General features: G+C 66.4%; 54 protein-coding genes and 1 pseudogene. 38 read left to right on the top strand and 17 right to left on the bottom strand.

The features are described 5' to 3' along the window. The first annotated feature begins 102 nt into the window (after window positions 1–102). Window positions 103–1833: a methyltransferase domain-containing protein gene (locus V8683_RS17005; RefSeq protein WP_411188105.1), complete on the top strand. Its 1731-nt coding sequence runs from the start codon at window positions 103–105 to the stop codon at window positions 1831–1833. An 88-nt stretch (window positions 1834–1921) separates the two neighbouring features. Here the strand turns inward: V8683_RS17005 and V8683_RS17000 are convergent, their stop codons facing one another. Then, a complete protein-coding gene (locus V8683_RS17000; RefSeq protein ID WP_411188107.1) occupies window positions 1922–2740 on the bottom strand; it encodes a hypothetical protein in 819 nt (272 codons plus the stop codon). A 306-nt stretch (window positions 2741–3046) separates the two neighbouring features. On the opposite strand from V8683_RS17000, the gene V8683_RS16995 reads away from it, so the two are divergent. Further along, window positions 3047–4378: an ATP-grasp domain-containing protein gene (locus V8683_RS16995; RefSeq protein ID WP_411188109.1), complete on the top strand. Its 1332-nt coding sequence runs from the start codon at window positions 3047–3049 to the stop codon at window positions 4376–4378. Window positions 4379–4395: 17 nt separating this feature from the next. Here V8683_RS16995 and V8683_RS16990 read toward each other — a convergent pair whose 3' ends face one another. The 6 genes from V8683_RS16990 to V8683_RS16965 form a co-directional block, all read right to left on the bottom strand. Then, window positions 4396–5763: a sulfotransferase family protein gene (locus tag V8683_RS16990; RefSeq protein ID WP_411190471.1), complete on the bottom strand. Its 1368-nt coding sequence runs from the start codon at window positions 5761–5763 to the stop codon at window positions 4396–4398. A gap of 21 nt (window positions 5764–5784) precedes the next feature. Beyond that, window positions 5785–8625, bottom strand: coding sequence for an O-linked N-acetylglucosamine transferase family protein (locus tag V8683_RS16985; protein WP_411188111.1), 2841 nt, complete (start codon window positions 8623–8625; stop codon window positions 5785–5787). A gap of 187 nt (window positions 8626–8812) precedes the next feature. Then, a complete protein-coding gene (locus tag V8683_RS16980; RefSeq protein WP_411188113.1) occupies window positions 8813–9136 on the bottom strand; it encodes a flagellar protein FliT in 324 nt (107 codons plus the stop codon). A gap of 15 nt (window positions 9137–9151) precedes the next feature. Further along, window positions 9152–10726 carry a flagellar filament capping protein FliD gene (fliD, locus tag V8683_RS16975; RefSeq protein WP_411188115.1) on the bottom strand — a complete coding sequence of 525 codons (1575 nt, stop codon included), beginning with the start codon at window positions 10724–10726 and terminating at the stop codon, window positions 9152–9154. A gap of 118 nt (window positions 10727–10844) precedes the next feature. Next, a complete protein-coding gene (locus V8683_RS16970; protein ID WP_411188117.1) occupies window positions 10845–12344 on the bottom strand; it encodes a flagellin N-terminal helical domain-containing protein in 1500 nt (499 codons plus the stop codon). Further along, window positions 12344–12748, bottom strand: coding sequence for a hypothetical protein (locus V8683_RS16965; protein WP_411188119.1), 405 nt, complete (start codon window positions 12746–12748; stop codon window positions 12344–12346). The genes V8683_RS16970 and V8683_RS16965 overlap by 1 nt, the downstream gene beginning before the upstream one ends. Here V8683_RS16965 and V8683_RS16960 point away from each other — a divergent pair. The 3 genes from V8683_RS16960 (at window position 12739) to rpsU (ending at window position 16227) form a co-directional block, all read left to right on the top strand. Continuing rightward, window positions 12739–14568 carry a tetratricopeptide repeat protein gene (locus V8683_RS16960; protein WP_411188121.1) on the top strand — a complete coding sequence of 610 codons (1830 nt, stop codon included), beginning with the start codon at window positions 12739–12741 and terminating at the stop codon, window positions 14566–14568. The genes V8683_RS16965 and V8683_RS16960 overlap by 10 nt on opposite strands. Window positions 14569–14646: 78 nt before the next feature. Further along, window positions 14647–15588 (top strand): aldo/keto reductase, encoded by a 942-nt coding sequence (locus tag V8683_RS16955; RefSeq protein WP_411188122.1) that lies wholly within the window; start codon window positions 14647–14649, stop codon window positions 15586–15588. Window positions 15589–16014: 426 nt separating this feature from the next. Continuing rightward, window positions 16015–16227 (top strand): 30S ribosomal protein S21, encoded by a 213-nt coding sequence (gene rpsU, locus V8683_RS16950; protein WP_006401410.1) that lies wholly within the window; start codon window positions 16015–16017, stop codon window positions 16225–16227. Between the two features lie 148 nt (window positions 16228–16375). On the opposite strand, the gene V8683_RS16945 is transcribed toward rpsU, so the two are convergent. Next, window positions 16376–16972 (bottom strand): DNA-3-methyladenine glycosylase I, encoded by a 597-nt coding sequence (locus tag V8683_RS16945; protein ID WP_411188125.1) that lies wholly within the window; start codon window positions 16970–16972, stop codon window positions 16376–16378. 178 nt (window positions 16973–17150) lie between these two features. Here V8683_RS16945 and V8683_RS16940 point away from each other — a divergent pair, with 178 nt between their 5' ends. Continuing rightward, window positions 17151–18044 (top strand): glucosamine kinase nucleotide-binding domain-containing protein, encoded by an 894-nt coding sequence (locus tag V8683_RS16940; protein WP_411188127.1) that lies wholly within the window; start codon window positions 17151–17153, stop codon window positions 18042–18044. A 139-nt stretch (window positions 18045–18183) separates the two neighbouring features. Beyond that, window positions 18184–19005: a Cof-type HAD-IIB family hydrolase gene (locus V8683_RS16935; RefSeq protein WP_411188129.1), complete on the top strand. Its 822-nt coding sequence runs from the start codon at window positions 18184–18186 to the stop codon at window positions 19003–19005. Between the two features lie 13 nt (window positions 19006–19018). On the opposite strand, the gene V8683_RS16930 is transcribed toward V8683_RS16935, so the two are convergent. Together V8683_RS16930 and aqpZ are read right to left on the bottom strand one after the other, a co-directional pair. Beyond that, on the bottom strand, window positions 19019–19702 hold the full coding sequence (locus V8683_RS16930; protein ID WP_411188131.1) for a histidine phosphatase family protein: 684 nt from the start codon (window positions 19700–19702) through the stop codon (window positions 19019–19021). Between the two features lie 69 nt (window positions 19703–19771). Next, window positions 19772–20515 carry an aquaporin Z gene (aqpZ, locus tag V8683_RS16925; RefSeq protein WP_411188133.1) on the bottom strand — a complete coding sequence of 248 codons (744 nt, stop codon included), beginning with the start codon at window positions 20513–20515 and terminating at the stop codon, window positions 19772–19774. Between the two features lie 279 nt (window positions 20516–20794). Between aqpZ and V8683_RS16920 the strand changes: the two genes are divergently transcribed. Further along, a complete protein-coding gene (locus V8683_RS16920; RefSeq protein WP_411188135.1) occupies window positions 20795–21091 on the top strand; it encodes an H-NS histone family protein in 297 nt (98 codons plus the stop codon). 157 nt (window positions 21092–21248) lie between these two features. Here the strand turns inward: V8683_RS16920 and V8683_RS16915 are convergent, their stop codons facing one another. Beyond that, window positions 21249–22316: a glycosyltransferase family 4 protein gene (locus V8683_RS16915; protein ID WP_411188137.1), complete on the bottom strand. Its 1068-nt coding sequence runs from the start codon at window positions 22314–22316 to the stop codon at window positions 21249–21251. 586 nt (window positions 22317–22902) lie between these two features. Between V8683_RS16915 and flhD the strand changes: the two genes are divergently transcribed. The 17 genes and pseudogenes from flhD to flhA all read left to right on the top strand — a co-directional run bounded on the left by flhD (window position 22903) and on the right by flhA (window position 41534). Then, window positions 22903–23220 carry a flagellar transcriptional regulator FlhD gene (flhD, locus tag V8683_RS16910; protein WP_411188139.1) on the top strand — a complete coding sequence of 106 codons (318 nt, stop codon included), beginning with the start codon at window positions 22903–22905 and terminating at the stop codon, window positions 23218–23220. A 105-nt stretch (window positions 23221–23325) separates the two neighbouring features. Next, window positions 23326–23868: a flagellar transcriptional regulator FlhC gene (flhC, locus tag V8683_RS16905; protein WP_411188141.1), complete on the top strand. Its 543-nt coding sequence runs from the start codon at window positions 23326–23328 to the stop codon at window positions 23866–23868. Window positions 23869–24088: 220 nt separating this feature from the next. Continuing rightward, entirely contained in the window at window positions 24089–24949 is an 861-nt protein-coding gene (gene motA / locus V8683_RS16900) for a flagellar motor stator protein MotA (RefSeq protein WP_027793026.1), read from the top strand. A 21-nt stretch (window positions 24950–24970) separates the two neighbouring features. Next, complete coding sequence (gene motB / locus V8683_RS16895) at window positions 24971–26050, top strand: flagellar motor protein MotB (RefSeq protein ID WP_411188143.1); 1080 nt, start codon at window positions 24971–24973, stop codon at window positions 26048–26050. 39 nt (window positions 26051–26089) lie between these two features. Continuing rightward, window positions 26090–26464, top strand: a complete 375-nt coding sequence (locus V8683_RS16890; protein WP_411188145.1) for a response regulator — start codon at window positions 26090–26092, stop codon at window positions 26462–26464. Between the two features lie 59 nt (window positions 26465–26523). Next, complete coding sequence (cheA, locus tag V8683_RS16885) at window positions 26524–28842, top strand: chemotaxis protein CheA (protein ID WP_411188147.1); 2319 nt, start codon at window positions 26524–26526, stop codon at window positions 28840–28842. Between the two features lie 67 nt (window positions 28843–28909). After that, on the top strand, window positions 28910–29425 hold the full coding sequence (locus V8683_RS16880) for a chemotaxis protein CheW (RefSeq protein ID WP_411188149.1): 516 nt from the start codon (window positions 28910–28912) through the stop codon (window positions 29423–29425). Between the two features lie 135 nt (window positions 29426–29560). Continuing rightward, on the top strand, window positions 29561–31435 hold the full coding sequence (locus V8683_RS16875) for a methyl-accepting chemotaxis protein (RefSeq protein WP_411188151.1): 1875 nt from the start codon (window positions 29561–29563) through the stop codon (window positions 31433–31435). Window positions 31436–31592: 157 nt separating this feature from the next. Further along, complete coding sequence (locus V8683_RS16870) at window positions 31593–32594, top strand: CheR family methyltransferase (RefSeq protein ID WP_411188153.1); 1002 nt, start codon at window positions 31593–31595, stop codon at window positions 32592–32594. Next, window positions 32591–33373: a chemoreceptor glutamine deamidase CheD gene (cheD, locus tag V8683_RS16865; RefSeq protein WP_411188155.1), complete on the top strand. Its 783-nt coding sequence runs from the start codon at window positions 32591–32593 to the stop codon at window positions 33371–33373. The genes V8683_RS16870 and cheD overlap by 4 nt, the downstream gene beginning before the upstream one ends. 5 nt (window positions 33374–33378) lie before the next feature. Next, window positions 33379–34506: a protein-glutamate methylesterase/protein-glutamine glutaminase gene (locus tag V8683_RS16860; protein WP_411190472.1), complete on the top strand. Its 1128-nt coding sequence runs from the start codon at window positions 33379–33381 to the stop codon at window positions 34504–34506. Window positions 34507–34668: 162 nt separating this feature from the next. Continuing rightward, the gene (cheY, locus tag V8683_RS16855; RefSeq protein WP_028227590.1) at window positions 34669–35064 is read left to right on the top strand and encodes a chemotaxis response regulator CheY; all 396 of its coding nucleotides are present in this window, start codon (window positions 34669–34671) and stop codon (window positions 35062–35064) included. A gap of 1 nt (window position 35065) precedes the next feature. Beyond that, window positions 35066–35767, top strand: a complete 702-nt coding sequence (cheZ, locus tag V8683_RS16850; RefSeq protein ID WP_411188157.1) for a protein phosphatase CheZ — start codon at window positions 35066–35068, stop codon at window positions 35765–35767. 174 nt (window positions 35768–35941) lie between these two features. Further along, window positions 35942–36517, top strand: coding sequence for a DUF2844 domain-containing protein (locus V8683_RS16845; RefSeq protein ID WP_411188158.1), 576 nt, complete (start codon window positions 35942–35944; stop codon window positions 36515–36517). A 55-nt stretch (window positions 36518–36572) separates the two neighbouring features. Next, window positions 36573–37862, top strand: coding sequence for a DUF3443 domain-containing protein (locus V8683_RS16840; RefSeq protein ID WP_411190473.1), 1290 nt, complete (start codon window positions 36573–36575; stop codon window positions 37860–37862). A 232-nt stretch (window positions 37863–38094) separates the two neighbouring features. Continuing rightward, a pseudogene (gene flhB, locus V8683_RS16835) lies at window positions 38095–39282 on the top strand (flagellar biosynthesis protein FlhB); the annotation flags it as partial. A 152-nt stretch (window positions 39283–39434) separates the two neighbouring features. After that, window positions 39435–41534 (top strand): flagellar biosynthesis protein FlhA, encoded by a 2100-nt coding sequence (gene flhA / locus V8683_RS16830; RefSeq protein ID WP_411188159.1) that lies wholly within the window; start codon window positions 39435–39437, stop codon window positions 41532–41534. 59 nt (window positions 41535–41593) lie between these two features. On the opposite strand, the gene V8683_RS16825 is transcribed toward flhA, so the two are convergent. The 3 genes from V8683_RS16825 to V8683_RS16815 all read right to left on the bottom strand — a co-directional run bounded on the left by V8683_RS16825 (window position 41594) and on the right by V8683_RS16815 (window position 42482). After that, complete coding sequence (locus tag V8683_RS16825) at window positions 41594–41884, bottom strand: type II toxin-antitoxin system RelE family toxin (RefSeq protein WP_411188160.1); 291 nt, start codon at window positions 41882–41884, stop codon at window positions 41594–41596. Beyond that, window positions 41871–42113, bottom strand: coding sequence for a type II toxin-antitoxin system Phd/YefM family antitoxin (locus tag V8683_RS16820; RefSeq protein WP_027793013.1), 243 nt, complete (start codon window positions 42111–42113; stop codon window positions 41871–41873). Before V8683_RS16820 ends, V8683_RS16825 begins: the two co-directional genes overlap by 14 nt. Before the next feature lie 84 nt (window positions 42114–42197). After that, window positions 42198–42482, bottom strand: a complete 285-nt coding sequence (locus V8683_RS16815) for a hypothetical protein (protein ID WP_411188161.1) — start codon at window positions 42480–42482, stop codon at window positions 42198–42200. A gap of 18 nt (window positions 42483–42500) precedes the next feature. Between V8683_RS16815 and flhF the strand changes: the two genes are divergently transcribed. Genes flhF through V8683_RS16800 form a run of 3 tightly spaced genes read left to right on the top strand, consistent with a single transcriptional unit; the run spans window position 42501 to window position 46227 of the window. Then, entirely contained in the window at window positions 42501–44504 is a 2004-nt protein-coding gene (flhF, locus tag V8683_RS16810; protein WP_411188162.1) for a flagellar biosynthesis protein FlhF, read from the top strand. Beyond that, window positions 44497–45450: a MinD/ParA family ATP-binding protein gene (locus V8683_RS16805; protein ID WP_411188163.1), complete on the top strand. Its 954-nt coding sequence runs from the start codon at window positions 44497–44499 to the stop codon at window positions 45448–45450. The genes flhF and V8683_RS16805 overlap by 8 nt, the downstream gene beginning before the upstream one ends. Window positions 45451–45495: 45 nt before the next feature. Continuing rightward, window positions 45496–46227 (top strand): RNA polymerase sigma factor FliA, encoded by a 732-nt coding sequence (locus V8683_RS16800; RefSeq protein ID WP_411188164.1) that lies wholly within the window; start codon window positions 45496–45498, stop codon window positions 46225–46227. Between the two features lie 140 nt (window positions 46228–46367). Here the strand turns inward: V8683_RS16800 and V8683_RS16795 are convergent, their stop codons facing one another. The 3 genes from V8683_RS16795 to flgA all read right to left on the bottom strand — a co-directional run bounded on the left by V8683_RS16795 (window position 46368) and on the right by flgA (window position 48688). Further along, window positions 46368–46814 (bottom strand): flagella synthesis protein FlgN, encoded by a 447-nt coding sequence (locus tag V8683_RS16795; protein WP_411188165.1) that lies wholly within the window; start codon window positions 46812–46814, stop codon window positions 46368–46370. Between the two features lie 34 nt (window positions 46815–46848). Beyond that, window positions 46849–47205 carry a flagellar biosynthesis anti-sigma factor FlgM gene (flgM, locus tag V8683_RS16790; RefSeq protein ID WP_411188166.1) on the bottom strand — a complete coding sequence of 119 codons (357 nt, stop codon included), beginning with the start codon at window positions 47203–47205 and terminating at the stop codon, window positions 46849–46851. Between the two features lie 100 nt (window positions 47206–47305). Further along, window positions 47306–48688, bottom strand: a complete 1383-nt coding sequence (gene flgA / locus V8683_RS16785; protein WP_411188167.1) for a flagellar basal body P-ring formation chaperone FlgA — start codon at window positions 48686–48688, stop codon at window positions 47306–47308. A gap of 215 nt (window positions 48689–48903) precedes the next feature. On the opposite strand from flgA, the gene V8683_RS16780 reads away from it, so the two are divergent. The 10 genes from V8683_RS16780 (at window position 48904) to V8683_RS16735 (ending at window position 57564) form a co-directional block, all read left to right on the top strand. After that, complete coding sequence (locus tag V8683_RS16780; protein WP_411188168.1) at window positions 48904–49419, top strand: flagellar basal body protein; 516 nt, start codon at window positions 48904–48906, stop codon at window positions 49417–49419. Window positions 49420–49503: 84 nt separating this feature from the next. Next, window positions 49504–49929, top strand: coding sequence for a flagellar basal body rod protein FlgC (flgC, locus tag V8683_RS16775; protein ID WP_411188169.1), 426 nt, complete (start codon window positions 49504–49506; stop codon window positions 49927–49929). A gap of 82 nt (window positions 49930–50011) precedes the next feature. Then, complete coding sequence (locus tag V8683_RS16770; RefSeq protein WP_411188170.1) at window positions 50012–50731, top strand: flagellar hook assembly protein FlgD; 720 nt, start codon at window positions 50012–50014, stop codon at window positions 50729–50731. 26 nt (window positions 50732–50757) lie between these two features. Then, window positions 50758–51990, top strand: coding sequence for a flagellar hook protein FlgE (gene flgE / locus V8683_RS16765; RefSeq protein ID WP_411188171.1), 1233 nt, complete (start codon window positions 50758–50760; stop codon window positions 51988–51990). Window positions 51991–52036: 46 nt separating this feature from the next. Next, window positions 52037–52795: a flagellar basal-body rod protein FlgF gene (gene flgF / locus V8683_RS16760; protein ID WP_411188172.1), complete on the top strand. Its 759-nt coding sequence runs from the start codon at window positions 52037–52039 to the stop codon at window positions 52793–52795. A 104-nt stretch (window positions 52796–52899) separates the two neighbouring features. Next, window positions 52900–53688, top strand: coding sequence for a flagellar basal-body rod protein FlgG (gene flgG / locus V8683_RS16755; RefSeq protein WP_411188173.1), 789 nt, complete (start codon window positions 52900–52902; stop codon window positions 53686–53688). 31 nt (window positions 53689–53719) lie between these two features. Continuing rightward, complete coding sequence (locus V8683_RS16750) at window positions 53720–54412, top strand: flagellar basal body L-ring protein FlgH (protein ID WP_411188174.1); 693 nt, start codon at window positions 53720–53722, stop codon at window positions 54410–54412. 41 nt (window positions 54413–54453) lie between these two features. Next, complete coding sequence (locus V8683_RS16745) at window positions 54454–55608, top strand: flagellar basal body P-ring protein FlgI (RefSeq protein ID WP_411190474.1); 1155 nt, start codon at window positions 54454–54456, stop codon at window positions 55606–55608. A gap of 9 nt (window positions 55609–55617) precedes the next feature. Next, window positions 55618–56616, top strand: coding sequence for a flagellar assembly peptidoglycan hydrolase FlgJ (flgJ, locus tag V8683_RS16740; protein WP_411188175.1), 999 nt, complete (start codon window positions 55618–55620; stop codon window positions 56614–56616). Between the two features lie 189 nt (window positions 56617–56805). Then, a complete protein-coding gene (locus V8683_RS16735) occupies window positions 56806–57564 on the top strand; it encodes a flagellar brake protein (protein ID WP_411188176.1) in 759 nt (252 codons plus the stop codon). Window positions 57565–57671 lie beyond the last annotated feature (107 nt).

The following is a 57671-nucleotide window of genomic DNA, read 5'->3' as shown; positions in this document are numbered from 1 at the left end:
GGGGTTTGCGCGCGCCAGGGGATCGCCAGCCTTGCACAACCGCCGCGAGTCGCGCATTGAGTCGAGCCGCGCGGGTTCATTTCGATAAGGGAATATCCCCCTATGGCTGAAGTCAGCATTCTTATCCCCGCATTTCGCCCCGACTTCCTGCTGAAAGCGCTGGCCAGTGCACATGCGCAGACGTTCAAGGACATCGAGATTCTGGTCGGCGACGACACGGCTGACGGCCGGTTGCGCGACGTCGTCGCACAAGTCGAGGATCGGCGTATTCAGTATTTCCACCACGGGTTCGGGAACGGCCTGCGCAACTGCCAGACCCTGTGGCAACGAGCGACTGGCCGGTACGTCAAGTGGCTGTATGACGACGACCTGCTGATGCCGACTTCCGTCGAGGTCCTGGTCCAGGCTCTGCGCGCCCACCCGCAGGCCGCACTGGCATTCCATGATCGCGTGCTGATCGACCAGCACGACCAGATCGTGCACACACCGCAACCGCTCATCAACAGCGGTGACATGGCCTTGCTCGATCGCCGCTTTCTCGTCCAGCACATGATCGCCCCGCTCAATAACTTCATTGGCGAGCCGAGCAACGTGATGCTGGTGCGGGACCGGCTGGACATCGCGACCGCGATGTCGTACCGCTCAGAGGAACTCGATTTTCTCACCGACGTCGCGACGTTCCTGAACAGTGCCGAAGCGGGCCCGGTTGTGGCGGTGCGCGGCTACCACAGTTGCTTCCGTCGCCACAGCGGGCAGAACTCCAGCGGGCAAAGCCCGTTCGCGAGCGCGGGCTTCTATGAATGGGAAATCTTCGTTCGCGGCGAGGCGGCGGCGGGGCAGTTCACACCGGAACAACTGGAAGGCGCGAAGCAAAAGCTCTTGCAGTTCTACCTTCACGCACTGGGCAACCTCAAGCTCGCGGAGATCCAGCCCCTGCTTCTCAACCTGAGTGACCTGACCGAGATCCCCCCGCAACAGTTGTTCGATTCGCCGAAATTTCAGGCCAATATCGCGCATGCGCGCTCTGTGGTCGCGGCGCGCAGGAAGGCCGGGAGCGCGCCGAATGTGTGCTCGGTGTGCGATTGCCAGGTTGGCGAATGGCAGGCCCATCCGCAGGCGAACAGCATCGACCTGGAATTTCTCGCTCAGGTCGAAAGCGTGGGTTCGCGGCTGGACAAGCACCTCTGCCCGGCATGCCACTGCAACGATCGCGACCGGCACTTGTGGTTGTATCTCAAGCGCGCGGGACTGCTCGACGGCCTGAGCGGCAAGCGTGTTCTTCACATTGCGCCCGAAGGGCGGATCGAACCACGCATTCGCGCGCTGGAGCCACTCGAATATGTGACGGGCGATCTGCACCCGCGGCTTCCTCACCATGTGAGGATCAACGTCGAAGCGCTCGATTTCCCGGACCACCATTTCGACCTGATCGTATGCAACCACGTGCTGGAACACGTGGATGCACCCGAAGCCGCACTCGCCGAATTCAAGCGCTGCCTCGCGCCGAATGGGCACCTTGTGGCCCAGACGCCTTATTCGCCGCTGCTCAAGCACACCTTCGAATTGAACCGGCGCGCGACTGGGGCATTTGCCACTCGCTATTTCGGTCAGGACGATCACGTTCGGCTGTTCGGAGCGGATATCGTGAACCGGTTCCGCGTCGCCGGTCTGAATGGGGATCTTTACGCGCACGAGACAGTGCTGCCAGGTGTTGACGCAGACCGTTACGGCGTCAACGCGAAAGAGCCGTTTTTCCTGTTCGCGAATGGACCGGCGCCGCAGTTCGTGCAAGCGAGTCAGGACGAGGTCGAGAAGGCAATACCGGTCGTCTGATACGGGAAGAAGCGCCGCCGCCGCGGCGGCGCGCATAGTGCCTGTGTACCGGCCGAATTGATTTCGGCGCCGCTCAGGCAGCCAGCCCTCAGACACTCATCGTCTTAAGCCGCTCATTAAGCACATGCCGCCTGCTCAGATAGGCAACGAAATACTGCGGAGACCCGGTCTCTCTCGCCATGTATTTCAGCGCATCGAGTACCAGCAGATCCTCGCCGAACTTGCCCAGCGCCTTGCTTGCTATGGGCAAGGTCACCGGGTTGTAGGCGCGCACCTTCCAATGGGACTGCGTGCTGATAAGCAGCGAAGCCATGCGCTCAATAATGAAAGTCTTGGCAGGTCCGCGCTGATTCTCGTACCGTACGTCGCCATTGAGCTGCTGCCCCAGTTCCGTGTCGCCCGCTTCCGCCACCGCGAAAATGCGCTCGCATGTCTCCAGCCACTGTTGCCAGAACGCCGGCTTGGCGACCAGATAATTGCAGAACACGGATTGCACCGAACTCATCACGGTTTCGCCGACGTTCAGCCCGGGTGCGACGAGTTGAATCACGCTTTGGATCACAGGGCCGATGCCGGGGTGGCACGCCGCCGCGTGTTCAAAAACATTGAGGAAGAACGCTGCTTGATCGAAAAACGGCGAAAACGTCACGACGTCCACGTCATCAGGCACGGTTTCGAGGAACGCATTGACCTTTGCGGCCGTCAAGCCCGTTTTCTCGAAGAACTTCGGTGACAGGAAGCCGTAGCGGCTTTCCGGATCCAGAGCGTTTTCGCCCAGGAAACGCCGCATTGGCCAATACTCGTACCAGTCCGGACGCTGTCCGGTGTTGTCGAGCGGCAGGAACCCCGGGTCGATCTGGGCGTGCGTCGCGTCGGAATAATAGATCTGGTAAATATGATTTTTCATGGCGCATCGAGCCTGCGGCGGTAGACGAGTCGGTGAGGAGGTCGACTAGTGACTCGTCCGGACCATCGCAGTATAGGAGCGCAGGGAACACTACTGATCGGCTGAGAAGACGCGCCTTTCGGGCTCAATTCGGGAATAGATTGCGATAGCGCCGATGTACCCTGCTATCTCTGCGGTGAGGCCGGTGTGAGCCCGGTGTGAGCCCGATACTCGCCCGTCCAGGATCTGGGAATCACTATGGCTTCGCCTTCACCCCCCCGTACCGGCGCAGATGCCGCCGAGATGTCCGATGGCACATCCCCTGCCATGCTCGTCCAGCTGAGCCGCCAGCTCGACGCCGATCCCGCCAACGCTGCGCTGCACGACGCGTTCTCGAACGCGTTGCAGGCCATCGGCAACGACACGGGCGCGCAGGCGCATCGCATCGCCGTCGAAACCTTCAAAATGCTCGCGGACATGGGTCGCGAAGCGCCCGGAATCGCGCTCTACAACGTGGCCACGGTGTATTACATGAAGGGCAACAATGCGGCCGCGCTGCACTGGTTCAGACACACGCTTGCCTTCGCGCCGAACTTCGCGATGGCTCACCAGAACCTGGCTGCCGTGCTCGACCGGCTTGGCCACGCGGCCGAATCCGACGCGCGCCGGCGCCACGCCTACGCGCTGCAGCGCATCTACGTCGAGCCGTTCGAGGGAGCGCCGCGGCGCGTACTGATTCTCTGCTCGGGACAGGTGTCGGGCAACGTGCCGTTCGACACGCTGCTGCCGCCGCAGACGAGCTACCGCATCAAATACGCAATCGATTTTGCGGAAGAGAGCGAAGACGCCACGCTGCCGCCCTACGATCTCGTGTTCAATGCGATCGGCGAGCCGGACATCGCCGTGCCGATCACGGCGCGTGTCGAGGCGTTCGCGCGGCATTGTGGCCGCCCGTTTCTCAATCGCCCATCGGCCGTCGCCGCGACGCAGCGGCATCGTCTGCCGGAACTGCTGGCCGGTATCGACAATGCGACGACGGCGCTTTGCCTGCGGCTCGACGAGCTGCCCGCATCGGCCAGGGAGCTTGCGCTGCGGCTCGCCGCGGCGTCGTTCCGCTTCCCGCTGCTGATGCGGCCGTTATCGACGCATGGCGGTGACGGGCTCGTGCTGCATGCATCGATGGATACGCTCTGGCCAGCGCTGCAAGCGCACGCCGCGCCGTGCTATCTGACGATGTTCGAGGATTTTCGCAGTGCGGACAGCTACTACCGCAAATATCGCGTCGTGTTCGTCGATGGGCGGCCGTACCCCTATCACCTTGCCATTTCCCGGCACTGGATGGTCCATTACTTCTCGGCAGAGATGACGGGAGAGGCGCGGAAGCTCGAAGAAGAACGGCGGTTTCTCGAAGACATGGGCGTGGCGCTCGGCGAGCGCGCGCTGCGCGCCATCGAGGCGATTGGACAGCGCCTCGCACTCGACTACGGCGGCATCGACTTCACGCTGCTGCCGGACGGGCGGGTACTTGTCTTCGAAGCGAACGCGACCATGCTGGTGCATCGCGAGGCGAGCGGCGGCCCGCTCGCGCACAAGAACGTCTACGTGCAGCGCATTCTGGATGCGTTCGAGCGTATGCAGGCTTCGCGCATGGTCGCCTAGTTTTCCTGCTTATTAAACTATTGCACCGTCGCAGCCAGCTCGGGCCCCAGACCTTCGAGCAGCGGCCGCAACACCCGCAGGTCCGGTCGCCAGCGGCGGATCGAAGTGCGATAAATCGGCTTGCGCACCTGCGCCGCGCTGGCCGTCGTCACCGAGCGCTTCGTCCGGTAGAACTCCAGGCAGCGTGCGTCCCATTCCATGCCGCAATGCGCGAGCAGGCGGCGCGCCTCGCCTTCGGTGTCGGCCACCAGTTCCTCATAGGACACTTCCAGCATGACGTCTTCGGGCAGTACGGTGCGCCAGTGGGCCATCAGGGTGTCGTAGGCACGGTAGTAGCGGCCCAACTCGCCGAGGTCATAGCCGAACGGAACGTCGTGGAACCAGCGCGAATAAATGGAGAGGCAGGTGTCGAGCGGCGAGCGGCGCACGTGGATGATGCGCGCGTTCGGCAAGGCCAGATGGATCAGGCCCGCGTGGATGAAGTTGTACTGGTACTTGTTCACCACGCGCGCGGGGCCGGCCTCGCCGCTGGCATGGACTGCCTGGGCGAGACGCTGCAGATAGTTGGAGCCGAGTCCGTGCAACTGAGCCGGCGTTGCTTCGGAGAGCTTGTCGAGGCTGAATGCGCCCGTCGGCTGTGCCCGGCTCGTCGAGAGCAACCACGACAGCGCATTATCAAAGTCCGTGCGCTCGCCGACTCCGCCTATTTGCGGATGGCTTGCGAGGATCTGCTCCACGAGCGTCGATCCCGAACGCGGCATGCCGATCACGAACACCGGTATTTCCGATGGGTCGCCAAGACCTCGCTTCTCGCGCATCACGTCCCGCGTAAACAGCTTCGGTAATTGCGCGGAAACACTGAGCACGGTGTTTTCGTCGTAGGTGAAGGTGGGCCGATAAACGGCGTTGGCGCGCAGGATCTGCGCAAAACCGAACTCGTGCTCCCCTTGTTCCGCGAGCGTTTGCCCATAGGCGAAAAACAGATCGGCTTGCGCGCTGGCGGGCAGGCGCGCGGCCTGCCGGATCTGGGCTTCGAGCGACTCGAAGCAGGGATCGTCGGGCGCGAGTGCCTTCGACTGCACGAGATTGCGGTAGTACATCGAGCAGCCGGGGGCCAACTGGATGGCCGTGCGCCACGCGGCGTACGCCTCGTCGAAGTGGCCCAATGCGTTCAGGCAGTTGCCGAGGTTGTTGTACGAGCCGTCCGCGAGCGGTTTGAACTGCACGGCCCTGCTATAGCAGGTCACGGCTTCTTCGAGCTCTCCGCGCGCTTCGTGTTCCCAGCCGAGTTTATGCCAGGCTTCGGCGTCGTGCGGTGCGTTCGCAATCGCCTGCTTTGCCTGCAAGATAGCTTGCGCCTGGACGGGGGCCGGATTTTCGGGCATGGCTGACACGTTCGATTTCCTTTACGGCTTGTCGCTCGGCTCGACCTCGAACGACTCGGCGGGCAGGTTCGCGCACCAGCGGCGCCACATGGTGCGCAGCGCGCGGCTCACGCTCTCCGCGATCCGCTCGGGCTGGAACATCGGCGTGCCGGCACAGCGCTCGCGCATGCCGGTGCGCAGCGCGGCGAGCGCCGGCAGATCCGATGCGAGCGCAACGGCCTTGCGCACGTAGTCGTCCTCGTCGATGGCGACGCATTGGGTCAGGCCCGCGTGCGACATCGCGGTCAGGCCGCTGCGGCCCGGCACGGTGTGCGACGGCAGCGTCACGGTGGGCAGGCCCATCCAGAGCGAATGCAGCGCCGTGGTGAGGCCCGAGAACGGGAAACTGTCGAGACAGATGTCGACGAAATGGTGCTGCTGCAGGAACACGGGAACGCTCGAGCGCGGCTTGTAGTCGATGCGCTCGCTCGCGATGCCTTCCTCCGCGAACCACTCGGCCAGCTTGCCGGTGCTGCCGTCGGTCGGCATGGCGCCGACCACGAGCCGGGCGTCGGGCAAGGCGCGCAGCAGCTTCGCCCACAGGGCGATCACGTCGCGGCGCAGCTTGTCGAGGCGGTTGAAGCTGCCGAAGGTCACGTAGCCGTTGTGCAGGGCCGGCAGCAGGTTGACGGGCGGTGACAGCCGCTCGGGTTCGAAGGGGGCGAGCGCCGGGAGGTAGACGATCTGTTCGGTGAACTGATCACGGAACTGGGCGGGCGGCACCCAGAAGCGGTCGGCGAGAAAATAATCGACGGCGTCGAGGCCGGTCGTGCCCGGATAACCAATCCAGCAGGCCTGGATGGGCGCCGGCTTGTGGGCGAGCGCGAGCAGACTGTTATTGGCCGTGTGGCCGGCCAGATCGATCAGGATGTCGATGCCGTCGGTACGGATCTGCTCGGCCACCCTGCGATTGTCCATGCCGACGATGTCGGTCCACGTCGAGAACTGCGGGCGCAGCCGGGGCGTGACCTCGTCGATGATGCTGGTGTTCGAGTAGGCGTGCAGCGACAGGCCGGGATCGCGGCCGAGCGGGCCGAGCACGGGCTCGATGAAACTGGCCACGGCGTGATGGCAAAAATCGCCGGAGATGAAGCCGATCCGCAGCGGACGTTCGGGGTCGCGGCTGTTGCCGTGCGGTTGCCAGTGCGGCTTGAGCGGCGCCTCGAAGTGCGCGGAGAAGCGCCGATGGACGGCGAATATTTCCTGCGGCGTGAGCTTCTCGTTGTGCGTCGAGCAGAACGCGAAATTGTGGTAGGGGAGCGGTACGTCGGGATCGAGTTCGCTGCTGCGGCGGAACAATTCTCCGGCTTCGTCGAGCCTGCCTTGCTTCATCAGCGCCACGCCGAGCGAGTTGTAAGCGAGCGAGGAGGGCTGGATGTCGATTGCGAGGCGGCCCAGACGTTCGGCTTCGTCGAGTTCGCCGAGATCGACCTTGATCACGCCCATCAGCCGCAGCGCTTCGCTGTTTCCCGGCGCCAGCTTCACCAGCCGCTCGCAGTGGCGGGCCGCTTCGCGCATGTTGTGGCGCACCTGATACAAGCCGGCGACGATAAGCAGTACCTGGGGGTCGTCGGGCGAGAGTTCGAGCGTCTTCAGTCCGTTCTCGAGCGCGACATCGTACTGGCCGAGGCGGTGGTAGGTCAGTGTCAGGACTTTCCCCGGGAAGGGATGCCGCGGAAGACGGCGCGCAACGACTTGCGCCTGCTTCAACACGGTCTCCATGTCGCCGGCGTTATACAGCTTCACAAGCTCGTGCAGGTGCTGTTCGTCCTCGGGCGTCAAACGCAGATCGGCCTCTACGGGCGTAGTTTGCGTCGCGGCTTCGTCCGAACCGGCCGGGGCGTCGGCCGCCGCGCTTGCGCCTGCGGCGGCGATCGGGCGCGGGACCTTGAGTAGCTGCCCGGTGGACACGAAGGTCATGAGGCTGATCAGCTTGTCGATCTGCGGGCCGGTCAGTCCTCGCTTCTGCGCCATGTTCAGCGCCAGCCAGGCGGCGTTCAGGCGGTCGGCCTGAAGCAGGGCGTCGATGTAGTGCGCCCAGTACTGCAGATTATTGGGGTTGACGCCGATGGCCTTCTCGATCAGCGGGATGGCGTCCTCGGGGTGACACAGATGAATCGCCATGGCGCCGAGGCGGTGGTTCGCGTCGGGGTGATCGGGATACGTGTCGACCACGGCCTGAAAGCGCTTCGCGGCCTCCGCGTATTCGCGACAGGCTTCGAGCGCCAGTCCGTCGTGCATGGCCCGCGCGGCGTAGCGGTGGCGGTCGAGTTCCGCGTCGTCCGGCAGGCGCTTCGCGGCTTCTTCCAGCGGTGCCAGTGCCCTGGCAAGATCGCCGCGCCGCAATTGCGCGTAGGCCAGCGTTTTCCATGCGAGCGCGTCGTCCGGGTCGTTTTCGACCCGTTGCCGGGCCAGCGCCTCGGCTTCGTCGTGCCGGCCTTGCTGCGTCAGCGTTTCGAGGGGCTCCGGGCTTTCCGGCGCTGCGGCAGGCGCGGCAACGCCCGCCGTGCCGATGACGAAGCCGTGCGCCCTGGCGGCTTCGCTTGCGCGCTGCGCCTCTTCCTGCCGCCCGCTCAGGGTCAGCACGTTGACGTAGTTGACCCAGAAATTGCGCCGCTCCGGCGCGGCCGAAACGGCGGCCTGCAAATGACTCAGGCCTCCCGTGACATCGCCCTTCTGCAGCAGGAGAACGCCGAAATTGTGGTTCGCGTCCGGATGGTCGGGTTCGGACGAGAGGATGGCGTGATAGAGCTGCCCGGCCTGCTCGATCCGGTTGGCATGGTGGTGAGCGATGGCCTGTTGCAGCTCGGCTTCGATGGTCATGGGTTTCCCTCGGCTTGCGTGTCGGCGGCGTGGCGCGAGCGCCCGCATTCTTCCTGCATACAGTCTATGCGGGACGCCAGGACGTCGATTGGTCAAGCAGAAGGGGGATCGGCCTCCTGTTCGCCGCCCGCGGCGAGGCGGGGGCGGGGAGGTCCGGCGAAGCGGCAGCGAGGGACGGCGCGGCGGACTAGAAAAACCGGGCTACGCGCTGATATTGCCGCGCGGCACCCACGGAGGCCTTGGCCTGATCGTATGAGCGGGCCAGCGCTTCCCGCGCCGCGCGTACCGTTTCGACTCTTGCCGCATCGAGGGCCTGGACGGCGCGGATCAGCGCGAGCGCCGGAGGGGACTGGACGGCCGTGATCGCATGCACCATCGGCGAGCGTTCGAGCGCGAGTCGCGCCGCACGCTGCCAGTCGGACAGTTGTACCGCTGTCTCGATCTCGAGCGTCAGCTCGTAGACCTGGTTGACCAACTGGGTCTGATCGGCATGAGCGTGCGATTCGGCCATGGTGTCCTTCCCCCGTTACTTCGACGAGCTGCTGGAGTACGCGCCCGCACTGTTCGAGTTGCCGAACAGCGAAGTCAGATATTGCTCGCTCTGGTTCGAGCTGGTCATCAGCACATCCAGCGCCGTGAACTGCGATTCGTACTGCGAGGTGAGTTCGTTCGAGTAGGCGGTCAGGCTGTTGGTCTGCGAGGTCAGGCTGTCGAGGTTGCTCGTCAGCCCGCTGACGCTGGAGTCGATCAGGCCGTCGGTCTGCGTGTACGGCGTGATCGTCTTGTTGAGCTGCGCCCCGAAGCCGTTCGACAGGTTGAACAACGACTGCACCATGGAGGGATTGCTGGCGACGGTGGAATCCAGCGTACTCGTGTCGAGTGACAGCGTGCCATCGTTGTTCAGCGTGATGCCGAGCGACGCAAGCGTGCCCTTCGTGCCGCTGCTCGACACGCTGCTGCCCACGATGTTGCCGAGCGCGTTGCGCAGCGAGGTGATGAGCGCGTTGCCGATCAGCGGGCCGCTGGTCGAGCTCGAACTCGACGTCGAGCTCGAGGGGCTGTACGAGGTTAGCGTGCTGATCGTGCTGACGAGCGAGTTATATGCCGTCACGAAGTTGCTGATGTCCGAGATCTCGGTCGCGGTGTCGGCCGTGACGGTGAGCGTCTGCGTCCCGGTGCCGCTCTTGCTCGTGTCCACGGCCGCCGCGGTCAGGTTCAGCGTCACGCCCGTGATGACGCCCGTGACCGCGTTGCTTGCGCTGGTTGCGGCGACGCCGTTCACCGTGAGGTCGGCGTCCTGCGCGGCGGACGTCTGGGTCCACATCGTCGAGCTCGATGAACCCGTCGAGCTTGCCGGCGGGTACTGGAGGCTCTGGAGCCCGGAGCTCGCACCCGCGCCGGGCGTAATCGTGATCGTATTGGCCGCGCCCGTGGAGTCGGCCGTGAGCACGAGATACTGGCCATTGGCGCCGGTAACGACCGAAGCCGTGAGTCCCGGATTGTTGTCGGCCGTGTTGATCGCCGACGCAATGCCGCTCAGGCTTTCGTCCGACGACGTGATGTTGACCGTCATCGAGCTGCTGCCCACCCCGACCGTCAGGCTACCCGTGCCGACATCGGCGGCAGCCGACGTGGTGAAGGCGCTCGAGGTGAGGCTCTGCGCGGTGGCGAGTTGCGTGACGTCGACCGAATACGTGCCTGCGACGGCGCTGATGCCCGCCGTGGCCGTGATGCCGGTGCCGCTCGTCGTGGCCGAGTAGGCCGTCAGCATCGCGCCGCTGTAGAGCGGCAGGATGGCGGTCTGCAGGTTCGAGAGCGAGGACTGCAACTGACCGAACGCGGAAATCTGTGCGTTGTCGGTGGCTTCCTGCGCGCTCAGTTCGGCCGTCTGCCCGGCGACCTTCGAGGTGACGAGCGCCGAGACGAGCGTCGAGACGTCCAGCGAACTGTCGCCGGTTCCCTGGCCGATGATCGACTCGGCCGCGGTCTTGAGCGCGGCGGCGGCGGCGGCCTGGGCCGATGCGGCGGCCTGCGCGGCAGTCGTGGTGGTGCCGGAACTGGTGCTGGAGGTGGACGAGGTGGTTCCGCTGATGGTGGTCATGGAGAAACTCCGTACTGGCGCTCGACGATACGACCAGCATGTTGGCCGAATAAAACGACAAGGGCGCGCCGCGTGAATGCTCCGCGGCGCGCCTGATACTACATGCTACGACTGCCTGTTACAGGTTCTGCAGCAGCGAGAGCACTTGTTGCGGCTGCGAGTTTGCCTGCGCGAGCACCGAGATACCCGCTTGCTGCGCGACCGATGCGGCCGTGTAGTTCGCCGTTTCCTGAGCGTAGTTCGCGTCGATGATCTGCGAGTTCGCGCTCGACAGGTCGGTCGACTCTGCTTGCTGCGACGTCGAGATGTCGGTCAGACGGTTCTGCACTGCGCCGAGCGTAGCCTGGATGTTGTTGATCGAGGCCAGCGCGTTGTTGACCGATTCGATCGCGAGGTTCGCACCCATCGTCGTGCTGACGTCGACGTTGGCGATCGACGACGGCTGGTTCAGGTAGTTGATCGACTGCAGCGACGTCGGATCGGTGGCGCTGGCCGTCGACGTGCCGCCGCCCGTGGAGGCGCTACCGTAGATCGTGCTGTACGGGGTGGCGCCGTTGAACGCAAGTGCGGTCGACGTGGATGCCGTTGCCGTGCTGCCGAAAATGGCGCTTGCAGCCGTGCTGCTGAGCTGGTTGCCGTTCTGGTCGAAGAACGAGTAGCCGCCCGCACCGTTGGATTCGACCGTGATCGAGGTGATGGCATTGGCCGTGCCGGCCGAGGCCGTGCTGCCCGTGGTCGGATTGATATCGAGACCCGACAGCGTGCCGTACACCGTGCCAGCCGTCGTCGGGAGTCCCGCGGCGCTGCCGGTTGCGGCGTTGATGGCGCCCAGTTCGTTGTTGAGGCTCAGACCGTTGCTGGTGCTCGACGACAGGCTGATGGTCGAAATGCCGTTCGGCGAACCCGTGACCGTGAACAACGTGGCGGCCACCGAGCTGCTGATCGCCTGGTTGTTCTGGTCGGTGTACGTGAAGCCGCCCGTGCCGTTCGCCACGATGTTGATCGACGTGATCGCGCCCGCGCCGCCGGACGAGTTTGCCGCGCCCGTCGAGGTCAGGTCGAGGCCGCTCACCGAGCCCACCACGGTACCCGACGACACAGCGCCGCTACCGATCGAAGCTGCCGAAACGCCCTGGCTCAGGTTGATCGAGATCGTCTGGCCGACGTCCGCGCCGATCTGCACCGAAACGTTGCCGGCCGTGCCGTTCAGCAGGTTGATGCCGTTGTACGTGGTTTGCGAGGAGAGGCGGTTGATTTCGTCGACCTGCTGCGCCACTTCCTGTTGCAGCGCGGCCTGGTTGGTCGACGACAGCGTGCCGGCAGCCGATTCGTCGGCGAGCTGGCCGATCGTTTGCAGGCTGGTCGTGATCTGGCTCAGGCCCGTGCTGGCCGTTTCGACCATCGACACCGCGTCGTTCGCGTTCGACACGCCTTGCGTCAGACCGTTGATCGACGATTGCAGCGTGGTGGAGATGGCGAGACCTGCGGGATCGTCTGCTGCGCTGTTGATGCGCTTGCCCGACGACAGGCGCGTGATGGCCTGGGTCAGCGCGCTACCCGAGCTGTTCAGGTTTTCCTGAGCGATCAGCGAATTGACGTTGCTGCTAATGGTGAGCATTACTCTCTCCCGGATGGGTACAGAATCATCATGTTGAACAGGGCAGAAACGCGGGCGTGTTGTCTGCCGCTTTCCTGGTTGTCGGCGTACCGGCCGGAAAACTTGAGGAAAATATTGATCGGACGTTTATCGGAGGGCGCCGCGGCGGACGTTCCCGCGCGCGTCAATGCGTAGTGCATGGCGGCTGGCTCGCGCAGGGTCGTTGCCCCGCCTTTGGCGGTTGCCCATGGCTCGCCGCTGCCGGAATCGTTCGAATTGGCGCGCGGATTTCGCCCTTTTCCGCCCATGGCCCAGCGCGGCGCTGTCGTATCCTTCGTCGTGGGCTCGCCTCGCCGCGCGGGGTGCCGGCAAGGCGGCGCGCCCAGGCAATGGATCAACCCGCCGCCCAGCTTCCGTGCTTCCAACGTCCGATCTTCCCCTTCCCGAGCGCCAGCAGCAGGCGCTGACGCTCTGCTTCGCCGGCCGGTTCGCCGACGCCCTCGCGCTGCTTCAGCCGGTACTCGACGCCCCTCGGGACGCCACGCCAGACGGGCTCGCCCAGGCGTTGAACGTCGCGGCCGTCGCCGCGCTGGGTCTCGACCGTCAAGACGACGCACTGGCCTGGTGGCGGCAGTGCGTGGAGATCAAGCCCGATTTCGCCGATGCGCACCATCATCTCGGCATCCTGCTCAAAGCGCGGGGGCACACCGCGGAGGCGGAGGGGGCCTGGCGCCAGGTGCTCGCGATCTCGCCGCATCATGTCGAAGCGCTGAATCAGCTTGGCGATATCCTGCGAGCGACGGGCCGCCTCGCAGAGGCCGAGCGGACCTACCGGCTGGCCGCGACGCTGCGCCCGGACCATGCCGGAGTCCACGGCAGCCTGGGCGTGGTGCTCGCCGCGCTCAAGCGTTTCCCCGAGGCCGAGTGCTCGTACCGCCAGGTGCTCGGGATGCACCCGGACCACGCTCAGACGCATTACCGCCTCGGCACGGCGCTGCAGGCGCAGAACCGTCTGTCCGAGGCCGCGAACGCCTATGGGGAGGCCTTGCGGTACCGGCCGGACTTCGTTGAGGCGCACAACAATATCGGCTGCGTGCTGCACGCCCTTAATCGTTATGAGGAGGCGGCCGACGCGTTTCGCCGGGCGATCGAGCTGCGTCCGGATCTGGCCGAAGCCTGGCACAACTTCGGCAGCGTGATGAAGGAGCTGGGCAGGATTTCCGCAGCCGAGATCGCGTCGCGCGCGGCGCTGACGCTGAATCCCAACTACGGCGACGCCCGTTTCGGCCTGGCCGTGCTGCTGCTGGCCACCGGGCGCTTCGAGGAGGGCTGGCCGCTCTACGAGGCGCGCTACGAGCGGCCCGGCTTCATCCATCACGCGAGCGGCAAGATGCTGAAATGCCCGCAATGGCGAGGCGAGCCGCTCGCGGGCCGTACCCTGTTGATCTGGCAGGAGGACGGGCTTGGCGACATGCTGCAATTCGGCCGCTACCTGCCGCTGCTCAAGGCAAGCGGCGCGGCGCGCATCGAGGTCGGCTGCCGCGGCGAACTGCACCGGATCTTTGCTGCGCACGAATCGGTCGATGGCGTGATGGATCACAGCGAAGCCCTGGAGAAGTCAGCCGGATTCGATTGCTGGACGAGCCTCATGAGCGTCCCGTTGCATGTGGGCACGACCCTCGACACCATTCCCGACGCGGTCTGGCTCAAGCCCGAGCCGGCGTTGCAGGCGCGCTGGCGCGAGCGGCTCGACACGCTGCCGCCGGGGCCCCGCATCGGTTTCGTGTGGAAGGGCAATCCGCGCCATCACAACGACGCGTACCGGTCGGCGCCGTCGCTCGCCGCGTTCGCGCGGCTCTGGACCGTGCCGGGTCTCAACTTCGTGAGCCTGCAGAAGGGGCAGGGCGAAGAGGAGGCGCAGTCGCCTCCCGCGAACCAGCCGCTGCTGCATCTCGGCGCGGAATTGCAGGACTTCGCCGATACGGTGGCGGTGGTTTCGCAGCTCGATCTCGTCATCTGCGTCGATACGTCCACAGCGCATGTTGCCGGCGCGCTCGGCAAGCGCTGCTGGGTGATGCTGCCCGGGCACGACGTGGACTGGCGCTGGCTGCAAGGGCGCGACGATTCCCCGTGGTATCCCGGCACGGTGCGCGTGTTCCGGCAAACGCAGGCCGGCGGCTGGCCGGCGCTCGTCGGGGCGGTGCGCAAGGCGTGTGTCGAAACGTTCGGAGCGGGCGGCACGTAGCATCCGGGCGTCCTGCACGCGAGGCAGGTCCGGCGTATGCTCCATAGCTTCAATCTTGCCCCAGTCATTGGAGAAATCATGGAACTACGCAGGATCGGCACGTCGGCCTTGCAGGTCGCGCCCCTCATGTTCGGCGGCAATGTGTTCGGCTGGACCGCCGACGAAGCCACCTCGTTCTCGATCCTCGACGCCTTCACCGACGCCGGCCTCAATTTCATCGATACGGCCGACGTCTATTCGGCGTGGGTGCCGGGCAACCAGGGCGGCGAATCGGAAACGATCATCGGCAAGTGGCTCGCGAAAAGCGGCAAGCGCGAGAAAGTGGTGATCGCAACGAAGGTGGCGAAGGATCCGCGCCGGCCGGGCCTGAAAGCCGCCAATATTACGGTGGCGGTGGAGGATTCGCTGCGCCGTCTGCAGACCGATTACATCGACGTGTATTTCTCGCACGAGGACGACCAGAAGGCGCCGCTCGACGAGACGCTGACCGCCTACCAGCGGCTCATCGAGGCCGGCAAGGTGCGCGTGATCGGTGCGTCGAACTACAGCGGCGCCCGCCTCGAAGAAGCCCTTGCGGTGTCGCGCAAGTCGGGGCTGCCGGCCTATCAGATCATTCAGCCGGAATACAACCTGTATGACCGCGCGCACTACGAGGCCGACATCGAGCCGGTGGCGCTCGCCCAGCAGATCGCGGTCGTGCCTTATTACAGCCTCGCGAGCGGCTTCCTTTCCGGCAAGTACCGCTCGCGCGAGGATCTGACGAAGAGCGCGCGCGGCTCGCGGGTGGAGAAGTACCTGGATCACCGCGGCGTGCGCATCCTCGCGGCGCTCGATCACGTTGCGCAGCGACACGGCGCGACGCTGGCGGCGGTGGCGCTGGCGTGGCTCATCGCGCGGCCGAGCATCACCGCGCCTATCGCCAGCGCGACCTCGCTCGAACAGGTGCAGAGCCTCGTGGCCGCCGTGCACCTGAAGCTCGATCCGGCCGACATCCAGGCACTCAACGACGCCAGTGCCTGATGCGCGATGGCGCGCAATGTTGCGCAACACGGGCGGCTGCGGCATGCGGTAGCCGCCCGCCGATATCCGCGGATAAATAGCTCCGGAACGCTGCGTATGGGTTCAGGCGCGCAAGTGCCTGAGAAGAATCAAGAAAATGTGGTCGGCAAGATCGTTTCCTGATATCATTGAGAGTGAATTGAGATCTTTGCCTGTTTTGTTGCCGTGTTCGTTACTGTTGGCGGCCGCAAACCGGCGGTCAGGCGTGAAGCTGCAAGGTAAGCCTGGTCGCGTTCCGCAGTGAACCCCCTACTTCTCTTTTCCGGCCTCCGTGGCCGCCTTGCCTTTCGTTACGCCCCCCCATGCGGCGAACGACCGGAGGGCCGGTGCGCGAGCGATTGACGCTTGCGCCTTTGAACCGTATCAAATGATTGAGTTAGGAAATACATGACGACGATTCTTCTGAAGGAAAACGAGCCGTTTGAAGTGGCCATCCGCCGCTTCCGCCGTGCAATCGAAAAGAATGGCCTGATCGCCGAGCTGCGTGAGCGTCAGTCTTACGAAAAGCCGACGGCCGTTCGCAAGCGCAAGAAGGCTGCTGCTGTGAAGCGCCTGCACAAGCGCCTGCGCAGCCAGATGCTGCCGAAGAAGCTCCACTAAGCTTCTTTCGCGCTTTTCTGCCAGACGGCGGCGCATGCTTCGCATGAAGCTGCGCCGCCGTTTGCGTTTTGCGCTGCCGCTTTTCGATTGCCGCGCTCTATTGCGGCTTCTCGGCGGCATTGGACGATTCGCCCGGTGCCCGGCGTGTTCAGGTCTTGCTTGTCGCCCGCCGCTTCTTGCCTTGAGCGGCGCATCCCGCGCGGCACATGCAGTCGCGTTCATGGTCGTTGACCATACCCACTGCCTGCATGAACGCATAGCAAATCGTCGTTCCCACGAACTTGCAGCCGTATTGCTTCAGCGCCTTGCTGAGCGCGTCCGAGACTTCGGTGGAAGCCGGCGCGTCGCGATACGACGGCCAGTCGTTCTGAATGGGCGTGTCGTCCACGAACGACCAGATGAACTTCGCGAGCGAACCGTGCTCGGCCTGAATCTGCTGCACGGCGCGCGCATTAAGTATCGCCGACTCGATCTTGGCCCGGTTGCGCACGATCGACGCGTCCTGCATGAGCGTTTCGACCTGCTTTGGCGTGAAACGCGCAACCTTCCCGATCTCGAAGCCCGCAAACGCGCGCCGGTATCCTTCGCGCTTGTTGAGGATCGTGGACCATGACAGGCCGGCCTGCGCGCCCTCCAGCACGAGCATTTCGTAGAGGTGCTGGTCGTCGCGCGAGGGCACGCCCCATTCGGTGTCGTGGTAGTGCGCGAGCGATTCGGTCGTCGCCCAGTTGCAGCGGTGTGTCACGGCTCTCTCCTTGCCTTGGGTTCCGTCCATCCAGTTCGGTCGGGCCCCGCCAGCATAGCGGATAGTGGGTGCGCCGCCACCTGGCCTTCCGGCCAATTGTGCGAATGCCCCAGACCCGTTAGTCTCTGCGGCACGATCCATCATCACCCGTCGCGCGTACGGCGCGGCGCTCATCATCATGCAGACATCGACCTGGCTCATTGGCGTGGACGGCGGCGGCACCGGCACGCGTGTCGCGCTCGGCGACGCGAACGGTGTGGAACTGGCGCGCGCCGCTGCGGGCCCGTCCGGGCTCGGCCTTGGCATCGCACGCGCCTGGGCGTCCATCGAAGCCGGATGCCGCGCCGCTTTCGAAGAAGCGGGGCTCGCGTTCGACTGGTCGCACTGCGTTCTCGGCTGCGGGCTGGCGGGCGCGAACAATCCCGACTGGCTCGCGCCGTTTCGCGGGCAGGCACCGCCGGTGGCAGGCCTCGCGGTAGAGAGCGATGCGTACACGACGCTGCTCGGCGCGCACGGCGGCGAAGCGGGGGTGGTCGTCGCACTCGGTACCGGCAGCGTAGCGGCGGTGCTCGATGCGGCGGGCGCCTGCCGCATTGCGGGCGGCTTCGGCTTTCCCTCCGGTGACGAAGCGAGTGGCGCCTGGTTCGGCCTGCGCGCCATCACCTGGGCGCAGATGGCGCTCGACGGCCGCGCGCCGTTAGACGTTTTTGCTCAGGCTTTGCTCGCGCACGCCGGTGCAACGGACCGCGACAGCCTCATCGCCTGGCTATGCGCGGCCAATCAAACCGCCTATGCGAGCCTGGCGCCGGTGGTGCTCGCCCATCGCGAGCATCCTTTCGTTGCAAAGCTGCTGGCCGAGGCGGGCGAAGCCGTCGCGCAACTCATCCTCGCGCTCGATTCCACCGCCACACTGCCGGCCGCGTTGTCGGGCGGGCTTGGCCAGCCGTTGCGCGAATGGGTGCCGCAGGCCGTGCGCGGGCGCCTTCGTGCGCCGCTGGCCGACTCTACCAGCGGTGCGCTCACGCTGGCCCGGCGCGAGGCCGCACGGCTCGCGGCGGCGGGTTGTGGCTAGTCGTAGCTAGTCACGATTGTCCAGGTAGGGCCTGATTTCGCGCACCAGCCGGCTAATTTCCCACGGCGGTTCGCGGCGCAGTGTCCGCGCGCAGATGCTACGATTTGGCGTTTCTTGTTCCGCTGTTCGCCTTTGTCCCATGTACCAGGTCATCGCAACCGATCTAGACGGCACGCTGCTCAATTCGGATCACCAGCTCGATCCTTTCACGGTTGCCACGCTCAGCCGGCTCGACGCTCAGGGTTTGCAGTTCGTCATTGCGACGGGTCGCCACTATTGCGACGTCGCGGGGATTCGCGACGTGCTGGGAATCCGCCCGTATCTGATCACCTCGAACGGCGCACGCGTGCATGCGCCCGACGACACGCTGATTCACGCCCGCAATCTGCCCGAGCCGGTCATTCAACGCCTCGTCTCGCCGGAGGTGACGGGCGAGCATGGCCGCGTCATCGTCAGCCTGTTCTCCGACGATGCCTGGCTTATCGACCGCGACGCGCCGGAACTGCTCGCCTTCCACCAGGATTCGGGCTTTGCATACCACGTCACCAACCTGCACGCGCACGACGGCGTGGGTATCGCCAAGGCGCTCTATATCGGCGATCCGGCTGACCTCGCGCACATCTCGCAACGTCTCGAAGCGGAGTTCGGCGACGCGCTCTACATCACCTATTCGCTGCCCGACTGTCTGGAGGTGATGAGCGCCGGCGTTTCGAAGGGCCGTGCGCTGAACGTCGTGCTCGATCGGCTCGGTGTGGCCGCGGCGGGGTGCGTCGCGTTCGGCGACAACATGAACGACATCGACCTGCTCGAAACAGCAGGCCATCCGTTCATGATGAACAATGCGAATCCCGATCTCATCGCCCGCCTGCCTTCCGTGCCGCGCATCGGCAACAACTTCGAGGCGGGTGTCGCGCATCATCTGCGCAAGCTCTTCGCGCTCGGCGACGAACTCGGGTCGTAAGCTCGCGCCGCCGTTACTGCGTGCCGGGCAAGGTCGCGCACGGGCAATCGTTGGAGCGGCCGTCGAGGCCCTCGCGCTCGCGCGTGAAGCGCACGCGCGGTGCGGCGCTGCTCCAGTCGATGCGCAGCACGTAGATGCTGTCGAAGTCGGCGCTTTTCCACTTCGGCACGTCGGCTGCGTCGCCGCCGTGCGCCACCACGATCTGGCGCACGAGCGTCTCGATTTCGCGGTGCTCCCAGGCAACCAGTACGGTGCGGTCGCGCCATTTCGGATCGACGAGTGCGTTGCCTAGCTTGTCGATCTGCGAGTAGCCGTACGGCGTCTCCACCGGCAGGCCGAACTGGATCGCCGTGGGCTCGATGGTTGCGAGCGGGCGCACGTAGTAGTACGGCTTGCCGCTGTCGTTCTTTTGCTCGCCCGGATCGGGCGCATAGATGGCGTCGGGCTTGCCGTATTTCGCCGCGATCACGGCCGGCAGTGCCAACGCCCGGTTCAGGCCTTTGCAGCTGAGTTGACCGAGGCCGGCCGCCGGCTTTTCGCCGTGGCGCACGAACACCAGTGTTTCGAGATTGTTCGTGGCCACCGTAGCCGCAGCCGTCGTTGCCGTCGGGGTGGAGTTGTCGGCCGCGTGCGCGCAGGCGCTCACCAGTGCGAGGCTCGACGCCATGCGAGCAAGCCAGATTCGTGAACGCTTCATGGGGCGGACCGTGAACGGTAGAGGTCGATAGGTCGCCCGATTCTAGCAGCGCGGCCGGACTGTTCCGCCCTACGCTTGCAGCGAGGCTTCGCCAGCCGTTCGTTTGGGAGCACCTGCGATAGCCGGATAAACGATGCCCGCGATGATGGCGCCCACGATCGGCGCGAGCCAGAAGAGCCAGAGTTGCGAGACGGCTTCGCCGCCGACGAACAGCGCCGGCCCCGTCGAGCGAGCGGGATTGACCGAGGTGTTGGTGACCGGGATCGAGATCAGGTGGATCAGCGTGAGGCACAGGCCGATTGCGATCGGTGCGAAGCCGGCGGGCACGCGTTCGTCGGTAGCGCCAAGAATCACGAAGAGGAAGAAGCCGGTCATCACGACTTCGCACAGGAACGCCGCCGCCATCGAATAGTGGCCCGGCGAGTGTTCGCCATAGCCGTTCGTCGCGAAGCCGCTCGCCACGAGATCGAAACCGGGTTTGCCCGTGGCGATCTGGGCCAGCACGAATGCCGCAATGATGGCGCCGACCACTTGCGCGACGATATACGGCAGCAGGTCACGCGCCGGGAACCGGCCGGCGACCGTGAGGCCCACGCTCACGGCGGGATTCAGATGGCAGCCCGAAATATGGCCGATGGCGTACGCCATGGTCAGCACGGTCAGGCCGAATGCAAGCGCCACCCCGACGAAGCCGATGCCGAGCCCGTGAACCGGGCCCGCGAAGCTGGCTGCCAGCACGGCGCTGCCGCAGCCGCCCAGCACGAGCCAGAAAGTGCCGAACATTTCGGCAATGAGTCGTTTGGATAAGTGCATCTTCTGACACCTCGAAAAGTCGATTTGAAGTAGCGGGAAAAAAGTCCGGCTTTGCCACGCGCCAGATTCTAGGCAGTCGACTGATGGGCGGGTGTGAAGAATTGTCAATTCCGATGCTATTGACCGAATTATTGCGCGCTATGGATGAGGGATTTCACAGTAGATGACAATCGCTAAATACTGGATTGTCCCGATAAAGAAGTATTAACGGCGATTGCTAATTCCCATATTTACGTCTAATCTCTTCTCGAACTGGAACGTTCGATAAAAGGGGGAAGAATGTCGCAATATTCAGAACTTAAAGCTCAGATCGCGAAGCTTCAGGCCCAGGCTGAAGATGCGCGGCGCACTGAACTCGCGGATGTGATCAACACGATCCGCGAGAAGATTGCCGAGTACGGGCTCACTGCTCAGGATCTCGGGTTCGCGGCGGGCGCCCGACGCGGACGTCCGCCCAAGAAGGCGCCGCTGCCGCCGCGTTATCAGGACCCCAAGACCGGGGCAACCTGGAGCGGGCGTGGCAAGCCGCCCAAGTGGATTGCAGGGAAGAATCGAGAGCGCTATCAGATTGCCTGACGCGCGAATTGCGACAGGAAGCAAAAGAGCCGCGTGACGCCACGCGGCTCTTTTTTAAGCGCATCCCGTAATTGCGCCAATAGCGTGCGCGCAAACGATACACAGGGTGCATTCGTCGGCTTTTATCGAAAATTTGTGCCGACCGCCGGCAGGCGGACTAACCGCCTGCGGCAACGCGACGCAGCACCGGACGGCGTTCCGCTTCGATCAGCGCCGTATAGGTATCGACGTAATTGCGGGCCATCGTATGCGAAGTGAAGCGACTTTCGAATCGCGCGCGAATCGTTTCGCGTGAAAGCGAATTGATATTTTGCAGCGCCCCGACCGCGCCTTGCACGTCTTCCACGATAAAACCCGTTACGCCCGGCTCGATCACTTCGGGTACCGATCCGCGGTTGAAGGCGATGACCGGCGTGCCGCAGGCCATGGCCTCGATCATCACGAGGCCGAACGGCTCCGACCAGTCGATCGGGAAGAGCAGGGCTTTCGCGCCCGAAAGAAATTCGGGCTTCTGCGCTTCGTCGATCTCGCCGACGAACTCGACGTGAGCCTCGGAAAGCAGCGGCTCGATTTCGGTCCTGAAGTAGTCGCGGTCCACCTTGTCCACCTTGGCGGCGATCTTCAGCGGCAGGCCGGCGAGCGCGGCGATGCGGATGGCGGAGTCCACGCGCTTTTCCGGGCAGATGCGGCCGAGGAACGCGAGGTACTCGGGCTTGCGGTCCCGTTGCGGCGTGAGCAGCCGCTCGGGCAAGCCGTGGTAGATCGTGTTCTGCCAGTTGGCCTGCTTGAGCGGTTGGCGCTGCGAATCCGAAATCGAGATCACCGGCGCTTCCGGGAACGAGTCGAACACGGGCTGCAGTTCCGGCAGGTCGAGCCGGCCATGCAGCGTGGTGACGAACGGCGTGTCCAGCGTCGAGAAGAGCGGGAACGGCAGATAGTCGAGGTGGAAGTGCAGCACGTCGAACTCGTGCGCCATGCGGCGCACGCGCTCCAGCAGCACGACGTGAGGCGCCAGTGCGTCGCGTACGGTCGGGTCGAGTCTGAGCGCGCGCGGCCAGGCCGCTTCGAGCGTCGCCGAGGTGACCGAATCGCCGCTCGCGAACAACGTCACGTCGTGACCGAGGTCGACGAGCGCTTCGGTCAGATAGGACACGACGCGTTCCGTGCCGCCGTAAAGCTTCGGCGGGACTGCTTCGTACAGAGGCGCAATTTGTGCGATTCGCATTGGTTCGATCTCCTGTCGACCCGCGTTGGTGCCGGGCACTTACGCGGGTCGCATACAAGGTTGGCAAGCACGCGTGCAATACGGATGGGCGCGCGGCACCGGGTTATCCCTGACTTCGATTATGAAGATCTGACTCGCCATGACGAGATCTTTTTCAATCGCTTAAGCGTTGTTACAGCGGGAAACATGCGTGTACCGGGACTTCTCGGCCCGCGCACCGGGTCGGGATGGCGGGCATGCGCAAACGGCGTGCCTGCCGCGGCGCGGCGAACACGGACGTATTACAGGGAAATGAAAACATCTTATAATTCGGGCGCGACGAGGTTGCCTATGCGAAATGCATAGTAAATCCGCTCGCCCCTCCTTCCATCCCTCCGTTGTCAGAAAAATTCCTACACGGTTGCGAGGCAATGTCCTGCAAATCGTCGCGGTGTCCGTCCAATTTCCAGTTGCGCCCGGCCTGGCCACAATGCGGTGATGACCACAAAACGGGTCGTTCGCCCAGATTCGCCACAGTTTTCTGGATGCGACCGAGCAAACGTTTCCGTAACCGGCCTGACCAGCCGATTCGAATTCGGGGGAATCCATGAGCGCGACGACGCATAGCGACATGCTCAGCGAGATCAAGGAAGTGAACCTGTCGTACCTGTTGCTCGCGCAACGCCTGCTGCGCGACGACAAATCGACGGGCATGTTCCGCATGGGGATCTCGGAGCAGCTCGCCGAGGTCCTCGCCAATCTGACACTGGCGCAAACCGTCCGGCTCGCCGCCTCGAACCAGGTGCTGTGCCGCTTCCGGTTCGACGATCACGCCATCCTCAGCGCGCTGGCCGACAAGGGCAAGTCCGCGCAAACGCATACCGCCATCCTGATGGCGGGCCAGCCCGTCGCACAGGTCGACTGACACGGCCGCTGCCCTGCCGCGCCCCGCGCGCGCAGCTCGCGGCGACTTTACCCATGCCCGGTCCGCGCGCCGGGCGGGATCATTTCCGGCAACGATCGGGGGGCTATGGCAACAAAGAGCGTGGTGCACGAGGTCAAGGAGATCGCGCTGGCGATCGAACTGATCGAGCTAGGCGCACGGCTGCAACTGCTCGAAGCGGAAACCTCGCTCTCGCGCGACCGGTTGATCCGGCTTTACAAGGAAGTGAAGGGGGAGTCGCCGCCGAAGGGCATGCTGCCGTTCTCGACGGACTGGTTCATGACCTGGCAGCCCAACATCCACTCCTCGCTGTTCTACAACACGTTTCTGTTCATGAGCCGGCAGGCGCGCTGCCAGAGCGTCCATGCGATCGTGAAGAGCTACCGGCTCTATCTCGAGCATCTGCAACTGCAGGGCGAAGAGCCCGCGCTCAGTCTCACGCGCGCCTGGACGCTCGTGCGCTATTTCGCCTCAGGCCTTCTGCAGCTCACGCCGTGCAGTCGTTGCGGGGGCCACTTCGTCGCGCATGCGCACGACCCGCAGCGCGGCTTCGTCTGCGGGCTGTGCCAGCCGCCATCGCGCGCGGGCCGCACCCGCCGCAGCAGCGAAGCCGTAGCGGCGGCGGGCTGAGCGGTGGCTTCGGCGGTTTCGGCGGCTCGCCGGCCTGGCCAACCATCGCCGTCTCTTGCGATCGAGCCCCGAATGCGGGGCGCCGTCACGGCGCTTCGCCCCAACCCAGGCGCTCCCCTGGGCAGGCCCCCCAATCCCAAAGTTTTCCAGACCGATGCCGTAAACCAGCTAAGGACGCGGGCCGATGGCGGCTCGCGGCACTTTTAGTGAGGACCCAGCCGTGCTGATTTTCGTGGGAGTACTCGTGACGATTCTGTCCGTCTTCGGCGGTTATGCGCTCGAAGGCGGCCATCTCGGGGCCATGATGCAGCCGATGGAACTGCTGATGATCGGCGGTGCGGGCCTCGGCGCGTTCATCCTCGGCAACGGCATCAAGACGATCAAGTCGACCCTGCGCGTCGTCCCGACGCTCTTCAAGGGCTCGAAATACAACAAGGACGTGTACATGGAGCTGCTCGCGCTCCTCTACGTCCTGCTCGCGAAGGCGCGCAAGGAAGGCACGCTCACGCTCGAGGCCGACATCGACGATCCGATGAAGAGCCCGCTTTTCACACAGTATCCGAAGATTCTCGCCGACAAGCACATCGTCGAATTCCTCACCGATTACCTGCGCCTCATGGTGGGCGGCAACATGAACGCTTTCGAGATCGAAAGCCTCATGGACGAGGAAATCGAAACGCATCACCACGAGGGCGAGGCCCCCGCGCATGCGCTCTCCAAGGTGGGCGACGCGATGCCGGCGTTCGGCATCGTGGCCGCCGTGATGGGCGTCGTCCACACCATGGCCTCGGCCGACAAGCCGCCCGCGATTCTCGGCGAGATGATCGCCCAGGCGCTCGTCGGCACGTTCCTCGGGATTCTGCTGTCGTACGGTCTCATCAGCCCGCTCGCGAGCGTCGCGGAACAGCGCGTGGCCGAATCGACCAAGATGTTCCAGTGCATCAAGGTGACGATCCTCGCGAGCCTGAACGGCTATGCGCCCGCCATCGCCGTGGAGTTCGGCCGCAAGGTGCTGTTCTCGACCGAGCGTCCGTCGTTCTCCGAGCTCGAAGAGCACGTGCGCCGCGTGAAGGCGAAGTAAGGCACCGGCAAGGAACGCGCGATGAGCAAGGACAAGGACCGCACGATCGTCGTCAAGAAGGCCGCGCCTGCGAAGGGCGGCCATCACGGCGGTGCGTGGAAGCTCGCCTACGCGGACTTCATGACCGCGATGATGGCGTTCTTCCTGCTGATGTGGCTCCTCTCCTCGGCGTCCACGACGCAGTTGCACGGCATTGCCGAGTATTTCAACCAGCCGCTCAAGGTCACGCTCTGGGGCGGCGACCGCAGCTCGACGGACTCGAGCATCGTGAAGGGCGGCGGGCGCGACATCTCCACCGACCAGGACGGCGTCACGCGCCAGACCGACGGCTCCACCGCGCGTGCCGAGCACACCGCCTCGAAGAACGAAGATGACTCGATGAAGCAGTTGAAGGGCTCGCTCGAGCGTCAGGAGCAGGCGCGCCTGCACGATCTGCAGATCAAGCTGATGGCGGCGATCGAGGCGAACCCGGTGCTGCGCCAGTACAAGCAGCAGATCCGCATCGATTCGACGCTCACGGGCCTGCGCATCGAGATCGTGGATTCGCAGAAGCGCCCGATGTTCGCGACCGCACGCGACGTGGTCGAGCCGTACATGCGCGACATCCTGCAGGCCATCGGCAGTACGCTCAACGGCGTGCCGAACCGCATCATCGTGCAGGGCCATACCGACGCCGTGCCGTACGCCGGCGGCGAGAAGGGCTACAGCAACTGGGAGCTTTCGGCCGACCGCGCGAACGCGTCGCGCCGCGAGCTGATCGCGGGCGGCATGGACGAAGCGAAGGTGATGCGCGTGATCGGCCTCGCGTCGACGCAGAACCTGAACAAGGAAGATCCGCTCGACCCGGAGAACCGGCGCATCAGCATCATCGTGCTGAACAAGAAGTCGGAAGACGCGCTGATGCACGACGACTCGACCACCACGACGCTGTCCGACGACGCGGCCGGTTCGGGCAAGCCGCTCTTGCCGATGCTGGCGCCGGGCACGGCGACACCGGCGAAGCTGCCGCCGGCCGGCGTGAGCGCGCCGGTGCGGATCACGCCCGTGGCGGCGTCGGTGGGGGGGACGGGCCCGGCGCAGACAACGCAGACGGCGCACTAAAGACGCGGCGGCAACAGAAACAGCGCGAGAGAGGAGCGGATGATCAGGAACATTCTGGCGATCGACGATTCGGCGTCCATGCGGGAGATCCTGCAGGCGGCGCTGGGCGGGGCGGGTTACGAAGTGACACTGGCGAACGACGGCGAAGACGGGCTGGAGCATGCGCTCGCGCAGTGCTTCGACCTCGTGCTTACCGACCTTCACATGCCGCGCATGAGCGGGCTGGATCTGATCCGCAAGCTGCGCGCGAATCCTTCGTACCTCGAAACGCCCATCCTCGTGCTGACCACGGAATCGGACGAAACCTTCAAGGTGGCCCTGCGCGACGCTGGCGCGACGGGCTGGCTGGAAAAACCGGTGGACCCGGAGCTGCTCGTCGATCTGACGAGCGCGCTAGGCGAAGCGCGCGCTTGACGTACGCATGACACGGCAGCATCGGCACCCAAACAGGCAAATATCGCGGTGACAGAGGCATGACACTCGACATCACTCAGTTCTACCAGACGTTTTTCGACGAAGCGGACGAGCTGCTCGCGCAGATGGAGCAGCTTCTGCTGAATCTGAACGTCGGCCGTCCCGATCCCGAGGATCTCGCGGCGATCTTTCGCGCGGCGCATTCGATCAAGGGCGGCGCGGCGACGTTCGGCTTTACGGCGCTGACCGAAACCACGCACATCCTCGAATCGCTGCTCGACCGCGCGCGCAACAACGAACTCGTGCTGCGCAAGGACATGATCGACACGTTCCTCGAAACGAAGGACGTGCTGTCGGGCCAGTTGGCCGACTACCGCGCGAGCGCCGAGCCCGATGCGGCCGTCGCGGCGGCCATGCGCGCCAAGCTGGAGCAGCTCTACGCGGAAAGCCGCGGCCTGGCGGCGCCCGTACCCGCTCCCGCGCCGGCCCCCGTGGCGGCGCCCGCGCCTGTCGCGGCAAGCGCGGCCGAGCCCGACTCCGAGGCCGACCTCGAAGCCGCCTTCGAAGCGAACCTGCCCTCGGCCCGGGCCGCGGCTTCGGGCGCGCCGGAGCACGTCGTCGACGAGGCCATCGCGGCCGCGCCGGGACAAGACGCAAGCAATGCAAACGGCGTGGGCGGAGCAGGCGGCGCGGCGGAAGGGCCGCATCTGCGCATCACGCTGCGTCGCGTCGATGCGAAGGATCAGGATCTGCTGCTCGAAGAGCTCGGCAACCTGGGCCGCGTGCTGGGCCAGGTGAAGACCGGCGACGACATCACGCTCTGGCTCGAAACCGACGTGCCGTCGGACGACATCATCGCCGTGTGCTGCTTCGTGATCGACGAAAGCCAGATCTCGATCGGCCGTGGCGCGGCGCCGCAAGGCGGGGCCGAAGCCGCGCCGGCCGCGGTGCAGCCCGCACCGATGGTCGAGGCCGCTCCGCCTGCGCCACCCGCACCGGCCCCGGTTGCCGCAGCAGCGCCGGCTCCGGCGGCTGTCGCTCCCATCGCGCCCGTCCCCGAAGCGCCTCCGGCCGTTGCCGCAACGCCGCCGCAAGCCCATGCCCCGGCCGCGGAGACCGAACGCAAGCAGCGCCCGGCGGCCGCGGCCGCCGCGGGCGAAGGCAGCTCGATTCGCGTGGGCGTGGAGAAGGTGGACCAGCTGATCAACCTCGTGGGCGAGCTCGTCATCACCCAGGCCATGCTCGCGGAAACCACGAGCACGTTCGATCCCGCGCTGCATGACCGCCTCTTCAACGGCATGGCGCAGCTCGAGCGCAACGCCCGCGACCTGCAGGAATCGGTGATGTCCATCCGCATGATGCCGATGGACTACGTGTTCAGCCGCTTCCCGCGTCTTGTGCGCGACCTCGCCGCGAAGCTCGGCAAGGAAGTGGAGCTCGTGACGTTCGGTCAGGCCACCGAGCTCGACAAGAGCCTCATCGAACGCATCATCGACCCGCTCACGCACCTCGTGCGCAACTCGCTCGACCACGGCATCGAAACCGTGGAAGCGCGCCGCGCCGCAGGCAAGGACGCCACGGGCCAGCTCGTGCTGTCCGCCGCGCACCACGGCGGCAACATCGTCATTGAAGTGAGCGACGACGGCGCGGGCCTGCGCCGCGACAAGATTCTCGCGAAGGCGGCCAAGCAGGGCATGCAGGTCAGCGACAGCATGACCGACGACGAAGTGTGGAACCTCATCTTCCTGCCGGGCTTCTCGACTGCCGAGCAGGTGACCGACGTCTCGGGCCGCGGCGTGGGCATGGACGTGGTGAAGCGCAACATCCAGGCGATGGGCGGCCACGTGGAGATCACTTCGCACGCGGGCAAAGGCAGCACGACCCGTATCGTGCTGCCGCTCACGCTGGCGATTCTCGACGGCATGTCGGTGAAGGTCGGCAACGAGGTGTTCATCCTGCCGCTGAACTTCGTGATGGAGTCGCTGCAGCCGCGCCACGAAGACATCTACACGGTCACCAACGGCGACCGCGTGGTGCGCGTGCGCGGCGAATACCTGCCGCTCGTCGCGCTGCACGGCGCGTTCAACGTGGAAGGCGCGCGCACGGACCCGACGCAGGGCATCGTCACCATCATGGAAACCGAAGGACGACGCTTCGCCATGCTGATCGACGAGCTGGTCGGCCAGCAGCAGGTGGTGGTGAAGAATCTCGAAACGAACTATCGCAAGGTGCACGGCATTTCGGCGGCGACCATCCTGGGCGACGGCAGCGTCGCGCTGATCGTCGACGTGGCCGCGCTGAACCGCGAAACGCGCGCAACGCATGGCGTCGCCTCGAGCGCGAGCCATGCGGCGGGCGCCTTCGCCGAATTCGCATGACCGCATGACCGTATGAAGCTCAAGCAGCGCTGTATTCCAACCCTCTCCCAACTGTTCAGGGGCTAACGTGGCAGAAGTCCAATCCATTCATGGCGCCGGCGCGCACCGCCGCGACGCGCAGCAGGCCGACGCGGGCGGTGCGGAATTCCTCGTCTTTACGCTCGGCGCGGAAGAGTACGGCATCGACATCCTCAAGGTGCAGGAAATCCGCGGCTACGAAAGCGTGACGCGCATCGCCAATGCGCCCGAGTTCATCAAGGGCGTCATCAATCTGCGCGGCATCATCGTCCCGATCGTGGACATGCGCATCAAGTTCCACCTCGGCCGCGTGGAGTACGACCACCAGACCGTCGTGATCATCCTGAACGTCGCGCACCGCGTCGTCGGCATGGTGGTGGACGGCGTTTCGGACGTGCTCACGCTGCAGATGGACCAGATCATGCCGGCGCCCGAATTCGGCGCGACGCTCACGACCGAGTACCTCACGGGCCTCGGCACCGTGGAAGGCCGCATGCTGATTCTGATGGACATCGAAAAGCTGATGACGAGCCGCGAAATGGCGCTCATCGAGGCGCTCGGATAACGATCGCGAACGGTTATCGGGGGTGGTCCTTCGCGTGAAGGGCCCAGCGCGGGAGAGCGGAAAGCCGCCGTCAAGAGCGGCAAAGCCGCCTTGCGGGCCCCGCCGGTGACCAGGTACAGGACAGGAGCAATCGAGATGCTGCACAAGTGGTCGATCCGCGCCACGCTCACGGGCGTCGGGGTCATTCTGGTTGCGCTGACCATCGTGGTCGGCGCGCTCGGGCTCGTCGCGCTCGGCAACGCAAGCGACTCGCTCGGCACGATCGCGCGCGGCGACCTCGTCGCGATGCGCTCGCTCAACGACGCTTCGTCGTATCTGCTGCGCTCGCGCGTTTCGCTCGAACGGGCCAGCGCGCTCGCCGCGGCGAACCAGGCCGACGATGCGAAGAAGGCGCTCGACCGCGCCGACGAATTGCTGGCGAAGAGCAACGACGCCTGGAAGGCCTTCCAGGCAGTGCCGAAGAACGGCCGCGACGCCGCTTCGCTCGACGCGCTCGCGCAAAAACGCGCGACGCTCCTGCAGGACGGCGTGCAGCCCGAGTTCGCGGCGCTGCGCGGCAACGACCTCACGGCCTATCACGCCGTTGCCGACACGAAGATCAGCCCGATGTTCGTCGACTACGACAACGTTGCCGCGCCGCTCGCGCAGGCGATGCAGGACGGCGCCGAGGCGCGCGAAGAAGACGCGCGCTCGCAGATCGCGTTCATGCGCATGCTGATCGGCGGCCTGGTCGTGATCGCGCTGCTGATGATCGTCGTGATCCGCTTCGCGCTGCGCGGCCTCATCGTGCAGCCGCTCAACGACGCCACGGCCTGCTTCGAGCGCATCGCGCAGGGCGACCTCGCGCAGCCGATCGAGGTCTACAGCAAGAACGAAATCGGGCATCTCTTCGCCGGCATCAAGCGCATGCAGGAGAGCCTCGTGAAGCTCGTGAGCGCGGTGAACACGGGCGCGAGTTCGATCGACGTCGGCGCGCGCGAAATCGCCATGGGCAACACCGACCTCTCGCAGCGCACCGAGCAGCAGGCCGCGTCGCTGCAGGAAACCGCGTCGAGCATGGAGCAGCTCACGGGCACCGTGAAGCAGAACGCCGACAATGCGCGCCAGGCGAGCCAGCTCGCCGTGAACGCCTCGGACATCGCCACGCGCGGCGGCGAGGTGGTGGGCGAAGTCGTGCACACGATGCAGGACATCGCGGCCAGCTCGGCGAAGGTGGTCGACATCATCAGCGTGATCGAGGGCATTGCGTTCCAGACCAACATCCTTGCGCTCAACGCCGCGGTGGAAGCGGCCCGCGCGGGCGAGCAGGGCCGCGGTTTCGCGGTGGTGGCGGGCGAGGTGCGCAGCCTCGCGCAGCGCAGCGCGAGCGCCGCGAAGGAGATCAAGGAGCTCATCAACGACTCGGCGCAGAAGGTGCAGAGCGGCACGGGCCTCGTTGGCCGCGCGGGCACCACGATGGACGAGATTCTCCAGGCCGTGCGCCGCGTGACGGACATCATGGGCGAGATCAGCGCGGCCTCCGAGGAGCAGTCGAGCGGCATCGAGCAGGTCAACCGCGCCGTCACGCAGATGGACACCGTCACGCAGCAGAATGCGGCGCTCGTGGAAGAGGCCGCGGCTGCCGCCGCCTCGCTCGAGGAGCAGACACGCCAGCTGCAGTCGGTGCTCGGCATCTGGCGCACGGGTGGCGCGAGCGGCGCGGCGGCGCGACCGGCGGCATTGCCGTCCGCGGGGGCGAGCGCGGTTCATGCCGTCTCGGCCACCGCGGCAGTGGCCGTCAAGCGCGCGCCGGCCGCTCTTGCCGCGCCCGCCAGGGCGGCTGCGGAACCGGCCCGCGCGGCGGTTGCGGCCACGCCGGCCAGCGCGGCGAAAGCGGCCAAACTGACCAGCGCGACCAGTGCGACCGGCGCAGCAAGGCCGGCGGCAGCGGTGCCGAAGGCGGCCGCGGCGCGCGTGGAACCGGTGGTGTCGTCGACGTCTTCGGACGATGCCGACTGGGAAACGTTCTAGTACCGACGAACTGACGAGTCATCGCAATGCACACTAGCGCACAAGAACGGATTGAGTCGTTCCGCGCGGCCGCCCGGGAGTTGGCCGCCGCGCCCGCCGCGCTGCACGCATTGCGCACCGGCACGCGTGCGGCCGGGCACGAGGGGGGCGCAGAATCATGAAGGGCCTGCGTTTTTCCCGTCAGGGGCGCGGCGATCGCGCCGGGCAGCAGCCGGGTGCCGCCGAGGCGGGCGGCCTGCCCGGCCTGCCCGGCGAGAGCAACCGCGACTTCGAATTCACGACAGCGGACTTCGAGCGTATCCGCGCGCTGATTCACCGCCGCGCGGGCATCTCGCTCTCGGACCACAAGCGCGACATGGCGTACAGCCGTCTTGCGCGGCGCCTGCGTGCGCTAGGTCTCGACAGCTTCCGCGACTACCTCGACCAGCTCGAATCGCGCAACGATACCGAAGAGTGGGAAGCGTTCACGAACGCGCTCACCACGAACCTCACGGCGTTCTTCCGCGAGGCGCACCACTTTCCGATTCTTGCGGACTTCGTGAAGCGCCGGGGCTCACCGGGTTCGCAGCCGGTTTCGGTCTGGTGCTCGGCGGCCTCGACGGGCGAGGAGCCGTATTCGATCGCGATGACGCTGATCGAAGCGCTGGGCGATCGCGGCGCGCGCGAGGCGCGCGTGCTCGCCACCGATCTGGACACCCAGGTGCTGGCCAAGGCCGAAGCGGGCATCTATTCGTACGACCAGGTGAAGCACCTGACGCCGGAGCGCCTGAAGCGCTTCTTCCTGAAGGGCACGGGCGGCCACGCGGGTCTCGTGAAGGTGCGCCCGGAGCTGCGCGCCATGATCCGCTTCGAACAGCTCAATCTCACCGACGCCGACTACGGCCTGCGCCAGACGTTCGACGCGATCTTCTGCCGCAACGTGATGATCTACTTCGACAAGCCGACCCAGGCGCAGGTGCTCTCGCGCTTCGAGCCGCTGATGAAACCGGACGGCCTGCTGTTCGCAGGCCATTCGGAGAACTTCACGTATGTCACGCAGGCTTTCAGGCTGCGCGGCCAGACGGTGTACGAGCTGACGCGCGGCAGCCGCCGCGTGGACGGCAACAGCGACGGCGGCGGCGCACGCCGCGTCGACGACACGATCGGAGCGACCGCATGAGCGCCAGCCTCCCGATTGCGACGAATCGCTACTTCGACACGCACTTCGACCGCCCCGGCGTGAAGCTGCTGCCCAACGAGTTCTTCACGACGAACGAGGACATGGTGCTCGTGACCGTGCTGGGCTCGTGCGTGGCCGCGTGCATCCAGGATCGCACGGCCGGCATTGGCGGCATGAATCACTTCATGCTGCCCGACGACGGCGCCGACGTTGCCCAGGCGGCCTCCGACGCCATGCGCTACGGCGCCTACGCCATGGAAGTGCTCATCAACGAACTCATCAAGGCGGGCGGGCGGCGCGAGCGCTTCGAGGCGAAGGTGTTCGGCGGCGCGGCCGTGCTGGCGGGCATGACGACGATGAATATCGGCGACCGCAATTCGGCCTTCGTGCGCCGCTATCTCGCGCTGGAGAACATCCGCATCGTCGCCGAGGATCTGCAGGGCTCGCACCCGCGCAAGGTGGCGTTCCTGCCGCGCACGGGCCAGGTGATGGTGAAGAAGCTGCGGCTTTCGCAGGAGGCGAGCGTGACCGAACGCGAGCAGGCGCTCGCGCGGCAGACCCCCGAGGCGCGTGCCGAACGGCTCGCGAAGGCGCGCGAGCGCGTCGAGCTGTTCGGCCTCACGCCGGGGCCGGGACGCGCCGCCGGGCCAGGGCAGGCCGGCACGTCGCCAGCCTCGCAGCCCGCGCCGGCGCGCAGCCGCATCGAGCTCTTCGGCGCGAGCGGCCAGCCGCGGCCCACAACGAATCAAGACAACGCCAGGACAGTGGAGGAGGCGTGAACGCTGTGCAAAAAATCAAGGTTCTCTGCGTCGACGATTCGGCGCTGATTCGCAGTCTGATGACGGAAATCATCAACAGCCAGCCGGACATGACGGTCGTTGCGACCGCGCCCGATCCGCTCGTGGCGCGCGAACTCATCAAGCAGCACAACCCCGACGTGCTGACGCTCGACGTGGAAATGCCGCGCATGGACGGGCTCGACTTCCTCGAGAAGCTCATGCGCCTGCGGCCCATGCCGGTCGTGATGGTGTCGTCGCTGACCGAGCGCGGCAACGAAATCACGCTGCGCGCGCTGGAGCTCGGCGCCGTCGACTTCGTGACGAAGCCAAAGGTCGGCATCCGCGACGGCATGCTCGAATACGCGGAAAAGCTCGCCGACAAGGTGCGCGCCGCCGCGCGCGCCCGCGTGCGCGCGCATCACGCGCCCCCGGCGCCGGCCCCCGGCGCGGCAGCGGCCGCCGGCACGGCAGCGGGCGGCGCCCACGCCGCGCCCGCCGGTGCGGTCCAGGCCCCCATGCTCAACAACCCGCTGCTTTCGACCGAGAAGCTGATCATCGTCGGCGCCTCGACGGGCGGCACGGAAGCGATCCGCGAAGTGCTCACGCCGCTGCCGCCCGACGCGCCCGCGGTGCTGATCGCGCAGCACATGCCGCCCGGTTTCACGAAGTCGTTCGCGCAGCGCCTGAACGGCCTGTGCCGCATCACCGTGAAGGAAGCGGAGCACGGCGAGCGCGTGCTGCCGGGCCATGCGTACATCGCGCCGGGCCACGCGCACCTGCTGCTCGCGCGCAGCGGCGCGAACTACATCGCGCATCTCTCCGACGAGCCGCCGGTGAACCGGCATCGCCCGTCGGTGGACGTGCTGTTCCGTTCGGCGGCGACGCACGCGGGCAAGAACGCAATCGGCGTGATCCTCACGGGCATGGGGCGCGACGGCGCCGCGGGCCTGCTGGAGATGCGCCGCGCGGGCGCTCACACGTTCGCGCAGGACGAGGCGAGTTGCATCGTCTTCGGCATGCCGCGCGAAGCGATTGCGCTGGGCGCCGCCGACGACATCTCGCCGCTCGCCGACATGAGCCGCCGCGTGATGGCGCGACTCGCCATGATGGGCGAGCGCGTCCAGCGCGTGTAAGAAAGAAGGGCGGGGCGCAGCGGGAGCGCACCGCCGGAATCCCGATTCGAGAGATCGTGGCGACGTAAAACGTTGGCGCGATCGATCGCGATTAATTTATCTGGATAGGCGTCGCGCTTGTCTGGATAATTGCCCGGGTTTAGCCTGGAGGAATGAAACGAGATGGACAAGGGAATGAAGATTCTGGTGGTGGACGACTTTCCGACGATGCGCCGGATCGTCCGCAACCTGCTCAAGGAACTGGGCTACTCGAACGTCGACGAAGCCGAAGACGGCGCGGCGGGCCTCGCGCGTCTGCGCAGCGGCAGCTATGACTTCGTGATCTCCGACTGGAACATGCCGAATCTCGACGGCCTCGCGATGCTCAAGGAAATCCGCGCCGACGCGAGCCTCACGCACCTGCCGGTGCTGATGGTGACGGCGGAGTCGAAGAAGGAGAACATCATCGCGGCGGCCCAGGCCGGCGCGAGCGGCTACGTGGTGAAGCCGTTCACGGCCGCGACGCTCGACGAAAAGCTGAACAAGATCCTCGAGAAGATGGCCAAAGCCGGGAGCTGACGTGAACGAGCCCATCAGCGCAGAGGCGGGCGGCGTGCACGCCGACGAGTACGCCAGCAGCGACCGCATCCTCGCGCGCATCGGCCACGTAACGCGCACGCTGCGCGATTCGATGCGCGAGCTCGGCCTCGACAAACACGTGGAGCGCGCGGCGGAAGCCGTGCCCGACGCGCGCGACCGTCTGCGCTACGTCGCGAACATGACCGAGCAGGCCGCCGAGCGCGTGCTTTCGGCGATCGAGCTCGCCAAGCCGATGCAGGAGCAGCTCGAACGCGACGCGAAGACGCTGTCGGAGCGCTGGTCGACGTGGTACGACGCGCCGATCGGCCGCGAGGAAGTGCGCGCGCTGATGGACGACACGCGCGCGTTTCTGGGCGGCGTGCCCGAGGCCACCACGGCCACGAACCAGCACCTGCTGGAGATCATGCTGGCCCAGGACTTCCAGGATCTCACCGGCCAGGTGATCAAGAAGATCATGGACGTCGTGTACCTGATCGAGCAGCAACTGCTCGGCGTGCTGGTCGAGAACATCGTGCCGGAGCGGCGCGAGCAGGTTGCGGCGGCGGTCGCGTCGCTTGCCGTTTCTGCGACCGGCAGCCCCGAATCGCTCCTGAACGGCCCGCAGATCAATCCCGAAGGCAAGACCGACGTCATGCAGGACCAGGGGCAGGTGGACGATCTGCTCGCGAGCCTCGGCTTTTAGCCCAGCGCAACGGAATGCAACCGGGCGGACGGGCATCGAGCTTGCTGTAATCCTGGGCTGGCATACTGGCGCCGGCGGACCAGGGCGGCAGCGGCGATCGTTTGTGCTGCGCCGCGACATCCGCCGCTTCCCGCGGTGCGGTTGCCGCGGAGCCAGCTACCGATCGGGAGGAGTATGGCTGCCTTTGGTTCGAACGCTTCGTTCAACGTTGCGCGGGCTGCCGGCGCGCGGCTCGCCGCGCTGACGCTGACCGGCGCCATCGCGCTTGTCTGCGCCCAGCCGGCCGTGGCCGGCCTCGGCAGCGCGCCCATGACGACGCCTGCGGGCGCCACCGTCAACACCCTGAGCAACGCCGCCGCGCAGGCCGGCGCCGCCGGCAGCGTGGCGCGGCAGGCCGTCGAGGCCAGCGCTACGGGATCTTCCGCCGCATCCGCTTCTTATACGGTCCGCCAGACCACGCTCGCCAACGGCACGGTCGTGCGGGAGTATGTCTCGCAGGCGGGCAGCGTGTTCGGCGTCGCCTGGAGCGGCCCGCAGATGCCCAATCTGTCCGAACTGCTCGGCAGCTATTTTCCGCAGTATGTGGCGGGCGTGAAGGCGAACCGCGCGGCGGGCTTCATGCGCGGCCCGGGCGTGGTCGAGCAGTCGGGCCTCGTCGTGCACTCCGGCGGGCATATGGGCGCCTTCTCGGGGCAAGCCTGGCTGCCGGCCAGCCTGCCGTCTGGCGTCAGCGCCAGCGACATCCAGTGACCCAGGGAGACGGCGCGTGATCACGTTCGCACAACGATTCCGGTTCTCCTTCCTTTTGGGGCTGCGGCGCGGCGCCCTGCTTCCGCTCCTCGCGCTGACCGTTTGTCTCGCGGCTTGTGGTGGCGGCGGCGGTGGCGGAGGGGGGAGCAGCAGCAATAGCAGCAGTAGCAGCAGCGGGGGCGGCAGCAGTACGGGCGTCGACACCTCCTCGCTGCCGCCCCTGCCGAGCGAGCAGCCCATCGCGGCAACGGCCTCGAACACCGTGCCTGTCAGCGTGAACAGCGGGGTGGCGGGCGTGCCGAACATTCCGACGGTGAGCGTCACGATCTGCGTGAGCGGCACCAGCAACTGCACGGTCGTGAACAACATCCAGGTGGATACGGCATCGTACGGACTACGCATCGTGTCGTCGGCGCTGGGGGCGTTGCTGAACACGCTGCCCTTGAATACGGCCAGCGGCGGCACGCTTGCCGAATGCACGGCGTTCGCGGACGGCTACACCTGGGGCACCGTGCGCAGCGCCGACGTCAAGGTCGGCGGCGAGACCGCGAGCAACATCCCGATCCAGGTGATCGGCGACCTCGGCTCCTCCAGCGTGCCGTCGAGCTGCGCCGGCAACGGCGCCCAGCAGAGCACGGCGAGCGACCTCGGCGCGAACGGCATCCTCGGCATCGGCGTCTCGCCCTGGGATTGCGGCTCGACTTGCGAGAGCGCCAGCGGGAGCTTCTACTATTCGTGCCCGAGCGGATCGAGTTGCAGCGCCGTGGGAGTCACGACGAGCCAGCAGGTGGCCAACCCGGTGCCGCACTTCGCCGTCGACAACAACGGCGTCATCGTGGAGATGGCGCCCGTCTCGTACAGCGGGGCGACCTCGGGCGCCGGGACGCTCGTGTTCGGCATCGGCACGCAGTCGAACAATGTCCTGAACGCGTCGCAGCGCTTCCAGACCAATTCGTCGGGCGACATCGTGGGCAGCTTCAACGGCCGCACGCTGACCACCTTCATCGATTCGGGGTCAAATGCGCTGTTCTTCAACGACAGCGCGCTGCCCCAGTGCGGCGGCGCGCTCGGCACGTTCTACTGCCCGTCGAGCTCGCAGACGTTCAGCGCGGGGCTGACGGGCACCGACGGTTCCAGCGGCAGCGTGAACTTCGGCGTGGTCAGCGCGGCGACGCTTCTCGGCACGAACGGCAACAACGGCAATTACGCTCTCAACGATCTTGCAGGGCAGTTTGGCAACTTGCCGGATCTCGATTTCGGCCTGCCGTTCTTCTACGGCCGGTACATTTACGTGGGTCAGGATATGACGGCGACGGGCGGCACCCAGCCTTACGTCGCCTTCTAGCCCCCCGGTCTTTCCGCCTTCCCGCTTCGCCACCCGCCGCCCGCCCGGCGGGTGGCGCCGCTTCTCTCCGCGCTTTCCCCCGCGCCGGGCTGCCCGCCCATTCCCCTGAAATACCCCCGTTTCTCCGCCTTACTCCGTCAATCGGCGCTGGCGTGGCGCGGCAATAATCGCTGTCACTGAAAATGGGTGCGCGGCGCAATGCCTGCGCCGCACGCCACCGACCGGAGCATCCGTGGCAGAGGAAAGCGACCTCGAAAAAACCGAATCCGCCACTCCCAAGCGCCTGCAGAAGGCGCGGGAGGAGGGGCAGGTTGCGCGTTCGCGGGAGCTTTCCACCTTCGCGCTGCTCTCGGCCGGCTTCTACGGTGCGTGGATGCTCTCGGACATGATCGGCGGCCATCTGCTGACCATGCTGCGGGAGGCGTTTACCTTCAACCATGCGGCGGTCTTCGATACCAACCGCATGCTGAGCGGCGCCGGCGTCGCCGCGCGCGAGGGGCTTTACGCGGTCGCGCCCGTGCTGGCGTTCACCGGCGTGGCCGCGCTGCTCGCCCCCATGGCGCTGGGTGGCTGGCTCTTCTCCACGACGTCGCTCGAACCGAACTTCAACCGCCTGAATCCCGTGACGGGTCTTGGCCGGATCTTCTCGGTGAACGGCCCGATCCAGCTTGGCATGTCGTTCGCAAAGGCGGTCGTGGTGGGCGGCATCGGCGGACTGGCCGTCTGGAGCCATCGCGAGGAAGTGTTGGGCCTCGCCATGCAGCCCCTGTCGCGGGCTTTCTCGGACGCGTTTCATCTCGTCGCCGTCTGCTGCGGTATGACCGTGGCGGGCATGTTCGTGGTCGCGGGGCTCGACGTGCCGTATCAACTCTGGCAGTACCACCGCAAGCTGCGCATGACGAAGGAAGAGGTCAAGCGCGAGCACCGCGAGAACGAGGGCGATCCCAAGGTGAAGGGGCGCATCCGTCAGCAGCAGCGCGCGATGGCGCGCCGCCGGATGATGACCCAGGTGCCGAAGGCCGACGTGGTCGTGACCAACCCGACGCACTTCGCCGTCGCGCTCCAGTACGCCGACGGCCAGATGGGCGCGCCCAAGGTCATCGCGAAGGGCGTGAACCTCGTGGCGGCGCGCATTCGCGAGATCGCCGCCGAGCATGGCGTGCCCCTCCTCGAAGCACCGCCGCTCGCCCGCGCGCTTTACCACAACGTCGATCTGAACCGGGAGATTCCGGGGCCGCTCTATGGCGCGGTCGCGCAGGTGCTCGCGTGGGTGTACCAGCTCAAGCGTTTTCGCGAGCAGGGCGGCGACGTGCCGATGGCGCCGACCGATCTCGACGTGCCGCCCGACCTCGACAAGGGCGCGATGAGCGACGAGGACGCCGCCGAGGAGGCGGAAGACGCCCTCGGCGCCGAAGCCGCGGCGGCCAACAAGGTCAATCCGGCCAATGCAGCGGCCAACGCCGCAGACGCAAGAACCGCGGGGCCGGCCGGCACGGCCGCCAGCGCCGCAGGCAGTGACAGCGCCCGTAGCTCGCCGAATGCGGCGCGCCGCGGCAACGAAGGAGCCTCTGAATGAACGCCCCCACCGGTTTTCTCGCGCGCCGCCCGGACGTGCTGCAAGGCACGAACCTGCGCGCCCTCGCGGGGCCGATCCTGATCTGCATGATCCTCGGCATGATGATCCTGCCGTTGCCGCCGTTCCTGCTGGATCTGCTGTTCACGTTCAACATCGCGCTTTCCGTGGTCGTGCTGCTCGTCAGCATGTACACGATGAAGCCGCTCGACTTCGCGGCGTTTCCGAGCGTGCTGCTCTTCTCCACGCTGCTGCGGCTCTCGCTGAACGTGGCGTCCACGCGGATCGTGCTGCTCGAAGGCCACACCGGCCCGGGCGCGGCGGGCCAGGTGATCGAGTCGTTCGGCCACTTCCTCGTGGGCGGCAACTTCGCCGTGGGTATCGTCGTGTTCGCGATCCTGATGGTCATCAACTTCATGGTGATCACGAAGGGCGCGGGCCGGATCGCCGAAGTGGCGGCGCGCTTCACCCTCGACGCGATGCCCGGCAAGCAGATGGCAATCGACGCCGACCTGAACGCCGGCCTCATCAACGAAGAGGTCGCGCGCAAGCGCCGCGGCGAGATCGCCCAGGAGGCCGAGTTCTACGGGTCGATGGACGGCGCGAGCAAGTTCGTGCGCGGCGACGCCATCGCGGGCCTGATCATCATGGTGGTCAACATCGTGGGCGGGCTGATCGTCGGCGTCGTGCAGCACGGCATGGACTTCGCCTCGGCGGGCAAGACCTACACGCTGCTCACCATTGGCGACGGCCTCGTCGCGCAGATTCCGTCGCTCGTGATCTCGACGGCGGCCGGCGTGATCGTCTCGCGCGTGGCGACCAACGAGGACATCGGCAGCCAGCTCACCAACCAGCTTTTCACGAATCCGCGCGTGCTGATGATCACCGGCTCGATCATCGGGATGATGGGCCTGATTCCCGGCATGCCTCACTTCGCGTTTCTGCTGCTGGGCGGCGGCTCGATCCAGCTGGGCCGCATGCTGAAGAAGAGCGCCGAGGCGAAGAAGGCGAGCGCCGTGCTGGTCGACGCCGTGCCCACCGCGCTCGCGCCGACCGAGAACACCGAGGCGAGCTGGGACGATGTCGCGCTCATCGATACGCTGGGCCTCGAAGTAGGCTACCGCCTGATTCCGCTCGTCGACAGGAACACCGACGGCGAACTGCTCAAGCGCATCAAGAGCATCCGCAAGAAGTTCGCGCAGGAAATCGGCTTCCTGCCGCCCGTCATCCATATTCGCGACAACCTCGAACTGCGGCCGAACGCCTATCGCATCACGCTCAAGGGCGTGGAGGTGGGTTCGGGCGAGGCGTACCCGGGCCAGTGGCTCGCGATCAATCCCGGCCAGGTGAGCGCGGTGCTGCCCGGCACGCCGACCTCGGATCCCGCGTTCGGCCTGCCCGCCATCTGGATCGACACGAACCTGCGCGAGCAGGCGCAGGTGTTCGGCTACACGGTCGTCGATTCGAGCACGGTGGTCGCCACGCACCTGAACCACCTCGTCGTGACGCACGCCTCGGAACTGCTCGGCCGCCGCGAAGTGCAGGCGCTCATGGAGCGCGTGCAGAAGGACACGCCCTCGCTCGTCGACGATCTCGTGCCGAAGGCGCTGCCCGTCACGACGCTGCAGAAGGTGCTGCAGAACCTGCTGGAAGAGGGCGTGCCGATCCGCGACATGCGCACGATCATGGAGTCGCTCGCCGAGCACGCGCCGCGCGTCACGGATCCGCACGAGCTCACGGCGGCGGTGCGCATCGCGCTGGGCCGCGCGATCACGCAGCAGTGGTTCCCGGGCAGCGGCGACATGCAGGTGATGGGGCTCGACGCGAATCTCGAGCGCGTGCTTTCGCAGACGCTCACGTCGGGGCCCAACCCGGGGCTCGAACCGGGTCTCGCGCATACGTTGCTCACGCAGACCGAGAGCGCCATGTCGCGTCAGCAGACCCTCGGGCTCGCGCCGGTGCTGCTCGTGCAGCACGCGCTGCGGCCCATGCTTTCGCGCTTCTTGCGCCGCAGCCTGCCGCAGTTGAAGGTGCTGTCGTACGCCGAAGTGCCGGATACGCGCAACGTGAAGGTGGTGAACGTGGTGGGCGGCGGCTGAGAAGGGCGCCGTAGCGCGATCGGGGGAAGAGGGGCCCGCTTCGGCGGGCCTTCGTGTTTTTATTGCAGCCGCTGCGAGGCGGCGTGATAGACCCGGCCCGCCTCGCGCTTGCCGACCGCGATCACGGTCACGACGAATTCGCCGTCGATCACGCGATACACGAGGCGATAGCCCAACGCCGCGAGCTTGATCTTGTAGCAGTCGGGCATGCCATGTAGCCGCGCCGATGCGACATGCGGATGTTCGAGCCGCTCGGCAAGCTTCTTTTTGAACTGCATGCGAACGGTGGCGTCGAGACGCTGCCACTCCTTCAGCGCAGACTCCAGGAATTTCAGTTCATAGGTCTTCAAGCTTGACGCTCACGGCTTTTTCGCCGGCACGTTCCTTGACGATCTTCGCCAGTTCGAGGTCTTCCAGGCGCTCGCAGATCGCTTCCCAGGCGGCGGCCGGAATCAGGTACGCGACGGGCTTGTTTCGGTTGAGCACCGCGACGGGACCACGCGCCTTTTCGATCGCCGCCGTAGGGTTGGTCTTCAGTTCGCTGATGCCGATGGATGCTCGGGCAAGAATGTTTTCCATTGTGCTGATCCTCGCGGGGAGGCGGCTTGCGCGCCGTCAACCCTGCTCAATTCATGACTGATTAGAGGGCTAATAATAGGTCATTTAATTGGTCTTGTAAAATTGCGGCGACAGGATGCCGGCCAATCTTTCGAGCTTGCCCGCCGATTGACGCGCCCCGTCCAGCCCTTCCCCCTGTCTGTTACCCATCCCACGAATTGCCCGCATTTCTCCGGCTTGATCCATCGATCGTGACAGGGCCGCGTTGGAAATAATTCCATCATCGGAAAAGGTCCTGCGCGCGGCGCGTCGAAGTTGACGCGCGCGGCCCGCAAGGATCGTCAACGCACGAGACCAGCAGCAAACGAAGGCGGCAAGCGTGCCGCTCACCTCTACCGGGGGCCCAGCTTGAACATTCGCAAATTCATCGGCGGTACCAGCCGCGACGCGTTGCGCCTCGTGCGCGAAGCGCTGGGTGCCGACGCCGTGGTGCTGTCGAACCGCACGCTCGACGACGGCACCGTCGAAATCGTCGCGCTCGCGGACAGCGATCTCGCGGCGATCGCACCCGCCGATGCCGCGGCAACCGCCGTTGCCGCACAAGCGGCAGCCGTCTCGAAGTCCGGGCGCCAGGCGCCGGCAGCGACGGCCGGCCTGGGCGCTGCGAATCCTTACGCCGGCGGGGTGCCGGACGTGTTCTCGTCGGTTTTCGGCGCAAGCCCCGAGGTGGGCGCGACGCCGGGCGCCGCAACGGCTTCGTCCGGCCTGTCGGGCTATGCCGGCTACAACGACAGCGGCGACGATAGCGACGATGACGGCGACGACGCCGATGTCTCGGTCGCGCTGAGGGGCGTGCAGAAACCCGACGTGTACGGCACGCCCGCGCAGACCGGTTCCGCGGGGATGCCGGGCGCGCCGGGCGAGACGCTGCCGGGCAGCCGCGCAAACGTTGCGGTGAACACCGCCGGCCAGGCGCCTGCGCCGAACGCCCAGGGCTCCGCGCGCGCCGCGCAACGGCCGTTTGCCGCGCGCGATGCCGCTGCGATGCTGGAGCAGGCCGCCGCGCATTCGATCCTTCCCGATTCGCCCGTCGCGGCGCGGGAGGCGCGCACGATGGCCGAGTCGAACCCCTGGCTCATCGACCACGCGCGCCGCATTGCGAACCAGCAGGAGGCCGTGCGCGCCGCCGGCATCTCGCCGGCCGATGCGATGGCGAAGGGCCTCGGCATGCCCGCCGATCCGGTGCGGCCGGCCGGCGTGGACACCAGCACGCCCGAATGGGCGCGCGAAGCCGCCGAAGTCGCGGCACGCCGCGCCGCCGCGCGTCTTGGCCACGGTCCCGAGGCCGTGGGCCCGGCGCCAACCGCCGCTGCCGAGGCTGCGGGCGCAGCGCAAGGCGTGAGCGAAGCGATCCGTTCTCGCATCGAGCAAGTGGTCAACGAGACCGTGATGAACGAGCTCGCGTCGATGCGCGGCATGATGGAAGAGCAGTTCGCGGGCCTCCTGTGGGGCGAGCGCCAGCGCCGCAGCCCGCTCCAGGGTTTGCTCACGAAGCAGCTCTTCGCGGCCGGCTTCTCGGCTCAGCTCGTGAAGATGATGATCGACCGCCTGCCCGCGGTGGAAACGGAAGAGGCCGGCATGGAGTGGATCCAGTCGGTGCTCGAATCGAATCTGCCGGTGCTGGAAAACGAAGATGCGCTGATGGAGCGTGGCGGCGTGTTCGCGCTGATGGGGCCGACGGGCGTCGGCAAGACCACGACCACGGCCAAGCTCGCGGCGCGCTGCGTGATGCGCTTCGGCGCGAGCCGCGTGGCACTCCTCACCACCGACAGCTACCGGATCGGCGGCCACGAGCAGCTGCGCATCTTCGGCAAGATCCTCGGCGTTTCGGTGCACGCGGTGCGCGACGGCGCGGACCTGCAGCTCGCGCTCACCGAACTGAAGAACAAACACATCGTGCTGATCGACACGATCGGCATGAGCCAGCGCGACCGCGCCGTGGCCGACCAGATCGCCATGCTGTGCGGCGCGGGCCGCCCCGTACAGCGGCTCCTGCTGCTGTCCGCGACGAGCCACGGCGACACGCTCAACGAAGTCGTGCAGGCTTACCAGAGCTCGCCCGACAAGGCGCCGCTCACGGGCTGCATTCTTACCAAGCTCGACGAGGCGACCAATCTGGGCAGCGCGCTCGACACGGTGCTGCGCTACAAGCTGCCCGTGCACTACGTTTCGACGGGCCAGAAGGTGCCCGAGAACCTGTACGTGGCCACGCGCCGCTTCCTGATTCGCAGCGCGTTCTGCGTGCCGCGCGAACACTCGCCGTTCGTGCCGCACGAGGACGACATTCCCGCGCTGCTTTCCGCGCTCTCGCTGCGCACGGGTTCGCAGGCCCACGAGGTTCAGTTTGGATAAGTTCGTGATCGATCAGGCCGAAGGGCTGCGGCGGCTGCTGGCGCGCGTCGGTTCGCGCGTGGTCGCCGTCACGGGCGGCCCGGGAGAGCCGGGGCGCACCACCACCGTGGTCAATCTCGCCGCCGCGCTCACGGAGCAGGGCAAGGACGTGCTCGTGATCGACGAGTGCCTCGGGCCGCGCTCGGTGTGCACGATGCTCGGCGGCGTGCGCGGCGCCGGCAACTTTGCCGCCGTGATGAGCGGCGAGCTGACGCTGGCCGACGCCGTGGGGCGTCATCCGTTCGGCTTCGGCGTGCTGGCCGCCTCGCGCGACAACCGCGCGGGCTACACCGGCGCGCAACTCCAGAAGGTGCTGTCGGGGCCCGCCGACGTCGTGCTGATCGATGCCCAGCTCGACGCCGAAGGCGCCCTGTCACCGCTCGCCCTGCACGCGCACGACGTGCTGATCGTGATGCGCGTCTGCGCGCAGTCGATCACCGACACCTATGCCTGCGTGAAGCGTCTGCATTTCGCGCACGCCATCGGGCAGTTCCGCGTGCTGGCCAACCAGGTGGCGAGCGTGGAAGAAGCGCAGTCCGCTCTCGACAACCTCGCGGGCGTGGCGAGCCGCTACCTGAGCGTCGCGCTGGAAAGCGCGGGCTGTGTGGCCTTCGACCCGCACATGGCGCGCGCGGTGCAGCTTTCGCGCTCCATCGTCGACGCCTTTCCGTCGACGGCGGCCGCACGCGATTTTCGCCATCTCGCCGGCGCATTGCCGCACTGGCCCATGCGGCCGGCGGTGTCGTCGCGCTTGCCGGGCGCGTCGCGCCTTCCGGGCGCCGCGGCAGCCGCTGCCGCGGACGCATTCGTTTCGACCGTTACCGGCGTTCCATCCGGGCCCGAACCGGCCCATGCGGGCTGGCGGGCCGACCCGCCCGCCCAGCGGCCTTCGACACAGCCCGCGTGAGCGGCACCGGGGAACGTTGCAGAGGACATGATGCAGGAGAGCACGATGTACAACGCTCAAGGAAAAATCTCGCAGGCCGACGTGCTCGCGAAATATGCGCCGCTCGTCCGGCGGCTCGGGCTGCAGCTCGTCGCCAAGATGCCCGCTAGCGTTGACCTCGACGATCTGATCCAGGCCGGCATGATCGGCCTCCTCGACGCCGCCAACCGCTACAAGGAAGATCAGGGCGCGCAGTTCGAAACCTATGCGAGCCAGCGCATTCGCGGCGCGATGCTCGACGAGCTGCGCAGCAACGACTGGCTGCCGCGCAGCCTGCGGCGCACCTCGCGCGAGGTGGAGTCGGCGGTCCATCAGGTCGAGCAGCGCCTCGGGCGCGCGGCGAGCGAAACCGAAATCGCCGACCACCTGAGCATGCCGCTCGACGAATACCAGTCGATGCTGCAGGACCTGCACGGCAGCCAGCTCATCTACTACGAGGACTTCGACCGCTCCGCCGAGGACGAGCCGTTCCTCGACCGCTACTGCGTCGATCATTCGGATCCGCTCTCGGCGCTGCTCGACGACAGCCTGCGCGGCGCGCTGATCGAGGCGATCGACCGGCTGCCCGAGCGCGAAAAGCTGCTGATGTCGCTCTACTACGAGCGCGGCATGAATCTGCGCGAGATCGGCGCGGTGATGGAGGTGAGCGAGTCGCGCGTGTGCCAGTTGCACAGCCAGGCCGTGGCGCGGTTGCGCACGCGGCTGCGCGAAATGGCGTGGGCGGGGACGGAGAACTGAAGAGGGCGCGTTTTCTCCAGACCACCCGAAGCCACACGGAAACTAAAAAGCCGAAGCGCAAAACGCTTCGGCTTTTTTTGTTCAGCGCCCGTTCGGGGCAGCCCGCCTCGGACGAATCCCGGAGCCCGTCAGGGCCCCTCTCAAAGCCCGAATGCCGGCAAACGCCCGTCCGGGCCATACAGCATCGGCGTGGAATTGCCCGTGTCGCCGCGCAGGATCGCCAGCGCGCGGCGGTTATGCTCCATGCGCGTGCGGATCATCATGCCGATCGTGAGGTTGCTGCGGCGCGCCCGCTCGGTCGAGCCTTTGAGCAGCGCCCACTGGCCCGCAATGCGTTCGTCGTTCCTGCTCGCCAGTTCGAGCCCCTTCGGGCCCGCCGGCAGGCCGAGGCCCGCGAGTTCGGCGTCGCGCACCTTTTCCAGACCCGCGAGGCGCTGCGTGAGCGTCGTTTTCTGCTCGACGATCTGCGGCAGCGAGCCGATGCCGCCCAAGGTCGTGAGCGCCTTCTGCTCGACGGCGAGTAGCGAGGCGAAGGCCTCCACCGTGGCATGTTCGTCGATCAACGTGGCTAGCAGGGCGTCTTTCATCGTTGCGCTGTAAAAAACGGTAAGGGTACGGGTCTTAATTTCCCGAGGCCGGCTGGAGCAGGTCGCGCGCGGTTTGCAGCACGCCGTCCGCGATCTTGCCGGTGTCGATCTGCAGGGTGCCGTTGCGGATCGCGCTCTTGATCGACTCGACCTGCGCCGTGTCGATGTCGGCGGAACCGCTCGCGGCGAGCGAACGCAGCGACGACGACAGCCCGGACAGGCTCACGTTCGCATCGTCGCCGGCGCTGCCCGACGAAGCCTGCGCCGGTGCAGCCGATGCGCCGCCGGCGCTGGTCGTGCTCGTGGTGCCGGCAGCTTCGCTTTGCTGCGTACGCGCCGCGCTGTCCTGCAGCGGGAGCGTGCCATTGCTGGTGGTGGAGTCGATTTTCACGATGGGCCTTCCTGATCGATTTGATCGTGATATCGGCAAACGGCGGCCCGAACTTTAGCGCGAATCTCCTGCCGTTACATGCTGTTACGTGTGCTGGCGCTCATATCTGGATCTGGACGGTGTTCGCGTCTTTCACGACGCCCGTAATGATCTGGCCCTCAGCCGTACGCACGCGCACCAGCTGGCCGGGCGCGGCGTTGTTGAGCACGCTGCCTTCGGCCGAGATGGTGAAGTTGGCGCCGACTGCGATCACCTTGACCGTCTGGCCGATCATCACCGAGGACGCGCTGCGCAGCATGTCGGTGCGCAGCGGCAGGCCCGCCGAGATGCGCAGCAGCGCGAGGGCGCCGGTAGCCTGCGACGGGTCGGTGACGACGGTGCGCGGCAGGCTCGCGAGGTCGGCCTCGCGCGGCACGAGATCGGCGACGGAGAGCGTCTCGCCCGGCTCGATCTGGCGCCCGGCGACGTAATAGGTGACGTCCACGGCAACCCGCGCGGCGACATAGAGCGTCCACGGCCGCGCGCCAATGCAGCGCACGCCCACCGTCGTGCGGCCCCAGGTGCGCGCACCGGGCGGCATGAACGCTTCGAGCGAATCGCACGCGGCCAGGCCGCGCGGGAACACGGGCGAGACGGTGACGGCGACATTGCCGGGCAAGCCGACCGACTGCTGCTGGAGGAAGGCGAGCGCGGTCTTGCGGATCGTTTCGCCGTCTTCTTGCCCCGCCGGGACCGGCTGGGCAGGCGCCATGGCGACGTTCTGGGGAGGCGGCGCGGCGCGCGCACCGGACGCACCGGACGCGGCGGGATTCGCGTTCGCGACCGCGGCGGCATAGCGCTGCACGGCGGCGGCGCGCGCGTTGGCGGCTTCGTAGGCGGCATTGCTCGCAGCGGGTGCGCTCGTGCCCGACGCTTCGACGACGACCGGCGCCACGCGCGTTGCCGCCGTGCCCACGTTCACGCGAGGCAGCGCGTTCGCGCCGTAGCGCGCGCCGACGGCCGGCGCCGGGGTGGGCATGGCGGTGCCGGGCGCGGGGATCGTGACGACCTGCGGCGCGTCGGCGGCGCTGGCGCCGGCTCGTTCGCCCGGACCCGGAATCGTGATCGTGCCGTTCTGCGCTTCGTCGCTCGCGCTCGATGGAGTCGCCGGGCGTGCGAGCGCCGCGGGGTTCGTTTGCGGGTAGGCCGGGTATGCAGTCGGGTGTGCAGCCGGATAAGCGGCCGGATTGCCGCCCGCATTCGTCGCTGCCGCGGCGCTGCCGGGCGCCGCGAGCATTGCGCTCATGCGAGCCGCATCGGCGCCGCTGCGATCGCCTGGCCCCGCGATATAGATCTGTCCGTCCGCCGACTGCGCCTGCGCGAGCGCAGCGCACGCGAGGCCGCAGCACAGCGCGAGAAGCCGCGCGAGGCTGCCGAACGCACGGCCGCGCGAGCGCCGGTCCATGCCGGCGCGCGGCGCACGGAAAGGGGCAGTCTGCGGCATCGTCGTTCTCCCTCTAATGCATTGACACGCATCGCATTCTAGGCGGCGCTCCTCGCGCGCTTGCGTCGAATAGAGGGGCGCTTTACCGGCTATTCGTCCGATTGGTTCTTGCCAGCCGCACCTAACATTCCTCTCCATGCGAAAAGGTCTGCGCGTTCCGCACGTGCGCCGGCCGCGCCTTTCATTTCGTGCATTTCGTGCAACGGAGGACGCCGATGCTGGACAAACTCGACGCCGAATTCGCCTTCGGCCGCGAAGCGCTCGACGTGCGCGCCACTCGCCAGGCGCTGCTGTCGGCAAACATCGCGAACGCCGATACGCCGGGCTATCTCGCGCGCGACGTCGATTTTTCCGCGTCGCTCGCAGGCGCCCTCAGACAGGCGGGCGCGACGACCCCGGCCGGCATGGCGGCGCCGGAAAGCGGCGGCGCCGCGCCGCTCGCGATGGCGCAGCCGGCGGGCGTGACGAGCGGCATGGCGATGGCGGCCGACGAGTCGGGCCACATGATGGGCAACGCAAAGCTGATCCCGACGGGCGGCCCGACCACGCAGTACTCGAGCCCGCTGATGTACCGCAACCCCGTGCAGCCCGCGCTCGACGGCAACACCGTCGATCTCGACACCGAGCGCGTGCAGTTCGCCGACAACGCGCTGCACTTCGAAACGGGCATGACGGTGCTCTCGGGGCAGATCAAGACCATGATCTCGGCGATCACGTCGGGTTCGAGCTAAGGATGAAGCGCAACGACAGCGCACGACGAGCGGGCGCGCCGCGCCCGGGATACGAGTTCGCATTGCAGTGAGGTCAACGAAACCATGCCATCCCTGATGAATATTTTCAGCGTTGCCGGCTCTGCCATGACGGCCGAGTCGCAGCGCCTGAACGTGACGGCGTCCAATCTCGCCAACGCCGATTCCACCACGGGCCCCGACGGCCAGCCGTACAAGGCGAAGCAGGTGGTGTTCGGGGTCGACCCGCTCGGCGGCGCGCGCACGGCCTCGGGCCAGCAGGTGGGCGGCGTGAAGGTGACGGGCGTAATCGACGACCCGACGCCGATGAAGCAGACCTACGACCCGAGCAACCCGTCCGCGGACGCCAACGGCTACGTGACGATGCCGAACGTCGATCCGGTGCAGGAGATGGTGAACATGATTTCGGCGTCGCGCTCGTATCAGGCCAACGTCGAAACGCTGAACACCGCCAAGCAGCTCATGCTCAAGACCCTGACGATCGGCACCTGAGCGGGGCTCGGGCTGCCCGGTCGGGCAAACGTTACGCAAGATCACACGCAACGAAAGACGAAACGCATCCCAGGAGAACGCGTTGACCACCAATACCACCATCGGCGGCAGCTCCGCCACCGTATCGCAGCAATTGCTCGACACGATGAACGGCACGAGCGCGTCGAGCTCCGTCAGCGGCACGAGTGCGAGCGACCTGCAGCAGACCTTCCTGCAACTGCTCGTCACCCAGTTGCAGAACCAGGACCCGACCGACCCGATGGACAGCTCGCAGATGACCTCGCAGCTTGCGCAGATCGACACGGTGTCGGGCATCAGCCAGCTCAACACGTCGCTCACGTCGCTCTCGACGCAGCTCTCCGCGAGCCAGAACGCGCAGGCCGCGCTGCTGGTGGGTTCGACCGTGCTCGCTTCGGGCAGCAGCTTCGCGGTCACGGCCGCGAGCTCGGGCTCCGGCGACACGGCGGCGCAGATCGGCGTGTCGCTGCCGGCGGCGGTTTCGGACGCGAAGCTCACGATCACCAATTCGGCGGGCCAGGTCGTCAACACGATCGACCTCGGCGCGCAGGCGGCGGGCACGGTGCCGGTCAGTTGGACGCCGACCGATTCGACGGGCGCCGCGCTGCCGGCCGGCACCTACACGATCAGCGCCTCGGCCACGACCAACGGCCAGTCCGCCACGGCCACCGCGCTCGTCGCGAGCCAGGTGACGGGCGTGGTTCAGCAGGCGAGCGGCGCGGCGGCTCTCGAACTCGCCAACGGCAATACGGTCGCGCTGTCGAGCGTGGCCGGCATCGAATGATCACGACATAACGCGGAGCAGAAAACATGGGCTACCAGCAAGGTTTGAGCGGTCTCGCTGCGGCGTCGAACGATCTCGACGTGATCGGCAACAACATCGCGAACGCGGACACCGTGGGCTTCAAGCAGAGCACGGCGGAGTTCGCGGACGTCTACGCCAATACGCTCGCGACTTCGGTGAACAACCAGATCGGTCTCGGCGCGGCGCTGGCGAACGTGCAGCAGGACTTCGCGCAGGGTACGATCGACACGACGGGCCAGGCGCTCGACGTGGCGATCAACGGCAACGGCTTCTACCAGATGTCGAACAACGGTACGCTCACCTACACGCGCAACGGCGTGTTCCAGCTCAATTCGAGCGGCTACATCACCGATTCCGCGGGTAACGAGCTGATGGGCTATGCCGCGAACTCGGCCGGCGTGATCAACACCGCGCAGACCGTGCCGCTACAGGTGCCGACCACCAACATCGCACCGCTCGCCACGACCTCGGTCTCGGCGCAGGTGAACCTGGACGCCCAGGCCTCGGCGCCGACCGTCACCCCGTTCGACCCCACGAATTCGAGCAGCTACAGCTACTCCACCTCGATCACGGGCTACGACTCGCTCGGCGGCACGCAGACGGTCAATCTGTACTACGTGCAGTCGGCCACCGGCTCGGCCGAAGTCTATGCGGTGAACAACGGCACGACGACGGACCTCGGCACGATGACCTTCAACTCGTCGGGCACGCTCTCGGGCACGACGACGGGCGGCGTCGCCACGGCCACCTCCGGCGTCTTCAACCTGAAGATCAACCCGACCGACGGCGCGGCCACCGGCCAGAGCATCGCGATCGACGTCAACGGCACGACCCAGTACGGCAGCGCGAACGGCGTGAACAACCTCACGCAGAACGGCTACGCGAGCGGCACGCTCTCGAACTTCACGATCGGCACGGACGGCACCATCACGGGCAACTACTCGAACGGCCAGACCATGGCGCTCGGCCAGATCGTGGTCGCCAACTTCAACAACCCGAACGGCCTCGTGAACCTGGGCGGCAACCAGTTCCAGGAAACGGCGGCTTCGGGCGTGGCGCAGGTCTCGACGCCGGGCAGCACGAACCACGGCACGCTCACGGGCGGCTCGGTGGAAGAGTCGAACGTGGACCTGACGAACCAGCTCGTCGACCTGATCACCGCGCAGCGCAACTATCAGGCGAACGCGCAGACCATCAAGACGCAGCAGACCGTCGACCAGACGCTGCTGCAGATGTAAGCCAGCGATCGACCACCCATCGGGCACCTGAGGAAACGGGCGAATCATGGACCGACTGATCTATACAGCGATGACGGGCGCCGGCCAGGCGCTCGAGCAGCAGGCCACCGTGGCGAACAACCTGGCGAACGTCTCGACCACGGGTTTTCGCGCGCAGCTCGCCAACTTTCGCGACGTGCCGATGTCGTACGGCGACGGCTCGACCGTAAACGACGACACGACGCGCACCTTCGTGCTGTCGTCCACGCCCGGCTCGGACATGACGCCCGGCGCGATCACGAAAACGGGCAATCCGCTCGACATCGCGATCCAGGGCCAGGGCTTCATGGCCGTGCAGACCCCCGACGGCAACGAGGCGTACACGCGCGCGGGCGACCTGCACGTCGACGAGAACGGCCAGCTCGTGACCGCCAACAACTATCAGGTGATCGGCAGCGGCGGTCCGATCGCGGTTCCGCCGGGTTCCGAGGTGACGATCGGCCAGGACGGCACCGTCTCGGCCATCGCGCCGGGCAGCCCGCCCTACGCGATTGCGGTGATCGACCAGATCAAGTTCGTCAATCCGCCCGCGGGTTCGCTCACGCGCGGCGACGACGGCCTCTTTCGCACGGCCGACGGCAACCCCGCCGACGCGGACCAGACGGTCCAGATCGCGCCGGAGTCGCTCGAAGGCAGCAACGTCAATCCGGTGGCCGCGATGGTTTCGATGATCACCAACGCGCGCCAGTTCCAGATGCAGACAAAGCTGATGACGACCGCCGACCAGAACGACCAGACGGCCGACCAACTGCTGCAGTTCAGCTAGGCATTCAACCAGGCACCTGCCAGGCACCTACCAGGCACCTACACGCCCCATTCGGGCCGCGCCGCGCGCGGCCCGAATGGGGCTAAAACGGGGAGAAACACACCGTGAACCGATCGCTCTACATCGCCGCCACCGGCATGAATGCGCAGCAGGCGCAGATGGACGTGATCTCGAACAATCTCGCGAACGTGAGCACCAACGGCTTCAAGGGCTCGCGCGCCGTGTTCGAAGACCTGATGTATCAGACGCTGCGCCAGCCGGGCGCGAACTCCACGCAGGAGACCGAGCTGCCCTCGGGCAGCCAGGTCGGCACCGGCGTGCAGCAGGTCGCGACCGAGCGCCTCTACACGCAGGGCAACCTGCAGCAGACCGGCAACTCGAAGGACGTTGCGATCAACGGCGCCGGCTTCTTCCAGGTGCAGATGCCGGACGGCACGACGGCCTACACGCGCGACGGCTCGTTTCAGACCAACGAGCAGGGCCAGCTCGTCACCTCCAGCGGCTACCAGGTGATTCCGGCCATCACGATTCCGCCCAACGCCACCTCGCTCACGATCGGCACCGACGGCGTGGTCACCGTCACGACGCCGGGCTCGTCGAACAACACGACCATCGGCTCGCTGCAGCTCGCCATGTTCATCAACCCGGCCGGCCTGCAGTCGAACGGCGAGAACCTGCTGTCGGAAACGGCTTCGTCGGGCGCGCCGATCGTTTCGACGCCGGGCCTGAACGGCTCGGGCACGCTCAACCAGGGCTATGTGGAAGCCTCGAACGTGAATGTGGTGCAGGAGCTCGTGAACATGATCGAGACCCAGCGCGCGTACGAAATCAACAGCAAGGCGGTCACCACGTCCGACCAGATGCTGCAGACCCTGAGCCAGATGTCGATCTGATGTCGGGCATGGAATCGAGGCGGTAAAGAGCATGGCGGTACCTACCCATCTTCGCAGACGCGCGGCGGCCCTTCTGGCCGGCGCGGCCTTCATGGCGCTCGCCGGCTGCGCGTATTACCCGAAGCGGGAGCCGATCACGCAGCAGCCGATGACGGCCGTGCCGCCGCCGCCGCCGCCCAACAGCTCGCCCGGCGCGATCTTCAACCCGGGCTATGCGGGTCGGCCGCTGTTCGAGGATCAGCGTCCGCGCAACATCGGCGACATCCTGACGATCATCATTTCGGAAAACATCAACGCCACCAAGTCGTCGGGCGCCAACACGAACCGTTCGTCCACCACGCAGTTCGGGACCACGAGCTCGGGCTTCCTGAACGGCCTGTTCGGCAAGATGAACATGAATTCCACGGGCTCCAACGTGTTCGCGGGCACCGGCGGTGCCGCCGCGTCCAACACGTTCACGGGCGTCCTCACCGTGACCGTGACGAACGTGCTGCCCAACGGCAACCTCGTCGTGTCCGGCGAAAAGCAGATGCTCATCAATCAGGGCAACGAATTCGTGCGCTTTTCCGGCGTGGTCAATCCCAACACCGTTGCCGGAGACAACTCCGTGCTTTCCACCGACGTCGCCGACGCGAAGATCGAATACTCCGCGAAGGGCGTGATCGACGAAGCCGAGACCATGGGCTGGCTGCAACGCTTTTTCCTGAACGTCGCGCCATGGTGAAGATCCGCTTCCAGCAGGCGCGCCGCTCGCGCGTGAAAGACATGCTCGCCGCCCTCGGCGTGGCGCTGGGCGTCGCGTTCGCGTGCGGGGCGCTGCTCGCCTTCTCCACGCCCGCGCGCGCCGAGCGCGTGAAAGATCTCGTGCAGTTCCAGGGCGTGCGCGACAACCCGCTGATCGGCTACGGCCTCGTGGTGGGCCTCGACGGCACCGGCGACCAGACCACCCAGGCGCCGTTCACGATGCAGACGCTCTCGAACATGCTCGCGAACCTCGGCATCTCGATCAACAACACCTCGAACAGCGCCACCGTGAACGCCCAGGCGCTGGCCAGCATGCAGTTGAAGAACGTCGCCTCGGTGATGGTGACGGCCGTGCTGCCGCCGTTCGCGCGGCCCGGCGAGCAGATCGACGTGACGGTGTCCTCGCTCGCGAACGCCAAGAGCATCCGCGGCGGCACGCTGCTGCTCACGCCGCTCAAGGGCGCGGACGGCCAGGTCTACGCGATGGCGCAGGGCAACGTGGCGGTGGGCGGCGCGGGCGCCTCGGCCAACGGCAGCAAGGTGCAGGTGAACCAGCTCGACTCGGGCCGCATTCCGGCCGGCGCGATCGTGGAGCGCGCGGTGCCTTCGCCCGTGGCGCAGCAGGGCGGCATCCTGCAGATGGAAGTCAACGACATGGACTACGACACGACGCAGCGCATCGTGTCGGCGATCAACAACATGTTCGGCCAGGGCACGGCCATGCCGCTCGACGGCCGCACGATCCAGGTGCGCGGCCCGGCCGACCCCGCCGCGCAGGTGGGCTTCATCGCGCAGATCCAGGATCTCAACGTGACGCCGGCCCAGCCGGAGGCGAAGGTGATCCTCAACGCGCGCACCGGTTCGATCGTCATGAACCAGATGGTGACGCTGCAGAACTGCGCCGTGGCGCACGGCAATCTCTCGGTGGTGGTGAACACGCAGACGGTGGTGAGCCAGCCGAACGCGTTCTCGAACGGCAATACGGTGGCGGCGCGGCAGTCGCAGATCCAGTTGAAGCAGGACAACGGATCGCTCAAGCTCGTGACGGCGGGCGCCAATCTCGCGGACGTCGTGAAGGCGCTCAACGCGCTCGGCGCGACGCCGGCGGACCTCATGTCGATCCTGCAGGCGATGAAAGCGGCGGGCGCACTGCGCGCCGACCTCGAAATCATCTAAGGAACCCGGATGGACAACTCGAAGATCGGCAGCAGCCTCGACCTCACGAACCGCTTCGCGCTGGACGTGCAGGGCTTCGACGCGATGCGCGCGGCGGCCAACGCCTCGCCGCAGCAGGGCGTGAAGGCGGCGGCGAAGCAGTTCGACGCAGTGTTCACGCAAATGATGCTCAAGAGCATGCGCGAAGCAACGCCCGACGACGGCCCGCTCGACTCGAAAGACGGCGACAACTTCGTCTCGATGCTCGACCAGCAGCTTTCGCAGCAGATGTCCGACAAGGGCATCGGCGTCGCCAACGCCATGCTCAAGCAGCTCATGCGGACCATGGGCGGCGCCGAGGGCGCGGACGCAGCGGGCGGCGCAGCCGACGCGCTCACGGGTCTCGCCGGCCAGGGCGCGGGAATGACGGGCGTGGCGGGCGGCAGCGAGGGCAACCTCGCGATGCTCAACGCGCTCGGGCGCGCCTACGGCAACGCTTCGGCCAACGGCTCGCTCGGCAATGGCTCGGGCTACGGCCCGAACGGCGCGCTCGTGCCCGCCGGCGCGAGCGGCGACGCCTCGGTGGACGGCTTCGTGGACAAGCTCGCCAGCGCCGCGCAGCAGGCCAGCTCGGCAACGGGCATTCCGGCGCGCTTCATCATCGGCCAGGCGGCGCTCGAATCGGGCTGGGGCAAGCGCGAGATCAAGAAGGCCGACGGCACGACGAGCCACAACGTTTTCGGCATCAAGGCCTCGAAGGACTGGACCGGCAAGACGGTGTCGACCGTCACGACCGAATATGTGAACGGCCAGCCGCATCGCGTGGTGGAGAAGTTCCGCGCCTACGACTCCTACGACGATGCGATGGCCGACTACGCGGGCATGCTCAAGAACAACCCGCGCTACGCCTCCGTCATCAACAGCGCGCACAGCGCGGAAGGCTTCGCGCAGGGCATGCAGCGCGCGGGCTACGCAACGGACCCGCACTACGCGAAGAAGCTGCTGTCGATCATGAAGCTGATGGCTTGAGGACCGCGCCTGGCTGCCGCGGCAAGCCGGGCGTAAATATCACGGCCTGTAATATTTTTGTGCTGCACCCTAAATTTTCGCGCGACTTTGCCGCTAAAGCTGGCGAGATGGGAAAGAAAGGGTGGCGCATGCCGCCCGGAAGGTACGCGCCGGCCGCGTGCCTCAGGTCCACGAAATTCCGGCAGGCCCATGAATACCGTTCACTCGAATCACACTGACCAGGCTGGGGACGAAGACGAGATCCCCGATTTCGGTCGCCGCAATCCGCTCGAGGTAGGCGTCCAGTTGCGCAATCTCGCCAATCGCGGCGATTTCCTCACCCTGCAATACCGAGGCGGCCAGCTCGTCACGCGCATCCTCGACGTCAACACGCGCACGCTCACCTTCGTGTTCGACTGGGGCGGCGTAGCGGACCAGAACACCGGCGTGCTCGATACGCCGCAATGCCAGTTCCATGCGTCGCCGGACGGCGTGCGCGTGGAGTTCAACACGCCCACGCCGCGCCGTACCGATTTCGAAGGGCGGCCTGCGTTCGAGGCGTCGTTCCCCGAGGTGCTTTTCTACGTGCAGCGCCGCGAGTATTTTCGCGTCGACACGCCCGTGCTCGAGCCTTGCCTGTGCCGCGGCACGCTGCCCGACGGCGAGCGCTTCGCGTTCGAGGTGCATGACGTGTCGCTCGGCGGCGTGGGTCTGCGCACGAGCGACGAGCGCGCCGGCACGATCGGCATGGGCGCGTACCTGCCCGACGTCGAGCTCGACCTGCGCGCGTACGGCAAGCTGCGCGTCGATCTCGCGCTCGTCGTGCTGCGCTTCATCGACCTGCCCAACGGCGAGCGCCGCTATCACCTCGGCATGCGTTTCGAGGCGCTGCCGGGTTCGACCGAAAACAGCCTGCAGCGCTATATCACCCAGCTCGAAATGAAGCGCCGCTCGCTCGCGCGGGCCTGAGCGAACCCGCTGCGTCCGGGCCGGGCCGTGCGGGCCCCCCCAGGGGGGGCGCCCGGCGCCCCCGCCGGTGGGGGGAACGTTTGCCGCCCGGGGTGGGGCGCGCGCCG

The sequence above is a fragment of the Paraburkholderia sp. AV2 genome, from assembly GCF_054968425.1.
This window is presented reverse-complemented; position numbering and strand designations above follow the sequence as displayed.

Excerpts from the sequence above, each read along its gene's own strand:
- V8683_RS17005 (WP_411188105.1), top strand. The coding sequence starts at position 103 with ATGGCTGAAGTCAGCATTCTTATCCCCGCATTTCGCCCCGACTTCCTG.
- V8683_RS17000 (WP_411188107.1), bottom strand. The coding sequence starts at position 2,740 with ATGAAAAATCATATTTACCAGATCTATTATTCCGACGCGACGCACGCC.
- V8683_RS16995 (WP_411188109.1), top strand. The coding sequence starts at position 3,047 with ATGCTCGTCCAGCTGAGCCGCCAGCTCGACGCCGATCCCGCCAACGCT.
- V8683_RS16990 (WP_411190471.1), bottom strand. The coding sequence starts at position 5,763 with ATGCCCGAAAATCCGGCCCCCGTCCAGGCGCAAGCTATCTTGCAGGCA.
- V8683_RS16985 (WP_411188111.1), bottom strand. The coding sequence starts at position 8,625 with ATGACCATCGAAGCCGAGCTGCAACAGGCCATCGCTCACCACCATGCC.
- V8683_RS16980 (WP_411188113.1), bottom strand. The coding sequence starts at position 9,136 with ATGGCCGAATCGCACGCTCATGCCGATCAGACCCAGTTGGTCAACCAG.
- fliD (WP_411188115.1), bottom strand. The coding sequence starts at position 10,726 with ATGACCACCATCAGCGGAACCACCTCGTCCACCTCCAGCACCAGTTCC.
- V8683_RS16970 (WP_411188117.1), bottom strand. The coding sequence starts at position 12,344 with ATGCTCACCATTAGCAGCAACGTCAATTCGCTGATCGCTCAGGAAAAC.
- V8683_RS16955 (WP_411188122.1), top strand. The coding sequence starts at position 14,647 with ATGGAACTACGCAGGATCGGCACGTCGGCCTTGCAGGTCGCGCCCCTC.
- rpsU (WP_006401410.1), top strand. The coding sequence starts at position 16,015 with ATGACGACGATTCTTCTGAAGGAAAACGAGCCGTTTGAAGTGGCCATC.
- V8683_RS16940 (WP_411188127.1), top strand. The coding sequence starts at position 17,151 with ATGCAGACATCGACCTGGCTCATTGGCGTGGACGGCGGCGGCACCGGC.
- V8683_RS16935 (WP_411188129.1), top strand. The coding sequence starts at position 18,184 with ATGTACCAGGTCATCGCAACCGATCTAGACGGCACGCTGCTCAATTCG.
- V8683_RS16930 (WP_411188131.1), bottom strand. The coding sequence starts at position 19,702 with ATGAAGCGTTCACGAATCTGGCTTGCTCGCATGGCGTCGAGCCTCGCA.
- aqpZ (WP_411188133.1), bottom strand. The coding sequence starts at position 20,515 with ATGCACTTATCCAAACGACTCATTGCCGAAATGTTCGGCACTTTCTGG.
- V8683_RS16920 (WP_411188135.1), top strand. The coding sequence starts at position 20,795 with ATGTCGCAATATTCAGAACTTAAAGCTCAGATCGCGAAGCTTCAGGCC.
- V8683_RS16915 (WP_411188137.1), bottom strand. The coding sequence starts at position 22,316 with ATGCGAATCGCACAAATTGCGCCTCTGTACGAAGCAGTCCCGCCGAAG.
- flhD (WP_411188139.1), top strand. The coding sequence starts at position 22,903 with ATGAGCGCGACGACGCATAGCGACATGCTCAGCGAGATCAAGGAAGTG.
- flhC (WP_411188141.1), top strand. The coding sequence starts at position 23,326 with ATGGCAACAAAGAGCGTGGTGCACGAGGTCAAGGAGATCGCGCTGGCG.
- motB (WP_411188143.1), top strand. The coding sequence starts at position 24,971 with ATGAGCAAGGACAAGGACCGCACGATCGTCGTCAAGAAGGCCGCGCCT.
- V8683_RS16890 (WP_411188145.1), top strand. The coding sequence starts at position 26,090 with ATGATCAGGAACATTCTGGCGATCGACGATTCGGCGTCCATGCGGGAG.
- cheA (WP_411188147.1), top strand. The coding sequence starts at position 26,524 with ATGACACTCGACATCACTCAGTTCTACCAGACGTTTTTCGACGAAGCG.
- V8683_RS16875 (WP_411188151.1), top strand. The coding sequence starts at position 29,561 with ATGCTGCACAAGTGGTCGATCCGCGCCACGCTCACGGGCGTCGGGGTC.
- V8683_RS16870 (WP_411188153.1), top strand. The coding sequence starts at position 31,593 with ATGAAGGGCCTGCGTTTTTCCCGTCAGGGGCGCGGCGATCGCGCCGGG.
- cheD (WP_411188155.1), top strand. The coding sequence starts at position 32,591 with ATGAGCGCCAGCCTCCCGATTGCGACGAATCGCTACTTCGACACGCAC.
- cheY (WP_028227590.1), top strand. The coding sequence starts at position 34,669 with ATGGACAAGGGAATGAAGATTCTGGTGGTGGACGACTTTCCGACGATG.
- V8683_RS16845 (WP_411188158.1), top strand. The coding sequence starts at position 35,942 with ATGGCTGCCTTTGGTTCGAACGCTTCGTTCAACGTTGCGCGGGCTGCC.
- flhA (WP_411188159.1), top strand. The coding sequence starts at position 39,435 with ATGAACGCCCCCACCGGTTTTCTCGCGCGCCGCCCGGACGTGCTGCAA.
- V8683_RS16820 (WP_027793013.1), bottom strand. The coding sequence starts at position 42,113 with ATGGAAAACATTCTTGCCCGAGCATCCATCGGCATCAGCGAACTGAAG.
- V8683_RS16800 (WP_411188164.1), top strand. The coding sequence starts at position 45,496 with ATGTACAACGCTCAAGGAAAAATCTCGCAGGCCGACGTGCTCGCGAAA.
- V8683_RS16795 (WP_411188165.1), bottom strand. The coding sequence starts at position 46,814 with ATGAAAGACGCCCTGCTAGCCACGTTGATCGACGAACATGCCACGGTG.
- flgA (WP_411188167.1), bottom strand. The coding sequence starts at position 48,688 with ATGCCGCAGACTGCCCCTTTCCGTGCGCCGCGCGCCGGCATGGACCGG.
- V8683_RS16780 (WP_411188168.1), top strand. The coding sequence starts at position 48,904 with ATGCTGGACAAACTCGACGCCGAATTCGCCTTCGGCCGCGAAGCGCTC.
- flgC (WP_411188169.1), top strand. The coding sequence starts at position 49,504 with ATGCCATCCCTGATGAATATTTTCAGCGTTGCCGGCTCTGCCATGACG.
- flgE (WP_411188171.1), top strand. The coding sequence starts at position 50,758 with ATGGGCTACCAGCAAGGTTTGAGCGGTCTCGCTGCGGCGTCGAACGAT.
- flgF (WP_411188172.1), top strand. The coding sequence starts at position 52,037 with ATGGACCGACTGATCTATACAGCGATGACGGGCGCCGGCCAGGCGCTC.
- V8683_RS16750 (WP_411188174.1), top strand. The coding sequence starts at position 53,720 with ATGGCGGTACCTACCCATCTTCGCAGACGCGCGGCGGCCCTTCTGGCC.
- V8683_RS16745 (WP_411190474.1), top strand. The coding sequence starts at position 54,454 with ATGCTCGCCGCCCTCGGCGTGGCGCTGGGCGTCGCGTTCGCGTGCGGG.
- flgJ (WP_411188175.1), top strand. The coding sequence starts at position 55,618 with ATGGACAACTCGAAGATCGGCAGCAGCCTCGACCTCACGAACCGCTTC.
- V8683_RS16735 (WP_411188176.1), top strand. The coding sequence starts at position 56,806 with ATGAATACCGTTCACTCGAATCACACTGACCAGGCTGGGGACGAAGAC.